A 55,016-nucleotide genomic window follows, 5' to 3' on the forward strand; every position below is an offset into this window, starting at 1 on the left:
TCAATCCGGGCGGTTTGCTCGACCAGGCGGTGAGCGTGTCGGATGCCTTCCTCGACCGTGGCGAGATCGTCTCGACGCGCGGCCGCGATCCGAAGGACGTCACCCGCTTCGACGCGCGGGCCGGCGACGACATCGGCGGCAAGCCGCTGATCGTGCTCGTCAATGGCGGCTCGGCCAGCGCATCGGAAATCGTTGCCGGCGCGCTGCAGGATCTGCGCCGCGCCACCGTGGTCGGCACGCAGTCCTTCGGCAAGGGTTCGGTGCAGACCATCATTCCGCTCGGCGAGAACGGGGCACTGCGGTTGACGACGGCGCTCTATTACACGCCGTCCGGCAAGTCGATCCAGGGCAAGGGCATCACGCCCGACATCAAGGTCGACCAGCCGCTGCCGGCGGAACTGCAGGGCAGGGACCTGACGCGCGGCGAATCGGACCTCAAGGGCCATATCAAGGGCGCCGACGAAAGCACGACCGGTTCGGGCTCGGCCGCCTATGTGCCGCCGGAACCCAAGGACGATTTGCAGCTCATCTATGCCGAGCAGCTGCTGCGCGGCCAGAAGACGGATCCGGCGTTCCCGCCGAATCCGCAAAAGGCGGTGTTGAACCAGTAAGGGCAGGCAAGCCGGGCCAAACAGGTCTGGCTGCCTGAGCGAAGCGATGCGATGCTGCCGGGGCCGCGAGGCTCCGGCAGTTTGATTCGGGGGCCGCGGCCGGCATGCTGCGCGTCCAGTGAAGCAAGGGGACGCGCCGACATTTTGGATTTTGCGCCTCCGGAGAAGGTTTACTTCGGGGATGCACGCCGGGGGGTGCGGGCTTGGCTGATATCGACAAGGACATAGAACGACCTCTCGGACAGGCGATCCGGCTGCCGCGCTCAGGCAGCGGGATCAGCGCCGGCGCGGTCGCGGCCGCGCTTGTCGTGCTGTCCGTAGTCGGCGTCTCCAGCGCCATCGCCTTGCGAGACAAGCCGTTCCGGAAGCTGCAAGAAGTAGCCGTTTCGACGCCGAAGACGCCGGCGGCGGATACCGCCGCCGCGCCCGCCAAGGCGACGCCCGAAATGGCTGCGCCAAGCAACGCAAGCGGGGCCAACATAAGCGGGCCGAAGACGGGCGGTCCGCAGATCATCCATGTCCAGACCGAGGGGGGCGACGCTCCACCCGAGGCGGCCATAGTCATTCGCGACCCTTCGACGATCGGCCAGAACCTCAGGATCGCGCACATTCCCGACAAGGCGCTGGTCGAGGTCAGCGAAACCGGTCCGTTGCCGATCCGCGCCGCCGACGGCAGGCGCCCGTTCGATGTCTATGCGCGGCCGTGGTCCGGGGCTCGCGGTGCACGCGTCGCGCTCGTCATCGGCGGGCTTGCCGTGTCGCAGACCGGCACGCAGGCAGCCATCGCCAAGCTGCCGGCGGAGGTGACGCTGGCCTTCGCGCCGCAAGGCAACAGCATCGGCCGCTGGATGCAGGTGGCGCGGCAGAGCGGCCATGAGGTCATCATGCAGGTACCGCTTGAGCCGTTCGACTATCCGAACGTCAATCCCGGCCGTAACACGCTGACCGTGGCTGCAACGCCGGACGAGAATTTGAAGAATTTACGCTGGGCGCTGTCGCGAACGACCAACTACACCGGCGTCATGAACTATATGGGCGCCCGCTTTTCGGCCGACGCGACGGCGATGGGGCCGTTGATGGCCGAGCTTGGCAAGCGTGGTCTGGCCTATGTCGACGACGGTTCGTCGGCGCGCAGCCTGGCACCCGAACTGGCGCTGAAGGACGGCGTGCCGTTCGTCGGCGGCGATACGGCGATCGATGCGGTGCAGGACCGCGGCGCCATATTGAAGAAACTGGATGGGCTGGAAGCGACGGCACGGGCGAAAGGGTTTGCCGTCGGCATCGGCTCGGCTTTCGACCTGACGGTGGATACCGTGTCTTCCTGGGTGACCGAGGCCAAGAAGCGTGGCATCGAGATCGTGCCGGTTTCGGCGGTGGCCATAGATCCGGAAAAAGGCTGAGATGGCAAAGAACAAGCTCGTTGAGCCCGAGACGCTGCCCTACCGGCCCTGCGTAGGGGTGATGGTCCTCAATGAGGCCGGCCTGGTCTGGGTCGGCCGTCGCATTGCCGAGCCGGACAGCGAATTCGCTGGAACGACGCAGCTCTGGCAGATGCCGCAGGGCGGCATCGATGATGGCGAGGAGCCGCTGCCCGCGGCGGCGCGTGAACTTTACGAAGAGACCGGCATGCGCTCGGTGTCGCTGCTGGCCGAGGCGCCGCACTGGATCAAATACGACCTGCCGGCGCATCTGGTCGGCGTCGCCTTCAAGGGACGATATCGCGGCCAGACGCAGAAATGGTTTGCCTTCCGTTTCCACGGCGACGAAAGCGAGATCGCGATCAATCCGCCGCCGAGTGGCCACAAGGCCGAGTTCGACCGGTGGGCGTGGCGGCCGATGCTGGAATTGCCGGGCCTGATCGTGCCATTCAAGCGCAAGGTCTACGAAGACGTGGTGGCGGCGTTCCGGCACCTGGTGGCGTAGCCGCCGGCCTTCCGTTAAAACAGGTCGGCATGAACAACATCTCCAGCAAATCTCTTCCGCCGACCGTCACCCTGGGCGAACCGATCAGCGAAGCCGCGGCAGGGGCGATCCTGACCATCGATCTCGGCGCCGTCCGTGAGAACTACCGGCGGCTGAAGGCGCGGCTGGGCGGCGTCGGCTGTGCTGGAGTGGTCAAGGCCGACGGCTACGGGATTGGCGCGGCGCCGGTGGCGGCGGCGCTGATGGGTGAGGGCTGTAATACTTTCTTTGTTGCGCATTTGGCCGGCGGCACCTTGCTGCGCAAGGCGCTCCGCTCAGACCCGGCCATTTATGTGCTGAACGGCATTCCGCCGGGTGCGGAAAGGGAAGCGGTTGCGGCAGGGCTTTGCCCAGTACTCAACAGCGCCAGCCAACTCGCGGCATGGCGCGAGATGGCCGAGCGGGTGGGCCGTAAGTTGCCGGCCGCCCTCCAGGTCGACAGCGGCATGTCGCGGCTCGGCATGACGCCATCCGAGGTGAAGGCAGTCGCGCAGGATCCGCAGGCTTTCGACGGTGTCGAACTGACGTTCGTGATGAGCCATCTCGCCTGCGCCGATGAACCCGAGCAGCCGGCCAACGAGCGGCAGCGGCTGGAATTCGAACGGCTGCGCCGGATGCTGCCGGAAGCGCCGGCTTCCCTTGCCAATTCATCAGGCATTTTTCTCGGGCAGCGCTATCACTACGACCTCGTTCGTCCGGGTGCGGCTCTCTATGGCGTCAATCCGACGCCGGCGAAGGACAATCCGATGCTGCCGGTGGTGCGATTGCAAGCCAAGGTCATCCAGACGCGGATATTGGAGGCCGGCGCTGGTGTCGGCTACGGTCACACTTTCCACACCAAGGCTCCGCTTGCCGCGGCGACGATTTCGCTCGGCTATGGCGATGGCTGGCATCGACGCGCCGCTTCCTTCGCCTGGCTCGAAAATGTGCGGCTGCCCTTCGTTGGCCGAGTTTCGATGGATTCGATCATCCTCGACATTTCCGCATTGCCGCCCGGCAGGCTGAAGGCCGGCGACCTCGTGGAACTCATCGGACCGTCGTCGCAGACGGTGGACCAGGTTGCCGGCCAAGCCGGCACCATCGGCTATGAGGTCTTGACCAGTCTCGGCCACCGTTTCCACCGGCGCTATGTGAATGGCTAGGACGCAAGGTTGTTGTCCTCACGCATGTCTTTTCCCTAAGCATCGGCACTTGGCTGAGGCCACAGAATCCGGCAGACATGAGGCGGCGATGATCCCGGTCTCGAATCCCGACGAGATGCCGCCGCGGAGAACCAAACGATGAAGATCTTCGTGCTGGGCGGCGGCGTGATCGGGGTCACAACCGCCTATTTTCTTGCCGAGGCCGGTCATCAGGTGACGGTGATCGATCGCCAGAAAGGCCCGGCGCTGGAAACCAGCTTTGCCAATGCCGGCGAGATCTCGCCCGGCTATGCCTCGCCCTGGGCCGGGCCCGGCGTTCCGCTGAAGGCCATCAAATGGCTTTTGATGAAGCACGGTCCACTGGTGGTGCGACCGGCCCTCGATCCGCATATGTGGATATGGCTGGTCAAGATGCTGCGCAATTGCACGGCTGAACGCTACGCGCTGAACAAGGCGCGCATGGTGCCGCTGGCCGAGTACAGCCGCGACACGCTGAAGGCGCTGCGCGAGGCGACCGGCATCGCCTATGACGAGCGCGCCAAGGGCACGCTGCAGCTCTTCCGAACGCAAAAGCAGCTCGACGGCGTCGGCGGCGATGTCGAGGTGCTGAAGGCCTATGGCGTCCCCTACGAGGTCCTCGACCCCGACGGCTGCATTGCGGCCGAGCCTGGGCTGGCCGGCGTGCGCGAAAAATTCGTCGGTGGCCTGCGGTTGCCCGGCGACGAAACCGGCGACTGCAAGATGTTCACCGACAGGCTTGCCAAGCTTTGCGCGGTACGCGGCGTCACCTTCGAATACGACACGGAGATACGGCGCGTCGTCAAGAAGCGCGATCGCATCACCAACGTCAGCACCAGCAAGGGCTGGATGGTCGCTGATGCCTATGTGATGGCGATGGGCAGCTATTCGGCACGGTTCATGCGCATGCTGAAGCGGCCCATCCCGGTCTACCCGGTCAAGGGCTATTCGATCACCCTGCCGATCAAGGACGCCGCCGCCGCACCGGTCTCGACCGTGATGGACGAGAGCTACAAAGTAGCGATCACCCGGCTCGGCGACCGTATCCGGGTCGGCGGCACGGCGGAGATTTCCGGCTTCGACCTGCGGCTGCACGAATCGCGGCGGCGCACGCTCGAACATTCGGTCGGCGACCTGTTTCCGGGCAGCGGCGACATGCGATCGGCGACCTTCTGGTGCGGGCTGCGGCCGATGACACCCGACGGGCCGCCGCTGATCGGCCGCACCGATTTCTCCAATCTCTATCTCAACACCGGCCATGGCACACTCGGCTGGACCATGGCCTGCGGCTCGGCCAAAGTTCTGGCCGACATCATCTCCAGCCGGGTGCCGGACATCGACGTCGGCGATCTCGGGCCCGGACGATACGCCAAGTAAGACGCCCACCAGCTAAGACAGCCAGCGGCCGGCAGGCTCACGCAAACAAACCCCTGTCCCGTTCGACGGCCTTGGTAATGAAGCTCGCGACGACCTGGACGCGGCGCAGCGGCCTGACCGATTCATGATAGACCAGCCAGTAGGCGCGGCGTATGGGTGCGACGATATCGAGAGGCACCAGCTCCGGCATCGAGCGGGCAACGAAGGTGTGCAGGATGCCGATGCCGGCGCCGGAACGCACTGCTTCGGCCTGGCCGAGCGCGGAGGAAATAGCGAAGCTGGTGCGCCAGTCGGGGCTGAATTCGGCCGCGTAGTCGAGCGAGCGACTGACGATCAGGTCCGGCACGTAGCCGATCAGCGTATGCTGGCCTAGCTCGGCGGCGGTTCCGGGCAGGCCATGGGTGTCGGCGTAGGCCCGCGACGCGAACAGGCCGAGCGTGTAGTCGACCAGCTTTCCCGCCACCAGGCGGCCTTCCGTCGGCCGTTCGACGGTGATGGCAATGTCGGCCTCGCGCCGGGACAAAGAGAAGGAGCGTGGCACCGGCACCAGCTGGATGGTGAGCTCACGGTGCAGAGCGGTCAGCGCGCCGAGGCGCCTGGCCAGGAAGGCGACGCCAAAGCCATCCGGCGCGCCGATGCGCACGGTGCCCGAGACGTCGTCGCCTTCGCCTGAAACGGTCGAGCGCGCGGCGATCATGTCGCCCTCCATGCGTTCGGCAATCTCGAGGAAACGCTCGCCCGCCGGCGTCAGCTCGCTGCCGGTGGTAAGCCGGCGAAACAGTTTTGTCCTGAGCGCATCCTCGAGGGCGGCAATGCGGCGCGAGACGGTCGCGTGATTAAGCTCCAGCCGCCTGGCGGCGCCGAGGATCTGGCCGGCCCGCGCTACGGCAAGGAAGATACGGGCATCATCCCAGTTCATGAGGGTGGTCCTGGCGATAACGATCAAAACCGCGTTCCTTCGCGCCCCCCTCTGTCCTGCCGGACATCTCCCCCTCAAGGGGGGAGATTGGCAGTTTCGCCGCAGGCGTCTTTCTTGCCGCGGTGAAGATTTCCGAAGGCGGGCGTGACAGCCAATCTCCCCCCTTGAGGGGGAGATGTCCGGCAGGACAGAGGGGGGCGGTGAAGGAACTCAATCTCAATCCTTGCTGCTGGGGACCTGCATTCTTCCTATTTGCGAGAATTGATGCTCTGCCGTCAACCGCTATCTATTCTCCGCACAACGGTTGCGTTTTCGCTCGCGTTGCCATCGCTCCCGCAAAGGCGGACAATGCCTCATCACGAACCAGGGAGAGAGACCATGATCGAATACGGTCATTTCATCGGCGGCAAGCGCGTCGCCGGAACCAGCGGCCGCAAGCAGGACGTCATGCAGCCGATGGACGGCACGGTGCGCGGCACGGTGGCGCTGGCTTCGCAGGCGGAATTGCGCGCGGCGGTCGAAAACGCCAAGGCCGCACAGCCCGGCTGGGCGGCGACCAATCCGCAGCGACGCGTACGCGTCCTGATGCGGTTCCTCGAGCTGGTCGCCAAGGAGTATGACGCGCTGGCCGAGATATTGGCGCGCGAACACGGCAAGACCATCGCCGACGCCAAGGGCGACATCCAGCGCGGCCTCGAAGTGGTCGAGGTCTGCATCGGTGCGCCGCATATGATGAAGGGCGAGTTCACCGATGGCGCCGGCCCCGGCATCGACGTCTATTCGATGCGCCAGCCGCTCGGCGTCGTCGCCGGCATCACGCCGTTCAATTTTCCGGCGATGATCCCGTTGTGGAAGATCGCGCCGGCCATCGCCTGCGGCAATGCCTACATCCTCAAGCCGTCGGAGCGCGATCCGGGCGTGCCGATGCGGATTGCCGAACTGTTCATCGAGGCCGGTCTGCCGGCGGGCATCCTTAATGTCGTCAACGGCGACAAGGAAGTGGTCGACGCCATCCTCGACGATCCCGACATCAAGGCCATCGGTTTCGTAGGCTCGACACCGATCGCCCAGTACATCTATTCGCGCGGCTGCGCGGCCGGCAAGCGCGTGCAGTGCTTCGGCGGCGCCAAGAACCACATGATCATCATGCCCGATGCCGACATGGATCAGACCGTCGACGCGCTGATCGGCGCCGGCTACGGCTCGGCCGGCGAGCGCTGCATGGCGATCTCGGTGGCCGTCCCGGTCGGCAACGACACCGCTAACCGGCTGATGGAAAGACTGGTGCCGCGCGTCGAGAGCCTGAAGGTCGGTCCGTCGACGGATTCTTCCGCCGATTTCGGCCCGCTGGTGACGGCGCAGGCGTTGGAACGGGTCAAATCCTATGTCGACACCGGCGTCAAGGAAGGCGCCAAGCTGGTCGTCGACGGCCGCGGCTTTTCCATGCAGGGCTACGAGAACGGCTACTATATGGGCGGCTGCCTGTTCGACAATGTGACCGCCGACATGCGCATCTACAAGGAAGAGATCTTTGGGCCGGTGCTGTCGGTGGTGCGCGCACCGACCTACGAGAACGCCATCAAGCTCGCCAACGAGCACGAGATGGGCAATGGCGTTGCCATCTTCACCCGCGACGGCGATGCGGCGCGCGACTTCGCCTCGCGGGTTCAGGTCGGCATGGTCGGCATCAACGTGCCGATCCCGGTGCCGATCGCCTACTACACCTTCGGCGGCTGGAAGGCGTCCTCCTTCGGCGACCTCAACCAGCACGGGCCGGACGCGTTCCGCTTCTACACCAAGACCAAGACGGTAACGTCGCGCTGGCCGTCCGGCGTGAAGGATGGTGCCGAGTTCGTCATCCCGACGATGAACTGACCGAACGATCCGTTTGCGTGTCCTCGCTTCCGGTTGCGGGCGCGCGAAGACAGACCGCGAGAAAGGCCCGGGCTCTGAGTCCGGGCTTTTTTGTCGCCGTCTTCATTGGCATGAACACTAATGTGATGGAACCAAGAAGGCAGCAATCTTCTTAGGTTGCAGTCCTGCCGCGAAGGAGACGCTGGCAGATCAACCAACGGCGCTGGTGACGGCTCCGGGGGATATCGTCCGGCGCAAAGGAGGTGTCAGATGGCACGTCTCATGGCGACAATCGCTTGCGCTGCAGTGGCAGTTTCCGCGATACCGGCAATGGCTGCCGAGCAATGCGCGGCTCGCGCCGATATGGTCAAGGCGCTCGGCGAGAAGTTTCATGAAAACCCGAGCGCAGTCGGCGTCGTCAATCCGAATGTGGTGCTTGAAGTCTTCGTTTCCGACAAGGGCACATGGACCATCCTCGCCAGCGACACAAAAGGTCAAAGCTGCGTGATTTCAGTCGGCGAAGGCTGGGAAAGCGCGATGACGACAGCGGCGCTGCCAGGCATCTGAACGATTTATCACGGGTCTGCGCGCCTCGGCATGGCCGCACAGCCTGTGGCCCATTCTTTCGGCGACATCCGTAAAACGGATCTGCAGGCGCCCGCTTGGGCGCCTGCTTGCGCTTTTCCATTGCCGATACCATATATCGAGAACATAATGGGAACATCTGGAATCGTTCCCACCAATGGCAGACCGGAACACAGAAAGGAACGACGCGATGATGATGACGTCGGAACCGGCCTGAATCGCTCCGGCAAAATGAGGCCGTCAAACCCCTCCTTTGCCGGAACGTGATGGCAAAGGAGGTGCCCTATGGCACGCAAATCGCTGTTGAGATGGGTGAAAACCCTAGTTCTTGCTGGCGCATTGGCGGTGGGTACGAACACCGCAGGCGCGCAATATCAATACTGCGTTGAACATGGCGAGATCGTCGCCCATTTGAGCGAGAAGTTCCAGGAAAGGCAGTTTGCTTTGGGGCTGATCGGTCATGAGGCGGTCATGGAAGTCTTTGTCGCCGAGACCGGAACCTGGACCATCGTCGTCACCGATATCGCCGGCAGAAGCTGCATCGTCGCGGCCGGCGACAATTGGGAAAACGTGATGGCCCTGCCCGGCCAGGGCGCATGACGAAATGGCAGGCTCAGCGCGTAGCAGCCGCCTCGGCATGGCCGCGCAAAAGCGCCATCAGCCGCTTGGCGTCCTTGGCCGCGGCCTCTTCGTCGCCGGCGAGGATCGAGCGGATCAGCGCGACATGGTGCTCGGCTGATTCGGCCAAGCCGGTATCGGCCTTGTAGCGAAACCAGAAGCGGCGGCTGTGGGTTTGCAAGGGCGCCGCCAGGCGCGCGGCGAACGGGTTGTCGGCAGCCAGCGCCAGCGCCTCATCAAGCGCCTTGTCGGCCTGGATGAAGTAAAACACATTTTCCGAAATCACCGCCTTTTGCATGGCAAGGGCAGCGTCATGGAACAGGTCGGCGGCCTCGCGGGTGACGAAGCGGGCGGCCGAGCGGGCAAGCACCACCTCGATGCCACGGCGGGCGTCGAGGACACGCAGCCAGTCGCCAGGGTGAAGCGGGGCAATGGCAATGCCGGCACGCGGCCGGACTTCGAGCAGCCCCTCCCAGGCCAGCCGCTGGATCGCTTCGCGCACCGGGGTGCGGCCGAGGCCGAGCCTGTCGATCAGCGCCCCCTCGGTGATGAAGCTCGCGGGCGCCAGTTCGAGAGTTACGATCATGTGCTCGAGCCTGCGGTAGGCCTTCGCGGTCGCCGGCTCGGAGCCCGGTCTGTCATATACCAATGCGACATCTCCTGATATATTGTTGATATATCATATCAGATTCAACGTTGACAGCCGGCTTCTTAAGAAATATACGACTGATATATCAGATGGAGCGATCGACATGTGGGCCGGAGTCTTCCCCGCCGTTACGACCAAATTCACCGAGGACGACGGCCTCGACCATGCCGAGATGGAGCGCTGCTTTGCGCTGCAGATGGAGGCCGGCTGTGACGGCATCATCGTCTGCGGGTCGCTCGGCGAAGGCCCGATGCTGTCGCACGACGAGAAGATCGCGGTGCTGAAGACCGCGCAGAAGATCGCCGGCAAGAAACCGGTGCTGTTGACGGTCAACGAGGCCGGTACACGCGAGGCGGCGGCGATCGCGCGCCGCGCCGCCAAGGAAGGCGCCAACGGTTTGATGGTGGTGCCGAGCCCGATCTACCATACCAATGCCGAGGAGACGGTCGCGGCACTCAGCGCCGTCGCCGCGGCCGGCGACCTGCCGGTGATGATCTACTCCAACCGGCTTGCCTACCGCGTCGACGTCACCGTCGACCAGATGGAGGAGTTGGCGAAGGACCAACGCTTCGTCGCCATAAAAGAGTCCTCCGACGATATCCGCCGCTCGATCGAGATCATCAACCGCCTCGGCGACCGCTACGACCTGTTCACCGGCGTAGACAATCTCGCCTTCGAGGCGCTGTCGGTCGGCGCCATCGGCTGGGTGGCGGGCCTGGTCACCGCGTTCCCGCGCGAGACCGTCGCCATCTACCAGCTGATGAGACAGGGCCGCCGCGAGGAGGCGTTGAAGATCTACCGCTGGTTCCGGCCGCTGCTCGACCTCGACGTCTCGACCTATCTGGTGCAGAACATCAAGCTCGCCGAAGTGTTGGCGATCAACACCAACGACCGCGTGCGCATGCCGCGCCAGCCATTGTCGGGCGAGCAGCGCAAGGCAGTCGAAAAGATCGTCAGGGATGCGCTGGCGGTGCGGCCAGAGCTGCCGACATTCTGATCCAGTCGCTTTGAAGGCATTTGCAGATGTGCAGCGCGGCGCATGGCAATGAATGATAATGCTACGCTCGATGTCGCCATCATTGGTGGCGGCATCATCGGCATCTGCGCCGCCGCCTTTCTGGCAGAGGCGGGCCAAAATGTCACGATCTTCGATCGGACGGGGATCTGTGAGGAAACCAGCTCCGGCAATGCCGCTGCCTTTGCCTTCTCCGATGTGCTGCCGCTCGCCCACAAGGGCATGATCAAGCAGTTGCCGAAATGGCTCGCCGACCCGCTCGGCCCGCTCAGCATCCCACCCGCGTATCTGCCGAAGCTGCTGCCCTGGCTGGTCCGCTTCTGGCGCGCCGGCCGAAGCGACCGCTACGAAGCCGGCCTTGCCGCGCAGGCCGGGATGATGAAGCTCGCCGAGGCGGAATGGATGGGCTTGCTCGACCGTTCCGGCACACGGCCGATGCTGCATGAGGACGGCTCGCTCGAACTCTACGACAGCGAGGCCGAGTTCAAGGCCTCGCTGACCGGCTGGGCGGCAAGGCAGCGCTTCGGCATCGGCTTCAGCCATGTCGAGGGGAGCGCTCTCACAGCCCTGCAGCCCGGTCTGTCGCCGCGCTTCGTCAAGGGAACGTTCGTGCCGGGGTGGAAAACCGTTGCCGATCCCAAACTGCTTGGAAAGGCCTTGTGGGCCTATGCCGAGAGGTTGGGCGCCGGGTTCGAAAGGGCCCGGATCGAGCGTGTCAAGGCGGGACAGGACGGCGCGATCTTGACCACGGCCGACGGCACGCGGCGACGGGCGAAGCACGTCGTCATCGCTGCCGGGGCCTGGTCGCATCTGCTGGCGAGACATCTCGGCGACGGAATCCCGCTGGAGACCGAGCGTGGCTACAACACGACGTTGCCGAAGACTGCCTTCGACGTAAAGCGGCAATTGATCTTCTCCGGGCATGGCTTCGTCATCACGCCGCTCGAGACGGGCCTGCGCGTCGGCGGCGCGGTCGAACTCGGCGGCCTTGAGAGGCCGCCCAATTATGCGCGCTCGAAAGCGCTGCTCGAAAAGGCGCAGAAATTCCTGCCGGGACTGGATCCGGCCAATGGACGCGAATGGATGGGGTTCCGGCCGTCGCTGCCGGATTCGCTGCCGGTGATCGGGCGGTCGCAACAAACGCCGTCGGTGGTGTATGGTTTCGGCCACGGTCACCTCGGCCTGACCCAGGCTGCGGCGACCGGGCGCTTGATCCGCGAGCTCGTTCTCGGGCAGAATCCATCGCTCGATCTCGGCCCGTTCAGCCCGCAACGGTTTTGAGTTCGAAGACATTCAGTTGGGAGCCGGCATGGCCAAGAATTCCTTCTTCTGCATAGACGGCCACACCTGCGGCAATCCGGTGCGGCTGGTCGCCGGCGGTGGGCCTTTGCTCAAGGGCTCAACGATGATGGAGCGGCGAGCGCATTTCCTGGCCGAATATGACTGGATCCGCACCGGGCTGATGTTCGAGCCGCGCGGCCATGACGTGATGTCCGGCTCGATCCTCTATCCGCCGACGCGTGAAGATTGCGACATCGCCATCCTGTTCATCGAAACCTCGGGCTGCTTGCCGATGTGCGGCCACGGCACCATCGGCACGGTAACTTTTGCCGTCGAGCATGGGCTGATCAAGCCGAAGACACCGGGCGTGCTCAGGCTGGATACGCCGGCGGGCGTGGTCGTAGCGGAGTACAGCCAAGTCGGCGACTATGTCGAGGAGGTGCGCATCACCAATGTGCCTTCCTTCCTCTATGCCGAGGCACTGACGGTCGAATGCCCCGGGCTCGGCGAGATCAGCGTCGATGTCGCCTATGGCGGCAATTTCTACGCCATCGTCGAACCGCAAAAGACCTATCGCGACATGGCCGACCATTCGGCCGGCGAACTGATCGCCTGGAGCCCGGTGGTGCGGCAGCGGCTCAACGAAAAATATACCTTCGTGCATCCGGAGAATCCCGGCATCAATACGCTGTCGCACATATTGTGGACCGGCGCGCCGACCAACCCGCAAGCCGATGCCCGCAACGCCGTCTTCTACGGCGACAAGGCAATCGACCGGTCGCCCTGCGGCACCGGCACCTCGGCGCGTATGGCGCAGCTTCACGCCAAGGGCAAGCTTGGGGTTGGCGACGACTTCGTCCACGAATCGATCATTGGTTCGCTGTTCAAGGGCAGGGTCGAGGAAGAGGTCACCGTCGCCGGCAAGCCGGCAATCATTCCCTCGATCGGCGGCTGGGCACGAATGACCGGATTGAACACGATCTTCATCGACGACCGCGACCCGTTCGCGCACGGCTTCGTCGTCAAATAGAAAAAACACTGACGCAAGGGAAAGAGAGAGCGCAAGCGGATTGACGTCAACGGCGCAACGATCCCGCTCATCAACTTATTTTGACGGCGATTTCTTCGAAATGGAGCGCATGCTGCGATTGAATCGTCAAAGACATTGCGTTAGGCCAATGGTAGGGTCCGCGATGGTCCAGGGGGCGGACGGGAACAAAACGGGCAATCGAACGGCGTGCGGCGAAAACACGCATAATGATCGAAAAATCACGTTGCAATCCGGGCTCGAAACTTTACGACTAGGGGAAATACGAAAAGGAATGCGTCTGCATGGGCGACATTCCAGGGGAGCCACGACAGCATGCAGTATTTTGTCCAGCAGCTTATCAATGGGCTGACGCTGGGATCGATCTATGGGCTGATCGCGATCGGCTATACGATGGTCTACGGCATCATCGGCATGATCAATTTCGCCCATGGCGACATTTTCATGATCGGCGCTTTCACCGCGCTCATCGTTTTCCTTATCCTCGGTGCGTTGTTCTATTCGCTGCCGATCGTCGTTGCGCTGCTGATCATGATGATCGTCGCGATGCTGCTGACCAGCCTGTATAATTGGACGATCGAGAAGGTGGCCTACCGGCCTTTGCGCGGTTCATTCCGGCTGGCGCCGCTGATCACCGCGATTGGCATGTCGATTGCGCTGTCCAATTTCGTCCAGGTGACCCAAGGGCCGCGCAACAAGCCGGTCCCGCCAATGGTGTCCAAGGTCTACAACATCGAAGGCATCAGCGTCTCGCTGAAGCAGATCATCATCGTCCTGGTCACCATAGTCCTGCTGGCGCTGTTCTGGTACCTGGTCAACAAGACCTCGCTCGGTCGGGCGCAGCGCGCCTGCGAGCAGGACCGCAAGATGGCCGCACTGCTTGGCATCGACGTCGACCGCACCATCTCGATCACCTTCATCATGGGCGCCGCCCTTGCCGCCGTCGCCGGCACGTTGTTCCTGATGTACTACGGTGTGGTGGTGTTTTCCGACGGCTTTACGCCCGGTGTGAAGGCATTTACTGCCGCGGTGCTCGGCGGCATCGGCTCACTGCCCGGCGCCGTGCTCGGCGGGCTGATGATTGGCTTCATCGAAAGCATGTGGTCGGCTTATTTCTCGATCGATTACAAGGACGTCGCCGCCTTTTCCATCCTGGCGATCGTGCTGATCTTCCTGCCTTCCGGCATTCTCGGCCGGCCAGAAGTCGAAAAGGTCTGAGATCATGGCGGTTACCGTGTCTCCGGAAAGCACCGTCGTCGCCACCCCGGTCCAGCGCGCTTTTCGCGAAGCGCTCTATGCCGGCGCCATCTCGCTTGGCCTGTTCGTGCTGTTCATCGGCCTGAAGACCGACCAGAACATCTCCAACGAACTGATCCTGGTGCAGCGCTGGGGCTTGCTCGCCGGCGTCGTGATCGCCACCATGGCCGGACGCTTCCTTTACGTCGCCTATGGCCAACCCTTCCTGGCGAACCAGAAGATCGTCGACGTCGCCACCGGCCTGCTGCCGGTCAGCCTGGCTTCGCGATTCTTCCGCCTTCCCGCGTTCATCGTGGCGCTCGCCGTCGCCGTTATTCTGCTCGCGCTCAGCGGCTTTCTGACCGAGGCCTTAGGGCCGGAACTTTCCGATTTCGTGCGGTTCGTGCGGGCGCTTGCAATCATCTATGCGCTGGCCTGGCTGATTTATCATTTCCGGGCCTTCATTCATGCTCATTTCTCGGCATTGGGCATAACTGCACTGGCGCTCTACCCGATCGTGGTGGTGTTGGTGCTAGCGCTATATGCCGGGTCGATGGCCGCCGGTTTCCAGGGTTCGCTGAAGTATGTCGACAATTACGGCATCCAGATCCTGATCTACGTGATGCTGGCCTGGGGGCTGAATATCGTTATCGGCTTGGCCGGCCTGCTCGATCTCGGCTATGTCGCCTTCTACGCCGTCGGTGCCTACGCCTATGCGCTGCTCGGCACGCATTTTGGCCTCTCCTTCTGGATCCTTCTGCCCGCCGCCGGCCTAATGGCTGCGTTTTGGGGGGTGATGCTAGGCTTCCCGGTGCTGCGCTTGCGCGGTGACTATCTGGCGATCGTGACGCTCGCCTTCGGCGAAATCATAAGGCTGGTGATCATCAACTGGCGCGAGGTGACCAACGGCTCGGCCGGGATTTCCGGCATCCCGAAGGTCTCTTTCTTCGGCCTGATGTCGTTCAACGTCTCCGATCCGAACTACATCTCGAAGGTGCTCGGCATCGCCCAATCGGGTGCCTACTACAAGATATTCCTCTACTATTTGATCCTCGGGCTCTGCCTGCTGACGGCCTTCGTCACCGTGAGGCTCAGGCGGATGCCGGTCGGCCGTGCCTGGGAAGCGCTGCGCGAGGACGAGATCGCCTGCCGTTCGCTCGGCATCAACACCACCACCACCAAGCTCACCGCCTTTGCCACGGGCGCGATGTTCGGCGGCTTCGCCGGCTCGTTCTTTGCCGCGCGGCAAGGCTTCGTCAGCCCGGAATCCTTCGTCTTCCTGGAATCGGCGATCATCCTCGCCATCGTCGTGCTTGGCGGCATGGGCTCGCTGGTCGGCATTGCCGTCGCCGCCATGGTGATGATCGGCGGCACCGAAGTCCTGCGCGAACTGGATTTCCTCAAGACCGGCCTCAGGTGGGGCAACACTACGGTCATACCCGGTTTCGGGTCCGGCTTCACGCCGGAACTGTATCGCATGCTGCTGTTCGGCATGGCGATGGTCATCGTCATGCTGTGGAAGCCGCGCGGCTTCGTCGGCAGCCGCGAGCCGACAGCTTTCCTCAAGGTGCGCAGGGCGGTGTCCGGGTCCTTCACCAAGGAGGGACACGGCTGATGAACGCGAGCCCCTCCATGAACAATGCCATCCTGCAGGTCGAGCATCTGTCGATGAAGTTCGGCGGTCTCGTCGCCATCGGCGACCTTTCCTTCCAGGCCAAGCGCGGCGAGATCACCGCGCTGATCGGTCCGAACGGCGCCGGCAAGACCACCGTGTTCAATTGCATCACCGGTTTCTACAAACCGTCGGAAGGCATGATCACGCTCAACCGGCGCGACGGCTCGACGTTCCTGCTCGAACGCTTGCCCAACCATGAGATCCCGGCGCGCGCCAAGGTGGCGCGCACCTTTCAGAACATCCGCCTGTTCTCGGGCATGACGCTGCTGGAGAACCTTCTCGTCGCCCAGCACAACAAGCTGATGAAGGCCTCCGGTTACACCATTCTCGGCCTGTTCGGCTTTAGCGGCTACAGACAGGCCTCGGCGGAATCGGTTGAACTGGCCGAGCACTGGCTGGAGAAGGCCGATCTTGTCGACCGCGCCGACGATCCGGCCGGCGATCTGCCCTATGGCGCGCAGCGGCGGCTCGAAATCGCTCGCGCCATGTGCACCGGGCCTGAGCTTCTGTGCCTCGACGAGCCGGCCGCTGGTCTCAATCCGAAAGAATCGGCGGGGCTCAATGCGCTGCTGATGGACATCAAGGACAACACCGGCACGTCGATCCTTTTGATCGAGCACGACATGGCGGTGGTGATGCAGATTTCCGATCACGTCGTGGTGCTCGAATACGGGCGCAAAATCTCGGACGGCAACCCGCAATCGGTGCGAACCGACCCGCGCGTCATCGCCGCCTATCTTGGCGTCGACGACGAGGAGGTCGAGACGGTGCTCACCGAAGTCGGCGACGAAGATGTCATCGAGCAATTGGATACGGGCCCGGATGCCGCCCACGGCCCAGGCACATCGTCTTCCTATCTCGCCGGACCGGTTGCCGACACGGTCGGCCACAGCGAGGGCGAGCGCGTCACCGTGTCGAAAGGTGCCTCGAAAGCCGGGCAGTTCGATGCGAGGTCGAGTGCCGCAGCAAGCAAGGCGGCAGCGCAGGCCAAAGCCAAACCGACGGCGAAATCTTCTGCCGCGAAATCCTCTGCAGCAAAGCCGGCCACCAAGGCTCCGGTGAAGCCGAAGACGCCGCGCGTCTCCAATCGGCGCGGAGGGCGCAAGTGATGGCCGGCACAACGCTGCTCGATATCAAGGGCGTTCAGACCTACTACGGCAACATCAGGGCGCTGAACGGTGTCGACGTCACCGTCAGGCAAGGTGAGATCGTAGCGCTGATCGGTGCCAACGGCGCCGGCAAGTCGACGCTGATGATGACCATCTTCGGTGCTCCCCGCGCCCGCGCGGGTACCATCACATTCGCCGGTACCGACATCACCCAACTGCCGACCCACGAGATCGCGCGCATGCGCATCGCCCAGTCGCCGGAAGGGCGCCGCATTTTCCCGCGCATGACGGTGATGGAAAACCTGCAAATGGGCGCCAGCCTCGACAACCTTGAGCATTATGACGAGGACGTCGAGAAGGTGTTCACGCTGTTTCCACGCCTGAAGGAACGCATTGCCCAGCGTGGCGGCACGCTGTCCGGCGGCGAGCAGCAGATGCTGTCGATCGGGCGCGCGCTGATGGCACGGCCGAAGCTGCTCCTGCTCGACGAGCCGTCGCTCGGCCTGGCGCCGCTGATCGTCAAGCAGATCTTCGACGCCATTCGCGAGCTGAACCGCACGCAGGGACTGACGGTGTTCCTGGTCGAGCAGAACGCCTTCGGCGCACTCAAGCTCGCCACGCGCGGCTATGTCATGGTCAACGGCAATGTGACGATGAGCGGCACCGGCAAGGAACTGCTCGCCAATCCGGAAGTGCGCGCCGCCTATCTCGAAGGCGGCCATCACTGAGTTTCAGGAGACATCAATCATGCAGGGCATTCTCTATGAGGAACCCTCGATCTGGCAGTTCTTCTTCGTCACCTGCCTGCTCGGCGGCTGGGCGGCGTGGATGACGGGCAAGGCGTGTGCGCAGACGTGGCGCAGCTTCGCCCAGTTGTTCGCCTTCATGCTGGGGCTCGGCATCGGCATAAGGTTCATTCATCACGCGCTGTTCGGCGGAACGATGTTCTCGCTGCATTACTACATCGTCGATACCATTGTGCTGATGATCTTGGGCTTCATCGGCTACCAATACACGCGCACCAACCAGATGGTAACGCAGTATAATTGGCTTTACGAAAGAGCCTCTCTTTTGAGCTGGAAACCAAAAGGTTGACATTTATCATTAACGGCGTTTCAGGGATGAATCGGCGTGACAAGTGCCTGAAAATCGGCAAAGTACTCTTTCTGCGAGCAAGAGTGGGCATCGCATGAAAGCAACATCCACGCCCACTCGGTAAATGGGAGCGTTTCAATGAAAAAGTCACTTTTGTCCGCCGTCGCCCTGACCGCGCTTGTCGCGTTCAGCGGCAACGCGTGGGCTGACATCCTGATCGGCGTTGCCGGTCCGATCACCGGCCCGAACGCAGCGTTCGGCGCCCAGCTTCAGAAGGGTGCCGAACAGGCAGTCGCCGATATCAATGCGGCGGGCGGCGTTCTTGGCCAGCAGCTCAAGCTTGAAGTCGGCGACGACGTCTCCGATCCCAAGCAAGGCATCTCGGTCGCCAACAAGTTCGTCGCCGACGGCGTCAAGTACGTCGATGGCCACTTCAACTCCGGCGTCTCGATCCCGGCGTCGGAAGTCTACGCCGAGAACGGCATCCTTGAGATCACGCCGGCCGCGACCAATCCGAAGTTGACGGAACGTGGCATGTGGAACACCTTCCGCACCTGCGGACGCGACGATCAGCAGGGCAAGGTCGCTGGCGACTATCTCGCCGCGAACTTCAAGGATGCCAAGATCGCTGTCATCCATGACAAGACGCCTTATGGCCAGGGCCTCGCCGACGAAACCAAGAAGGCGCTCGCAGCCAACGGCGTGACTGAGGCCATGTATGAAGGCATCAATGTCGGCGACAAGGATTTCTCGGCCCTCATCGCCAAGATGAAGGACGCGGGCGTCTCGGTCGTCTACTATGGCGGCCTGCACACCGAAGCCGGCCTGATCATACGCCAGCTCGCTGACCAGGGCCTCAAGGCAACCTTCATGTCCGGCGACGGCATCGTGTCGAACGAATTGGCCTCCATCGCCGGCGACGCCGTCGAGGGCACGCTGATGACGTTCGCTCCGGATCCGCGCAAGAATCCGAACGCCAAGGAACTCGTCGAGAAGTTCCGTGCGGCCGGCTTCGAGCCTGAGGCCTATACCCTTTACTCCTACGCGGCGATGGAAATCATCGCGGCCGCCATCACCAAGACCGGTTCAGCCGATGACGCTCAGAAGGTAGCCGAGACCATCAAGTCGGCCGGCCCCTGGAAGACCGCGATCGGCGAGATCGGCTACGACGCGAAGGGCGATATCACCCGTCCTGACTACGTCATGTACACCTGGAAGAAGGGTGACGACGGCAAGTACACCTATGTCGAGAACGCACCCGGCAAATAACCGGACGTTGCTACATGAGAATGCCCGGCGCCTCGCGCCGGGCATTTTTTATGAGAGTTCCCGAAAGCCTGGATCGGAACTGCCCAGGCGTTCTTCGGATCGACACGCAATGTGTCAGCGCGATGGATCAAATTAAATCGGTTTAATCCTCTTTTCGATTTTGTTTGCACTGCAGCATTTTCGCGCTAATCATGTCCGGCAGTTCCCTTCCCCGCGTCCGGAGCCCTGTCCTTGGCAATCTCGAAGATCCTTGTCGCCAACCGCTCCGAAATAGCCATCCGCGTCTTCCGCGCGGCAAACGAGCTCGGCCTCAAAACCGTGGCGATCTGGGCAGAGGAGGACAAATACTCCCTGCATCGCTTCAAGGCCGACGAAAGCTACCAGGTCGGGCGCGGGCCGCATTTGGCCAGGGATATGGGGCCGATCGAAAGCTATCTGTCGATCGAGGAGGTTATCCGCGTCGCCAGGCTTTCGGGCGCCGATGCCATCCATCCAGGCTACGGCCTGCTGTCGGAAAGCCCGGAATTCGCCGAGGCCTGCGCCACGGCCGGCATCATCTTCATCGGGCCAAAGCCGGATACGATGCGCAGGCTGGGCAACAAGGTCGCTGCCCGCAATCTCGCAATCGAAGTCGGCGTGCCGGTAATTCCCGCTACCGATCCCTTGCCGGACGACATGGCGGCGGTAAAGGAACTCGCCAAGACGATCGGCTACCCGGTGATGCTCAAGGCGTCCTGGGGCGGCGGCGGCCGGGGCATGCGCGCCATCCGGTCCGAGGCCGATCTCGCCCGCGAGGTGATGGAAGGCAAGCGTGAGGCGAAGGCCGCTTTCGGCAAGGACGAGGTCTATCTCGAAAAGCTGATCGAGCGCGCGCGCCATGTCGAGGTGCAGGTGCTGGGCGACACACATGGCAACGCCGTGCACCTGTTCGAGCGCGATTGTTCGATCCAGCGTCGCAACCAGAAAGTGGTCGAGCGGGCGCCGGCGCCCTACCTCGAAATGTCACAGCGCGAGGAGCTTTGCGGCTACGCGCTGAGGATCGCGCGCGAAACCAGCTATATCGGCGCCGGCACGGTCGAGTTCCTGCAGGATGCCGATACCGGAAAATTCTATTTCATCGAGGTCAATCCGCGTATCCAGGTCGAGCACACCGTCACCGAACAGGTGACCGGCATCGACATCGTCAAGGCGCAGATCCACATCCTCGACGGCTTTGCCATCGGCACAGCGGAATCGGGCGTGCCGGCGCAGAAGGACATCAGGCTCAACGGCCACGCGCTGCAGTGCCGCATCACCACCGAAGACCCCGAGCATAATTTCATCCCCGATTATGGCCGCATCACCGCCTATCGCGGCGCCACCGGCTTCGGTATCCGCCTTGATGGCGGCACCGCCTATTCGGGCGCGGTCATCACCCGCTTCTACGATCCGCTGCTGGAAAAGGTGACGGCGTGGGCGCCGACGCCGGCCGAGACCATCGCCCGCATGAACCGGGCGCTGCGCGAATTCCGCATCCGCGGCGTGGCGACCAACCTCACGTTCCTCGAGGCGATCATCAATCACCCGAGCTTCGCCGACAATTCCTACACCACCAAGTTCATCGACACGACGCCGGAACTGTTCGCCAGTGTGAAGCGGCAGGACCGCGCGACCAAGCTGCTCAACTACCTTGCCGACGTTTCGGTCAATGGTCATCCCGAGACGCGCGGCCGGCCGCAGCCAAAGGCCGATGCGGCGCCACCGGTGGTGCCATATCTCAACGGCAATGTGCCTCAAGGCAGCAAGCAGAAGCTCGACGTGCTCGGGCCGGAGAAATTCGCCGCGTGGATGCGCGAGCAAAGAGAGGTGCTGGTCACCGACACGACAATGCGCGACGGGCATCAGTCGCTGCTCGCGACGCGTATGCGCACCTATGACATCGCCGGAATTGCCGGCACCTATGCGCGCGCTCTGCCGCAGCTTCTGTCGCTCGAATGCTGGGGCGGCGCCACATTCGACGTCGCCATGCGCTTTCTCACCGAAGACCCATGGGAGCGGCTGTCGCTGGTGCGCGAGGCAGCACCCAACCTTCTTCTGCAGATGCTTCTGCGCGGCGCCAATGGGGTTGGCTATACCAACTATCCCGACAACGTCGTCCAGCATTTCGTCCACCAGGCCGCTGCCGGCGGCATCGACCTGTTCCGCGTCTTCGACTGCCTGAACTGGGTCGAGAACATGCGCGTCGCCATGGATGCGGTCGGCGCCGAGGGCAAGCTGATCGAAGCGGCGATCTGTTATACCGGTGACATACTCGATCCGGCGCGGGCCAAATACGATCTGAAATACTATGTCGGCCTGGCCAGGGAATTGCAGGCGGCAGGCGCCCATATCATCGCCGTCAAGGACATGGCTGGGCTTCTAAAGCCGAGCGCTGCCCGCGTGCTGTTCAAGGCACTGCGCGAGGCGACGGACCTGCCGATCCACTTCCACACCCACGACACATCCGGCCTGTCGGCGGCAACCGTGCTGGCGGCGGTGGAGAGCGGCGTCGACGCCATCGACGCGGCGATGGATTCGCTATCCGGCAACACCTCGCAGCCGTGCCTCGGTTCGATCGTGGAGGCGCTGAAGGGCACCGAGCGCGATCCGGGCCTCGACCCGCAGTGGATCAGGAACATCTCGTTCTACTGGGAGGCGGTGCGCAACCAGTATTCAGCCTTCGAAAGCGACCTGAAGGGGCCGGCATCGGAGGTCTATCTGCACGAAATGCCGGGCGGTCAGTTCACCAACCTCAAGGAACAGGCGCGCTCGCTCGGGCTGGAGACACGCTGGCACGAAGTGGCGCAGACCTATCAGGACGTCAATCTGATGTTCGGCGACATCGTCAAGGTGACGCCGTCGTCCAAGGTCGTCGGCGACATGGCGCTGATGATGGTGAGCCAGGACCTGACCGTCGCCGACGTCGAGAATCCGGCGAGGGACATCGCCTTCCCGGATTCGGTGGTGTCGATGTTGCGCGGCGATCTCGGCCAGTCGCCGGGCGGCTGGCCAAAGCCATTGCAGAAGAAGGTGCTGAAGGGCGAAAAGCCGATCACGGTGCGGCCGGGTTCGCTGCTCAAACCGGCGGACCTCAAGGCCAGTCGCACGGAGGTCGAGGAAAAGCTCGAGCGCAAGCTCAGTGAGTTCGAGTTCGCGTCGTGGCTGATGTATCCGAAGGTGTTTTCCGATTTTGCCGCCGCGCAGGAGACCTACGGGCCGGTCAGCGTGCTGCCGACGCCGACCTATTTCTACGGCATGAAGCCGGAAGACGAGATTTTCGTCGACATCGAAAAAGGCAAGACGCTGGTGGTGCGCTGCCTTGCCATCGGCGATGTCGACGAAAAGGGCATGGTCACCGTGTTCTTCGAGCTCAACGGGCAGCCGCGCCGGGTGAAGGTGCCGGACCGGGCGCATGGCGCCTCCGCCGCCAAGGCACGGCGCAAGGCGGAGCCGGGCAATGAGGCGCATGTCGGCGCGCCGATGCCTGGCGTCGTCTCGGCGCTTGCGGTGGCTGCCGGCCAGCCGGTGAAGGCGGGTGACGTGCTGCTGTCGATCGAAGCGATGAAGATGGAAACGGCGCTGCATGCCGAACGCGACGGCACCATAGCCGAGGTGCTGGTCAAGGCCGGCGACCAGATCGATGCCAAGGATCTGCTGATCGCGTTCGGGTGAAATAGGCCGGCATCAGACAGCCTTGTCGGCGCCTGGCAGCAACCCTTCATGCCGCATCGATAGCACCTTGACCCGCCGCGCCCGGTCGGGCATCGAACCGCTGCAATTCGCCGCTCGGGTCACCCCGAGTCGCGGTGAGAAAACGACGCGGAGAGAAGACTATGGCCGACGACATCATCGAGACCAGCCAGACTGTTGCCGCCGGCCAGCTGCGCGCCTTCATCGAACGCATCGAGCGGCTCGAGGAAGAGAAAAAGACGATTGCCGACGACATCAAGGAAGTGTTCGCAGAGGCCAAGGGCACCGGCTTCGACACCAAGGCGATGCGGTCGATTATCCGGCTGCGCAAGAAGGACCAGGCCGAGCGGCAGGAAGAGGAATCCATCCTCGATCTGTACAAGGCTGCGCTCGGCATGGTGTAAAGGCCGGCCTCGGCGCCGGAGACGATCGCGGGAGAAGCGGTTCTGACCATGGATTCCAGCCATGAGCGAATTCGATTTTGGCGCCCGCCGCGCCTCTGAATTCCGCCAACGCAGCTTCTGGACGCTGTTCGCGGAACGGCATCCGGATGAAAGGGCTCTGCTGGCGAGGCGCGGACCGTGGTTCTGGCAGCGTGGGCTGCCCGATTTCGCATTGGTCCTTTCCATGTACGTCGCGCCTGCGCAGAATCATGTCGGCGTCTTCTTCGGCCGCAACGAGAAGTTCGGTGCCACGCAAGCCTGGTCGCGGTTGAAGCCGTTCCAGCCGGCCATCGAAGACAGGCTGAAGCTCAGGCCAGAACAAAGTTGCGACGGCCTCGGCATCAATTCGATGTGGCGGGTGAATTGTCTTGCCGAAGACAATTGGCCGGCGATGACCGACTGGCTGGTGACGGAAGCCTCGCGTTTCGAGCGCGCGATTGCCGAAGTTCTGGGTCAGGAATAAAGCAGGGTTTCCAGACGCAATCCTTAGAATCGCTCTGGTGAGCAGAGCGAGGGAGCCGGTCGATCGATGACGATCATGTCGCGCGTTGCCGCCTTCTTCCGCTCACGCTGGTTCGGCGGCGTGCCGCTCGATCGGCTGTTCTGGCGCGACCTGGTCGTTGTCGGCACAGCGATCAACGTCGCGTCGTCGGTGGCGGCACTCATTCTGCTCGGGCTGAAGCTGCCGCTTGCGCTAGTCCTGGCGGTGCATTTCGCGCCGGTGCCCTACAATATCTTCCTGACCTTTGCCGTTTGGCGAACTGCCGGAAAATCGAGTGGCGTCATGGCCTCGCTGATGACGCTTGGCGCCACGTTGTGGCTGATCCTGGTGGTTGTGGCCTGACGATCAGGCGGCCGGATCGAATTTGAGCGCCACGCCGTTGATGCAATAGCGCAGACCGGTCGGCGGCGGGCCGTCGTCGAAGACATGGCCGAGATGGCTGCCGCAGCGGGCGCAATGGCACTCGGTGCGGACCATGCCATAGCTGCGGTCGACGGTGGTCTCGAGCGAACCCGGCACTGGGTCGTTGAAGCTCGGCCAACCGGTGCCGCTCTCGAATTTCAGCTTGGATTCAAACAAGGGCTGGTCGCAGCCGACGCAGGAGAAGGTGCCGGCGCGCTTCTCGTGCAGCAGGGCGCAGCTTCCCGGCCGCTCGGTGCCGTGGTTGCGCATCACCGCATATTGCTCGGGCGTCAGCCGGGCGCGCCATTCGGCATCGGTGCGGGTAACGGGGTAGGTGTGGCTGTCCATTTTTTCCTCTTAGCTTATCTCGCTATTTGGGTTGCCTTCCCAACTTCGCCTGAAATAGGCATTTGTTACGGCGTTTGCCCGTATTTCCAATCCCGTTGCAAAGAATTCCTCAGGCGATGGCCGCGAGATAGCGCGCAACCGATGCTGAAAATGCCGCCTTTGCATCTCCGATGACGTTCTGGTTCCACCATGCGCCGTAGATATGGTCGAACGCGAAAGGCTCCAGCGCGGCCTTGATGCCGTGCACCTTCGTCGCGTTGAGCGGGATATAGTTCGGATAGCTGTACATGAAGCTGACATGACGGCGGGTCGGCGTCACCTGCAGGATGTCGCCGGCCAGGATGGCATTGCCGGCATCGCGCTTCCAGTGCAGCACCTGGCCACCGGCAAAGTGGCCGCCGCAGCGGATGAGCGTCAGCGACGGGTTTATGGCGCGCATCTCGCCCTCCCAACTGATGATTGCCGGATGCGGCCGCATGATCCACTGACGATCATCGGCGTGCAGATAAATCGGCACGCCGCCAAACGCCGCGCTCCATTCGACCATTGCCGAATAATAATGGCCGTGCGAAATGGCGATGGCGGCCAGGCCGCCCCGGCGGTTGATCTCCGCCACCGCCTCGTCGCTGACCATCGAGATACAGTCCCACAGCACATTGCCGTGCGGCGTTTGCGCCAGCAATGCGCGCTGGCCGATAGCGAAGCGCGGCTCGATGCCGAAGGCGAGCACGCCGGCGTCATCCCTCATCATGATCCGATGGCCGGCGGCGAGCTCTTCCGGCGTGATCCAGGCCTGGCCCTCCCAGCGCACATATTGCCGCTCGTCCTCGCAGATCGGGCAATGTCGCGGCGGCGTCGCTGTTGCCGCGAACTGGACACCGCATTGCAGGCAAAGGAAACAGGTCGACCGTCCTGTTTTGCGTGGATCCATTCAGTGCTTCCTTGAAAGTTGCTTCGTCGCGGCTTCGAGGCCGGCGAGCGTCAGCGGAAACATGCGGCCGCCAAAGATATCGCGGATCATGGCAATCGAATGGGTATAGCCCCAGTTCTTCGCGCCTTCCGGATTGAGCCAAATGGCGTTCGGCCATTGCTGCAGCAGCCGGCCGAGCCAGACGGCACCGGCCTCCTTGTTCCAGTGCTCGACCGAGCCGCCGGGATGGGCGATCTCATAGGGGCTCATCGAGGCGTCGCCGACGACGATCACCTTGTAGTCGGGGCCATATTTATGCAGGAGATCGAAGGTCGGAATCACCTCGGCATGGCGGCGGCGATTGTCCTTCCACACGCCTTCGTAGAGGCAGTTGTGGAAGTAGAAATATTCGAGCTGGCGGAATTCGGCGCGGGCAGCCGAAAACAGCTCCTCGACGCTCCTGATGTGGTCATCCATCGAGCCGCCAACATCGAAGAACATCAGAAGCTTGACCGCATTGCGACGTTCGGGTTGTGTCTTAACGTCAAGATAACCGTGTTCGGCGGTGGCGTGGATGGTGCCGGACAGGTCGAATTCCTCTTCGGCGCCTTCGCGCACCCAGCGGCGCAAGCGCTTCAGCGCGACCTTGATGTTGCGGGTGCCGAGTTCGACGGCATCGTCGAAATTCCTGAACTCGCGCCTGTCCCAGACTTTTACCGCGCGGCGGTTGCGGCTCTCGTGCTGGCCGATGCGCACGCCTTCGGGATTGTAGCCATAGGCGCCGAAGGGCGAGGTGCCGCCGGTGCCGATCCATTTCGAACCGCCCTGATGCCGGCCCTTTTGCTCCTCCAACCGCTTCTTCAGCGTCTCCATCAGCTTTCCGAAGCCGCCCAGCGCCTCGACAAGTTTTTTTTCCTCGTCGGAGAGGTGCTTTTCAGCGAGCCTCCGCAGCCATTCCTCCGGGATGTTTGCGACATCGACCGCGTTTTCGCCAGCCAGCGCCTCGACACCTTTGAAGATGTGCGAAAAGACCTGGTCGAAGCGGTCGATGTGGCGCTCGTCCTTCACCAGAGCGGCGCGGGCGAGATAGTAAAAGCCCTCGACATCATAGTCGACCAGCCCGGCCTCCAGCCCCTCCAGCAGCGACAGATATTCGCGGAGCGAGACCGGAACCCGCGCTGCCTTCAGTTCGAGGAAGAAGGGGATGAACATGAAAATGAATGTATTAGATTGAATGCTGGCTGTCATTTACGATAACCTCGAACGAGGCTATCCGGTTATAGGGCATTTTGTCGTGAATTCATGTCTTTGAGAAGAACCCTACTGAGCAAAGGCCTTTTCCCTGAAACCCTTCCGCCTTGCTTCGATAGTGCGGACTTAAATAGATCTCTAATTGGATTGGTGGGAGAGCTTAATACTAGAAAATTTTATAAAAAGCGGTCCACCGCCTATATTCGGTATGTCGGCACGAAACACGATCGAAATCGTCGGGCTTATGCGACGCCAAATCCTATAACGTACTTTAGTATTTGTGAGTTTGTCTCTGCAAACTGGAAAAAGTTTGAAAAACAATTCAACCTTTCTCCATATAGCCTGAGTAGCCCAAAGATTGGGGGCAAGGATGACGATCGATCCGTCATAGTAGCCTCTCTCAGCGAGTTATCAGACCAGACCGCTAAGCGAATTAGATACGCTCCATACATCCTTAAGACTGACATATCTCAGTATTTTTCCAGCATATACACGCACTCAATACCGTGGATCGCGCATGGGACAGAGGCGTCTAAGCTGGATAGGGACCCAAAATCAAAGAAAAATAGGTTCAATGCACTCGACTGGTTCGTGCAGCAATCTCAAAGGGAGCAGACGCGCGGTATTCTAATTGGCCCGGACGCATATCGTTTGATAGCCGAATTCATTGGATGTCAGATAGACAAAAGCCTTAACGAGCGAGCTCAGCATCTAATTGTCGGGGCCATTCGGCATGTCGATGATTTTTATATTGGAGTTAGAAGCGAGTCTGACGCCAGCGTTGTCTTATCTCGTCTAAGAGAGGTATTGCTGGACTATGAATTGCAACTTAACGATCCAAAAACCGGAATTTTGAACGGCCTGTCTCCAATTGACGACCTGTGGGCACAAAGATTACGAGGGTTCGGTGTTGAAAAGTGGGGGGAGCTTGAATCGGATAAGGTAGCATACCTGCTCGACAGTTCCTATCAGATGTCAAAGGACATGGGCTCCGAAAGCCCCCTTAAAATCGCTTTACGAAAACTAGATAAAGCGAAAGTTTACAAGAAAGATACATGGAACATAATAGAGCCAAAGCTTCAAAGAATAGTTCAGCATTTCCCGCATTCAATAGATTATGCAGTTTTACTTGTAGCAAAGCGTTATGCTATTGGTGAAGATTTAGATGTGGACGGCTGGTCAGAGGTCATATCGACGTTAATCGCAAAGCATTCGTCTTATAGCCATCATCATGAAATTGTTTGGTGCCTTTGGCTCCTTTTTACGTGCGGCCTTAAGCATAGCAAGGATCTTATAGAGAGAACCGGCAAGCTGGAAAATGCTCATATTAGAGCGATAATAATTGCCGCGTATGGCGACGGCAGATGCCTTTATGGTCCTGGAATCAATTTGGGCGCTCGATTGCCATCTGACGATCAAAATTGGCTATCTGCGATTGTTTCCCGGACTTCTGGTGTTTCTAAGGCGCCTTTTGGCGGATCATTGGCGCCAGAATTTGAGCATCTGTCGGATCGAAACCTCCGGTTAATCGATTTTGAGAAGCATATCGAGGCTGTCCGTGTAAACAAGGTGCGGGCGATTAGCCGCTCTCGCTACGGCTATGACGACGATGACGATGATGTTGATTTTGACATCGATGATCTAGAATTTTGACAGTATGCGCTCTCATCACAACAGATCGTATTCGATGAAGCCGGTCCTGCGCGCCACGTGGTCGTAGAGCTTGCGTGCGGTGGTGTTGGTCTCGTGGGTCATCCAGTAGACGTTCTTGACGCCGATCTTGCCGGCTTCCTGCTTGACCGCTTCGATCAGGGCGGCGCCGACGCCCTTGCCGCGCACATCGGGGTCGGCGAACAGGTCCTGCAGATAACAGTTGTTTATCTGCGACCAGCAGGAGCGATGGTAGAGATAGTGCGTCAGGCCGACGGCCTTGCCGTCGAGGGTGGCGATGAAACCCTTCGGCTCGAACTCGCCCGCCGTGAACAGCCGCTTCCAGGTGACGGCGTAAACCTCTTCCGGCAGCTTGGTTTCGTAAAAGGTGAGGTAGGCGGTCCACAGACGCCGCCAGTTGGTATGGTCGGATTGCGCCAATGGGCGGACGGTGATCTCGGTCATTTCGTTTCCCTCTGAACTCGGCAACCCGAAGCTGCCTCCGTGCCCGGCTAGAGGCAACGGTCCAGCACCGGGAAAGCGCTGTCCGGTGACTTCGTGGGCTTCCGGCCGACCGGCCCCTCACCCCTGCCGTCTCGCCATGAAAGCCAGGCGCTCGAACAGATGCACGTCCTGTTCGTTCTTCAGCAAGGCGCCGTGCAGTTTCGGCAGCGCGTTCTTCGGGTCGGCGCGCAGGTCTTCGGGCGCGATGTCGTCGGCGACCAGCAGGCGGATCCAGTCGAGTGCCTCGGAGGTCGACGGCTTCTTCTTGAGGCCCGGCACGTCACGGATTTCATAGAATTGCGTGAGTGCGGCGCGCACCAGGTTCTGCTTGATGCCGGGATAGTGCACGTCGACGATTTTGTGCAGCGTCTCGACGTCGGGAAAGCGGATGTAGTGGAAGAAGCAGCGGCGCAGGAAGGCGTCCGGCAGCTCTTTTTCGTTGTTGGAGGTGATGATGACGATCGGCCGGACGGTGGCACGGATGGTCTCGCCGGTCTCGTAGACGAAGAACTCCATCCGATCCAGTTCCTGCAACAGATCGTTGGGGAACTCGATATCGGCCTTGTCGATCTCGTCGATCAGAAGCACGACTTTCTTGCCGGCAGCAAAGGCGTCCCACAGCTTGCCGCGCTTGATGTAATTGCGGATGTCGTTGAAGCGCTCGTCGCCGAGTTGGCTGTCGCGCAGCCGCGAGACGGCATCATATTCATAGAGGCCCTGCTGCGCCCGCGTGGTCGATTTGACGTGCCATTCGATCAGATCCAGGCCGAGCGCCGCCGCCACCTGGCGGGCAAGTTCGGTCTTGCCGGTACCGGGCTCGCCCTTGACCAGCAACGGCCGCTCCAGCGCGATCGCCGCGTTGACCGCCACCATCAGATCCTTGTCGGCAACATAGGCTGCCGTGCCTTCGAAACGCATTTTTGCTCCCGGGTTCATCGCGCGACCCTAAGGACGCGGCCTTCGCTGTGCAAGGCGCCGCTGGCAAAGCGGGGATCTTGCCGGCGCGACCTCGTCGAGCGGTTCTGCGTCGATTTAAGACTCGAAACATGTCGTCTCTCTGGCGCTTGGTCTGCCGTCTGCCTATATTGGCGGAGACGGTCTGCGCTTCCCGGCAGGAGAACATTTTCCCCGGGGCCTTAATGATCCCTAGGGAGCTGTCCCTGGGAAGACCCGTGGGTTTTCTCATACGGCGCCCACCTACTTTGTAGGTTCCCGGGATCGCTCTCTCCACCGGTTGTGTGGATCGTCACCTATCGAAAAGGCCATGTCTGGCGGATCTTGTCGTCGCGCCGCTTTGTGCGGTGCTCTCACGAACGAAAAGTTCGCCCCGCTCCTCCAAAACGTCGCTCGTAAAACTCCATTCAAATCTGACCTTTTCTAGCGTCGGCGCATGACATCCCCAAAAGACCTGAAAAAAAATCTCCGCAACCAAGCCCTCGGGCGCCGCGACGCGCTCGATCCTTTCTGGCGGGTGGAGGCAGCACTCGAAATGGCCGAGACGGCGCGCGACCGGATCACGGTCGAGCCGGGCCAGATCGTCTCAGGCTTCTGGCCGATGCGCTCGGAAGTCGACGTCCGGCCGCTGATGTTTGCCTTGCGCGAGAAGGGGGCAAGGCTCTGCCTGCCGGCCATTCTGGACAAGACCACCATCGTCTTTCGCGAGCTGGTGCGTGGCGCGCCGATGATCGACATGGGCTTCGGCACCGTCGGGCCGCATGAGGAAGCCGAGGTACTCGACCCCCAGGTCATGCTGGTGCCGCTCGCCGCCTTCGATGCGCGCGGCCACCGCATCGGTTACGGCGCCGGCTATTACGACCGGGCGATCGCGCGGCTGGCCGACAAGGGGCAGCAGCCGCGGCTGATCGGCATTGCCTTCGACTGCCAGGAGGTGGCCCTGGTGCCGGACGAGCCGCATGACGTGATCATTCCGGAAATACTCACCGAGAGCGGGTTGCGCCGGTTCGGTATCCCTTAAAATGTTCCGATCCGCTTAACGCGTTTCCAAGACATATCAGGATAGTGTTTCTGCAATACAATCCGGGTCGATGGCGCGATGGCTTTTGTCTTTATGCGATTCCTCTTGATGCCGTTCGCCCTGATCGCGGTAGCGCTGTTTGCGATGGGATTGCACGTCATCGGGACCACGCTGCATCACAAAGCCGCCTGGCATCAGACGGTCGCCACGGTGACGGATGTCGATCCCTACACCGAAACGCAGGAAAACGGCCTCACCACGGATGGCATCGATGTCGCCGTCACCTATGTGGTCAACGACGCGCCGATGACCTGGTCCGGAAAGGGAAAAATTATCGGTCTTTACAGTGCGTCCATGGGCGACAAGGTAGAATTGTACTACGACCCTGCCGATCCATCGAACCTCGATACCGCCGCAATGAAAGGCTGGCGTGGCGGGCTGTTGCTGCTTGTCGTCACCGGCGGTTTCATCGCCTTCTACGTCTGGTTCTTCTGGCTACGCGGACGGAATCCGCCGTCGCCTATGACGCCATCGCCCGTTCGCGCAGCGGGCGCGAGCGCAAAGCCGCAACGGCAGCGCGCCACTTTCGGCCGACATTAGAACCAATCGCGGGTACCGCTTGCCTAGCGTCCATGGCTCTGGATAGAAGTGCGCATGAGACTTCTCTTTCTCGGCGACATGGTCGGCAAGACAGGACGTACGGCGGTGTGGGAACAGCTGCCCGGCCTGATTTCGGATTTCAAGCTCGACTTCGTCATCGTCAATGGCGAGAACGCCGCCGGAGGCTTCGGCATCACCGAGGAAATTTTTCGTGAGACGATCTCGGCCGGCGCCGATGTCGTCACCACCGGCAACCACGTCTGGGACCAGCGCGATGCGCTGATTTTCGCGCCGCGCGAAGAGCGCTTCCTGCGTCCGTCCAATTTCCCCAAGGGTACGCCGGGGCGCGGCTCAGGCGTCTACATCGCCAGGAACGGCGCGCGCGTGCTGGTCGCCAACATCATGGGCCGGGTGTTCATGCATCCCGAGCTCGACGATCCGTTCCAGGCCGGCGAGCGCGAACTTGCCGCTTGTCCGCTTGGCGAGCAGGCCGATGCGATCGTCATCGATTTCCATGCCGAGGCGACCTCGGAAAAAATGTGCTTCGCTCATTTCGTCGACGGCCGTGCCAGCCTTGTTGTCGGCACCCATACGCATCAGCCGACCGGCGATCACCAGATCCTCAATGGCGGCACCGGTTATATTTCCGATGCCGGCATGTGCGGCGATTACGATTCCTCGCTCGGCATGGACAAGGAGGAGCCGCTCAACCGGTTCTTGTCCAAGGTGCCGAAAGGCCGCTTCGAGGCGTCGACCGGACCGGCGACATTGTGCGGCGTCGGCGTCGACATTTCCGACCGTAGCGGCCTGACCGAACGGATCGCGCCGTTTCGCCGCGGCCCGCGGCTGGAGGAAACGGCTCCATCCTTCTGGTCGTGACATTGATATAGACGCTTGCAATACCCAATTGCCGGCGAAACTGCTCTAGATCGTAGAGGGGACGACCTCCATGCAGCTAGTCGAATTCCTGGCGCCGCATCTCGCCTTTGTCTCCGACCCGACGGCATGGGTCGCGCTGCTGACGCTGATCGTGCTGGAAGTCGTGCTCGGCATCGACAATCTGATCTTCATCTCGATCCTGACCAACAAATTGCCGGTAGCGCAGCGGGCCCGCGCCCGGCGGCTCGGCATCTCGGCCGCGCTGGTGATGCGGCTGATCCTGCTGGCCACCATCTCGATCATCGTCCAACTGACGACGCCGATATTCACCGCCTTCGGCCACGGGTTTTCATGGCGCGACCTGATCCTGATCGCCGGCGGCCTGTTTCTCGTCTGGAAGGCGACCAAGGAGATCCACCACACGGTCGATCTCGATGATCACCAGGACACCATGATGGGCGAGACGCTGCAGCTTTCGCTGGCCGGCGCGATTTTCCAGATATTGCTGCTCGACCTCGTCTTCTCGATCGACTCGATCATCACCGCCGTCGGCATGACCGACGAAATCGCGATCATGTACATCGCGGTGATCGTGGCGGTGAGCGTGATGATGCTGGCGGCCGGGCCGCTGGCCGATTTCATCGCCAGGAACCCCAGCATCGTCATGCTGGCGCTCGGCTTCCTGCTGATGATCGGCATGACGCTGATCGCCGACGGCATGGGTTACCACGTGCCGAAAGGCTACATCTACGCCGCCATGGGTTTTTCGGCCTTGGTCGAAGGGCTCAACATGCTGGCTCGGCGGCGGAAGAAGGCAAAGGGCGGGGGCGGGCATTGACTTGACTCTTACAGAATTGTGCGTACAATTTTGTAAATAACGGTGCCGCCATATTGCGATTTGAATGGGATCCCGAGAAGGCCAAGCGCAACCGTGCCAAGCATGGTGTTGCGTTCGATCTCGCCGAAGATGTCTTCAAGGATCCGCTTCATCTGATTGTGCCTGACCGGTTTGAAGATGGCGAGCAAAGGTGGCATGCGATCGGGATGATCCAAGGGCTGGTGGTACTGCTCGTTGTTCACACTTATCCCGATCTCGAAGATGAGGAACGAATTCGGATTGTCGGTGCCCGGAAAGCAACGCCGCATGAAAGGAGGCGCTATGAGCAGGAAGGAACTTAGCCAAGATCAGCGCAACCAGCTCGCCAATTTGGCAGATTTGCCTGACAGCGAAATTGACACGTCCGACATTCCGGAAACTTCGGCCGAGAATTGGGTTCATGCTCGCCGAGGGCACCTCTACCGGCCACTAAAGCAGCCGGTGACCATTCGGCTTGACGCTGATGTGCTGTCCTGGTTCAAGGAGCATGTCGAAGGCGGTGGCTATCAAACGGAGATCAACCGCGTGCTCCGCCGTCATGTGCTAGAGCAGGAAAAGCGGCGTTCCTGAGCATTCGCGGTCTGTTGCCAGCCGATCTTGGCTCGCCGTTACTTAATTTGCTGGAACGTCCTTCGGGTGGCGGTCGCCGATCAGGCCGAGCATCACGCCTTGCTCCAGCCACGCCTTGGCGCCGGCGAGCACCAGCGCAAAACCGCCGGTCGAGCCGATCGCCTGCTTGACCTGCTCATCGGGGCTGCCGACAAAGCCGGAATTGCGGACCTCGACAAAGGTCGTGCCGCCCGGCATCTCGGCGAAAGTCCACACTACGGTGGTCGGCGGATCGCTCCATTGCATGACGATCTTCTTGTTATCGACGATCTCACTGACATTGACCGTCGTCGAGACGCCATACATGCGCCATTCCCAACTGATTTCCTTGCCGCTGTCCAACCTGTCGCTGCCATGGGTGAACCAGAACTTCGTCGTGATCGCCGGATCGACGAAGGCTTCGAATACGTCGGCGACCGGCCTCCTTATCAGCATGCCGGCTTCGGCGGTCGGTGTTTCGCGGATTTCCATTTCGTCCTCCTTTCCACGGCGTCGCCTGTTCACCAGGCATCGGGTTCGCGCACCAGGTGAATGATGTCGGCCGGGTTGGTGATCCAGCCGCCGCGAAAGCCTTCACCCAGTGCCTCGATGGCGTCGCAGCGCACGACACCGGCCTTGGCGAGATGCTCCGCAGCGGCCGGAAAATCATCGGTGAACAGTTCCAGCCAGATCTCGGCCTGGCTCATCATCGGCGCCTCGTCGATCCACAGCCGATTGGGACCGAGTTCGAAGCCGGCGGCCGGCGGCTTGGCCGTGAATGGCTTCAGGCCGATGACGTCGCGATAGAAGGCGATCGTCGCCTGGTATTGATGCGGCGGGACTTTCATCGCGATGTTGATGCCGCCGGTGATCTTCGCGGTCATTTGCTGACTCCATTGCCGTGTTCAGGTTCGATTGGCCGGTTCGGTCCAGAACTCGCTATGCCAAATTGATTTGCCAGGAGACTCCGAACCTGTCGTTGAGCCATGCAAACCGGCGGCTGAAACCATAATTGTCCAGCGCCATCAGAAATTTGCCGTCCTTGGCCAGAGCCTCGACAATGCCGTTCAGCTCTGCCTCCGTGGAGCAATTCACATACAGCGAGACCGATGGCGTGAACGTGAAGGCATGGTGCACGGGGCTGTTGTAGACCATCACTTCCAGACCGCTTATGGACACGCGCGCCAGCTTGACCGTTCCTTCCGGGCCGTCTTCGCCGGAGCCGTAACGTGTGACGTCAAGGACGCTGCTGTCGGGGATCGTCTCGCAATAGAAGGTCATTGCCTCTTCGGCCTTGCCCTCGAACATCAGAAATGGCGTCACTTGCTTCATCGCAGGCCTCCGTCATCTTGGTGGCTTTTCAGATGTTGTTCTCGTTGGCCGGCTCGCCCTTCATCTCGCTGCGGTAATAGCCGTCGCGCAGATTGATGCCGTATTCGACATAGGCCTTCATGCAGGCCAGCATCTGCGACCAGCCCTCGCAATTGAGGTAGGATTTCTTCAGGCCGACCGCGTTCTCGTGCCAGCCGGTTTCGGCGATGGTGACGAAGGTGCCGCCATCGTCCAGCGGCTCGAAATTCATCTCGATGCGGGTCTTGTAGGCTGGCTTGCCGTCGGCGTCGGTGGCATCCCAGCGCAGCACGATGCGGCTGTCTTTCTTCACCTCGTCGACCTCGACGGGAACCTTGCCCCACCAGATGACGGTGGCGCCCGCCACCAGCAGTGCGCTGGCGCCGCCGATCGTGGTGAAGTAGCCGCTAAGTTTCTTCGGATTGACGACCGCATCGAAGACTTCGGCGACGGGTTTGCCGATGCGGCCAGAAACCCTGAATCCAAGAGACATATCCACAGCTCCTTCCTTGAATGGCTCAAGGATATGTTATAGATATATAACATGTCAAGCCAATCGCGAGACGACAATGTTTTCAAGGCGCTGGCGCATCCGCGCCGGCGTGCGTTGCTGGACCGGCTGAAGGATGCGCCGCAGACCACCGGCATGTTGTGCGATGCCTTCCCCGACATGGACCGCTGCACGGTCATGCTGCACCTGAAGGTGCTGGAGGAGGCCGACCTGGTCGTGGCGCGGCGCGAGGGGCGCGAACGCTGGAACCATCTCAACGCGCTGCCGATCAAGCACATCCACGACCGCTGGATCAGTCAATATGCCACGCACGCGATCAGCATCCTCGACCGGCTGAAATCCGATCTTGAGGGATGAAAGCTTTGCCGAAGCCTGCCGATTTTCGGATCTTGAAAGCCTTGCGTGCCGGCAGCAATGGCGCGGCTGGACGAATTGAGCCGATTTATCTATAAGCCGGCCATTCCGACAGCGAGCGCCGTCCGTCCGTCAGGGACGCAGCAGGACGTTCTGAAATTTTGAATTCGAGCATTTTGCAAGATGCCGGGTGGTTCACCAGGCGGCAGATGCTCTAGCCGAGAAGATGACAGGGGTGCCATGGCTGGCCATTCACAGTTCAAGAACATCATGCACCGCAAGGGCCGCCAGGATGCGGTGCGGTCGAAGATGTTTTCCAAGCTGGCGCGCGAAATCACCGTCGCCGCCAAGAGCGGCACGCCCGATCCATCGATGAACCCGCGCCTGCGCCTTGCGGTGCAGAACGCCAAGGCGGTGTCGATGCCGAAGGACAATATCCAGCGCGCCATCAACAAGGCGTCGATGGGCGATGCCGAGACCTACGAAGCCGTGCGCTACGAGGGTTACGGGCCAGGCGGCGTCGCGCTGATCGTCGAGGCGCTGACCGACAACCGCAACCGCTCGGCGTCGAATGTGCGCGCTGCCTTCACCAAGGCGGGCGGGGCGATGGGCGAGACCGGCTCGGTATCGTTCATGTGGGACCGCGTCGGCGAGATCTACTATCCGGCATCGGCCGGCAGCGCCGAGAAGGTGATGGACGCGGCGATCGAAGCCGGTGCCGACGACGTCCAGTCGGACGAGGAAGGCCACACGATCTACTGCGCTTTCGAGAATCTTGGCGAAGTGTCGAAGGCGCTGGAAGGCGCGCTCGGCGAGGCTGAATCGGTGAAGCCGATCTGGAAGCCGCAGACCAATATCGCGGTCGACGAGGAGCGGGCACAATCGCTGATGAAGCTGGTTGCGACGCTCGAGGACGACGACGACGTGCAAAGCGTCTACGCCAATTTCGAGGTCGACGAGGAGACCTTGGCAAAGCTCAGCGCGGCGTAAGTTCAGAACGCCGCGCACCGATCACGTATCTTTCTTCTAGAGCTGTCAGTTACTGATGGGGGACGGATGACTGACACTGACGAGGCTCGTTTTGCTGACGCGATGTCCTGGCCTCGCCGGGGTGACATATGGCGCCGGCTGTTCGCTTCGATCATCGACTATCTTATCGTCCTGATACCTCTTTACGCACTGGTAGCGGGTTTGTTTCTGCTGACTGACGGCGGAGTCAAAGGCAGCTTTTGGTTGAACTGGAGAATATGTCAGGCGGCTTCGTTAAACGGAGCAAGTGATCCATCACTTGCCCGTTACGATTGGCAGGTATGCAGAACGTCGCTGTTCGGTTTGACGGTCGCCGAATGGGCCCTGGGAACGGCTTCGGGCTCACAGTCTGAAGGAAATCCCTCCGTCTCATTTGATTTGGATTCGCAGGGCAATTTCCGACCGGCAGCATTGGATTTGGGTTTCCTCGAACTGGTCGTTCTCGCGTCTTATCTCCTTGTCATGGAGTTGACCTCTGGCCAGCCAATCGGCAAGCGGTTCGCGGCGCTCATAGTGCATGACCAGGATGACAAAAATAGAATCGGACTACCCGTACGAAAGGCTGTTCGGCGGCAGGGAATGAAATTTCTCGGCGCTTTGCCTATAATGGCCACAGGAGGGTGGTACGCTTTTCAGGCTTGGGGCAGCGCTCCTGGGGTCGCGCAGGACTTCTCCCAGCTGGAGATTGTCGGTGCATACGCTGCGTTGGTCTTAGTTATGGTCTGGCCGATCTGGATCGCAATATCCATAGCTCTTGGCAACGACCCGATACACGATCGATTTGCCGTAACCACAGTCCGCGCAGATGAGACCGAGACATGAGCGAACAGGCGCCCACCGTCCGCATCACCTATTGCACCCAGTGCCAGTGGCTGCTCCGGGCCGGCTGGATGGCGCAGGAACTGCTGTCCACCTTCGGCACCGATCTCGGCGAGGTGACGCTGGTGCCCGGCACCGGCGGCATCTTCACCATTTCCTGCAATGACACGCTGGTCTGGGACCGCAAGCGTGATGGCGGTTTTCCCGACGCCGCAAAGCTCAAGCAACTGGTTCGCGATGTCATCGATCCGGATCGCGATCTCGGCCATGCCGACCGCAAGGGCGATAAGTCAAAAGATCCTGCCTGAAGGCCTTTTACACTTCCGTCCTGCATTCACCGCCACGCGAAGATGAAGCAGCCCAGCGCCACGATGGCGGTGATGGTGCGGACATGGTTCCACATCACCCAGTCCTTGAGATAGGTGGCCCACACGGCGGCGCCGTTGGCGCTTGCCGGATCGACCGCGGCCAGGGCGTTGTTGAGCGGCACGTTGAACATCATCGTCACGATCGGATTGCCGACGACATAGATCAGGGCGCCGGCGAGAAGCCAGAACGAACCCGGTTGGCTCCAGCCGATAAGAGCGCCGGCGGCAAGGACAAGACAGACCAGCCCGGTGCCGAAAAGCGCGGTCATGAATGCCGGCGTAATCACGGTGATGTTGATCGAATTCATGGCGGCGATGCCGCCTCCGGCAGGCAAGCGGGCGAGCGCCGGCATGATAAAGTTGGAGAAGGCGAAGAAAACGCCGCCGACAACGCCTGAGCCAATGGCAGCGACGAAGGTGAGGGTGGGAAGCAGTTTCATGATCATGTCAGTTCCTCCGGTTTCGGGGTTCGAGCAATTTGATTGGCACGTCCACAAAATGTGAATAATCCTCATGTTTGCAAAACGTGATAAACCCTCGTATTTTGCGAGTCAAGGCAATTTGTTGATTGTTCGTCTGGAGACAGTGATGGAAGGCTCTGCCGTATCGGATTCACAGAACGGCCAGATCGCATCGCCGCGCCGGGCGCCGAGCCAGCAGCGCAGCCGCGAGCGGGTCGAGCGCATGCTGGCCGCCGCCTCGGCGCTGATCGCCGAGCAAGGCAGCGACGCCATGCGCATGGGCGAGGTGGCCGAGAGGGCCGGCGTGCCGATCGGCTCGCTCTACCAGTTCTTCCCCGACAAGAGGGCGCTCATCTGGGCGCTGGCCGAACGCTACACCGCCGAAAGCCAGGCCTGCATTGCGGCAGCGCTAGCCGAGGTCAATGACGCCGAAGGCCTGCGCCGGGCATTTTCGGAACTGGTGGATATCTACTACGGAATGTTCCTGGCGGAGCCGGTGATGCGCGACATCTGGTCGGGCACGCAGGCCGACAAGGCGCTGCGCGAACTCGAGCTTGCCGATAGCCGGGCCAACGCCGAATTCCTTACAGCCGTGCTGAAACGGCTGCGGCCATCCGCCGATCCGGAAGCGCTCGAAACGACGGCGTTTCTCATCTGGCAGATGGGCGAGGCCGCAATGCGGCTGGCGATCTCGGTCGGGCGGCAAGAGGGCGACAGGCTGGTTGCCGCCTACAAGCGGATGGCACTGCGCGAGCTGGTCGGCGAATAGGGCCGTATTTTCGCAATAAAAAACCCGCCACGAAGGCGGGTTTCTCGATCTGCGAAACGCCAATGCGGCTTAGAGGCCGAAGCCTTCGAAACGCTTCTTGAACTTCGACAGGCGGCCACCGCGGTCGAGCAGGGTCTGCTGGCCGCCGGTCCAGGCCGGATGAGTGGTCGGGTCGATATCGAGGTTCATCGTATCGCCTTCCTTGCCCCAGGTCGAACGGGTCATGTATTCGGTGCCGTCGGTCATGACGACCTTGATGGTGTGGTAGTCGGGATGGATGTCGGTCTTCATGGTTCTGTTCCTGGCTTGCCGGGTGCTGCCGACGGGCTGAAGCCTGCGTCGATGCGCCCCTTTTTAAAACTCGAAGCCGCAGCTATTGAGGAGCCACGGCTTCTAAAACGGTCGGCGAGCCTATACATCAGCCGGAATTGAATCACAAGGCCGCGGCAAGCGCATATTGATGGCGCAAACCTCAAAGGGCCAAAGGAAACGGTCATGGCGAACATCAGCGGCGATGCAGACGAGCGCAGGCGCTCGCTGAGGCCGCTGCAGCGCCTGTTTCCCTACATCACCCATTACCGCAAAATGGTCATCGGCGCGATCGTCTCTCTGGCCGTCGCGGCGGCGACGACGCTGGCGCTGCCGCTGGCCGTGCGGCGGATGATAGACCACGGCTTTTCCGCTTCCGATTCCAGCTTCATTGCCGAATATTTCGCCATGCTGGTGGTGATGGCCGCCGTTCTGGCGGCGGCGTCGGCCAGCCGCTACTATTTCGTCATCACGCTCGGCGAGCGCGTCGTTGCCGATATCCGCCGCGATGTCTTTGCCCACGTCACCACGCTGTCGCCCTCCTTCTTCGACACGGCCCAGTCGGGCGAGATCGTCTCGCGGCTCGCCGCCGACACGACACAGGTCAAATCGGCCGTCGGTGCTACCGCCTCGGTGGCACTGCGCAACGTCATCCTCGGCCTTGGCGCCGTGGCGATGATGGTCTTCACCAGCCCAAAACTGTCCGGCCTGGTCATCGCGGCCATTCCGCTAATCGTGCTGCCGCTGGTCGCCTTCGGCCGCTCGGTGCGGCGCAAGTCACGGCTGGCGCAGGATACTCTGGCCAATGCCACCGCCTACGCCAGCGAGCAGATCGGCGCGGTGCGCACCCTGCAGGCCTTCACCAACGAGAAGCTTGTAACCGGGTATTTTTCATCCGCCGTGGAAGCAGCGTTCGAAGCGGCGCGGGCCTCGATCTTTGCCCGCTCGTTTCTCACCTTCTTCGCCATCTTCATGATCTTTTCCTCGGTCGTGGCGGTGCTATGGTTCGGTTCGCGCGACGTGCTCGACGGCACGCTGTCGCCAGGCACGCTTGGCCAATTCCTGCTCTATTCGGTGTTCGCCGCCGGCGCGCTCGGTGCCCTGTCGGAGGTCTGGGGCGAACTGTCCCAGGCAGCGGGCGCTGCCGAACGGCTGACCGAGATCCTGGCCGAGAAACCCGCGATCCAGGCGCCCGCCGATCCGAAGCCGCTGCCGGCAAAGGCGAGAGGCGCGATCAGCTTCGACGATGTCTCCTTCTCCTATCCGGCCCGGCCCGACCGCGCCGCCGTCCATGGCCTGAGCTTTCAGGTCAAACCCGGTGAGACGGTGGCGATCGTCGGGCCATCCGGCGCCGGCAAGAGCACGGTGTTTTCGCTGCTTCTGCGCTTCTACGATCCGGAGGCCGGCAGGATCGTCATCGACGGGGTCGATCTGCGCGAGGCCGATCCGGCCGCGATCCGCGCGCGCATCGCCATCGTGCCGCAGGACGTCACCATCTTTGCCGCGAGCGCGCGCGACAATATCGGCTTTGGCCGACCTGGCGCCAGCCAGACCGAGATCGAGGCGGCGGCGAAGGACGCGCTTGCCGACGAGTTCATCCTGAAACTCGAAAAGGGCTATGACAGCCAGGTCGGCGAGCGCGGCGTGACGCTGTCGGGCGGCCAGCGCCAGCGCGTGGCGATCGCCCGCGCGATTCTGCGCGATGCGCCTATCCTGCTGCTCGACGAGGCGACCTCGGCGCTCGATGCCGAAAGCGAGACGCTGGTGCAGACGGCGCTGGACCGGCTGATGAAGGGCCGCACCACGATCGTCATCGCCCATCGGCTGGCAACCGTGCTGAAGGCCGATCGCATCCTGGTCATGGATGGCGGCCGCATCGTCGAGGAAGGCACGCATCAGAGCCTGGTCGCCAAGGGCGGCATCTATGCGCGGCTGGCCAAGCTGCAGTTCGATACCGGGGCGAATGCTTTCAGGGGCGCGGCGGAGTAGCATCGCTCCATCCCGATGAAATCGGGATGAGGCTCCATCTTCTTGTTTGACCATGATCTTTTCCGAAAACCGGCATCCACTTTTCGGGATCATGGTCCCCAGCGGCCGCCGGGATTCTTCAGCTACCGAAAGCTCGGCGTTTGCCGCGTCGATAGGCGATGAACAGGGGAACGCCGACAAGCAACGACAACAAAAGCATGCTGGCGACGGTCTGTCGCTGCTCCTTTGCCGGATCGCTGAGCTGCACATCGGCAGGCGGCTCTTCATAGGTAAAATCGTACTGCCAGCGAACCTGGTCTGCGACGTCATCGACGGTTTTCAGATAATCGGCAATCGCCTTGGCCGGTACTTCAGTCGCCAGCGTCTGAAAGTTCCATTCAACTTGCAATTCGGTGGGCGTGTTGGACCAGGACGCCTTGAGAGACAGATAGGGCGTCACGACGTTTTTCATCGACTCGCCGGAAAACCTCGCCTTGAGGTTGCGCACGGTCACCTTGTGGCGGCGGTAGAACTGGGGGCCGAGGGAGACGGGCCCGGTTCGTTCGACGATTGTCGGGGTTGGAAGAGAGTTGTTGCCGAGATCGGCCGCGCGGATCGGGAAATTCTTTGCCAGATCGTTGGCCGCCAGCGCCTCCGCCGGCAAGCGATAACTTTCCTTCACGCTCACTATGTTGCCGTCGCGCCGATCCACGATTTCCGGCTTGGCGATGGTTTGGATGCCCGGATATTGCTTGTTGTAGTATTTCAGGTAGGCGTCCGACACCTCGCTCAGCGACCGGCTGGCGAAATTGCCGCGCATCCAATCGGCATCGGCGTCCTCATATGTCGAGAAGACCGTCAGCACGAGGGAATCGCCCGGTTTCCGCGGAAAGTCGAATTCCTCGGCGATCTGGATCGATGGGCTGCTAAGCACAGGGCTCGGCATCTTCTCCAACCCGCCGGTGCTGGAAAGCGGCAGCGCGAAGCCGTAGTCAGGCTGTGCGAGATTGTGCGCCCTGCCGCCCTGAAGATAGTTCGTGGCGTCCAGCCAATATGTCTTTGCTCCGATCTTTGCCTTGACGATGGCATGGTCGAAATCGCGAAGCGCCGGCAGATGCTGGTCCAGAGCCCGCCCCTCGTCGAGATCGGCCAAGGCAACCTCGGCAGCAATGCCAAGCCGCACAAGCGACGAAACCAGCAGCAGGGCCTTGTCCTTGCAGTCACCGAACCCGCTCAGGATAACCGTCGCGGGATCACGTGGAACGTAGGAACCGGCACCCATCGACAGGCTTACATAGCGAATCTGGTCCTGCACCAACCGCATTGCCTCGACCATCCGGTCTTCGGGCACCGGATGCCGCAGAGCGATGTCGTCGAGCTTTGCGGCAAAAGCCGAGGGAAAAACGGTCGCTGGCTTGTAATAGGGCGCAACGGCATCGACCACACTTTGCCAATTCGCGGTAGACGCGACATCGATGGAGCCCCAGCCTGGATAGGTCACGGGCAGGTTATCCTCGACATTGACCGGTTTCGGGTTTGGAATTTCCCATAGATAGGTGGTGTCCGGCCCAGTCGGGGAGATTGAAGGCTTGAGTCGGGTTCCCCTTGTCTTGATCTGGAGCGGCTGGCCCGAAGGCCAAATGATGCTTGTGCGGATAAGCGCTACCGGCTCTTCCCATTCGGTGGAGAAATTCTTGAAGAAAAGGTCCTTGCCGACCAGCGGTGTTACTTCGTAGGTCGACCCGTAATCGACGATGTCGCCGGCACGCACGTCATCGATGTTGACATGTGCTGTCAGCCAGCCGTCGAAGACGCCTTTCTCGGCGTCTCTTTCCCTGCGGAAGATGTCGAATTGGACGCCTTCCAGCCGGTCCAAAACGGCACCATCGCGGATGATGTGAAGATGGTTGAGCGTGACCTTGTGCCGGGACGGATCGAACTGCAGATCGATACTCGCGCCACGATCCAGGCCGGGACGGTCGACGATTTTATAGACGGTGCGCGAGTACTCGACATAGCCGCCGGCGCGATGCTTGATCTGGTCGTCCGAGAGCAGCCATGAAACGCCATTCTTGATTTGATCCGATCGGGTGGGATCGGCAGCCGGAATATCAAGCTGCTTTACCCAGCTTTCTGCCGGACCCTTGAGAACCATGTCGTCGGACATGGCCGGAGAACTCAGGCCGATCAATAAGATGAAAAATACCAAGCGGGGCCAGAAAGACTTCATCCTATGAAAACTGTAACAGACAGACATCTACGCTCGCCCAACTTGGAAGAACTCCTTTTTCAGAGGCTTTCCCACCAAAGTAAAGGCCAGTTTCGCGGATTTCTGCAGTCACCGCGGCAAGAACCTGGAATAGACGAAGCGGCTCAGTTCCCGTACCGCTTCTTCAGATGGTCAGTGAAATGTGCGGCATCGAGCTTTTCGCCGGTAGCGCGTTCGAGCAGTTCCGGTGTCGACCAGCGCGAGCCTTGCGACCAGATCCTTTTGCGGCGCCAGTCGTTGATCGCGGCGAAATCTCCCTTGGCGAGGTCTTCGTCGGCTGAAGGATGATCCCTGGTCAGCGCCGCCCATTGCTGCGCCGCCATCATGGCGCCGAGCGTGTAGGAGGGGAAATAGCCGAAGGCGGCACCCGGCCAGTGGACGTCCTGCATCGGACCGTCAGCCGGATTGTCTGATGTCGACAGGCCGAGATAATCGCGCATCTTGGCATCCCAGGCTTCGGGCAGGTCGGCTGCTTCCAGCCGTCCCGAGACAAGCTCCTGCTCCAGTTCGTAGCGCAGGATGACGTGCAGCGGATAGGTGACCTCGTCGGCATCGACGCGGATCAGGCCGCGCTCGACCCGGTGTACATGCGGCAGGATGTCGTCGATCGTCCAGCTCTCGCCGAGGTGTCTTTCGACCACCGGCAGCGCCCAGCGCCAGAATTCTGGATTGCGGCCGATCTGCTTTTCGACGAACAGGCTCTGGCTTTCATGCACCGCCATGCCGCGCGCTCTGCCCAGAGGCCAGTGCGCCCACGCCTTCGGCAGGTTCTGCTCGTACAGCGCATGGCCGGTCTCGTGCAGCACGCCCATCAGCGCCGACAGGAAATCCGAGGTCTTGTAGCGGGTGGTGATGCGCACGTCGCTCGGCACGCCGCCGCAGAAGGGATGGTGCGAAACCGACAGCGAGCCGTGGGTGAGGTCGAAGCCGACTGCCGCCATCATGGCGAGGCCGAGCTCGCGCTGCTTGTCCAAGGGGTAGGTGCCGGAAAGCGGCTTCAGCGGATGTTTCGCCAGCCGCTCTTCCTGCACGGCCAGTGCCTCCGGCACGAAGCCTTTCAGGAAGGTCTTCAACTCGGCAAACACAGGCGTGATGTCGGCGGTGCGATTGCCCGGATCATATTGCTCCATCAGCGCGTCGTAAGGCTCGAGCCCGAGCACCTCGGCGCGAAGGGCCGCCTCCTCGCGGACCAGCGCCACGACGCCTTCCAGCGCCGGCAGGAAGCCGGCCCAGTCGTTCTTGGCGCGCAGGTCGCGCCAGAGCTGCTCGGAGCGCATGCGCGCGGTCGTCTGGCGCTCGACGAACTCGACCGGCAGGCAGGTCAGGTTGGTGTATTGCCGGCGGAATTCCCTGACCGCGGCCTGCTGCTCTTCGTTGAGCGCCTCCTGTTCGGCCGCCGCGATCCAGTCGGCAATCTCCGGCGCAGTCGCCCGGGCATGGTGCATGCCGGCAAGCGCCGACATTGCCTCTGCGCGCTTCTCGCCGCCGCCGACCGCCATATGGGTCGCCTCGTCGGCGCCGAGGATAGCGAGGGCGTGTTCCAGCGCTTCGAGCTTGTGGCCGAGGTCGTCGAGTTTTTGAAAGGACATTGTGGGTTCCGCTGATTTGACGGCGGGAAAAGATACCAATGCAAAACTGTTGGCAACCCCCGAAGACCGTCCGCGACCGATGCATCGACTGCCGGCCGCAACGGCCGAAAAGCATCTTGTGGAAGCGGTGGCGTGCGTGATCAATGTCGTCCGGCGGCGGCAGACCGCGATGGGGGAGACGAAACGTGATCGCCAATGTGCTGGTCGGGCTGGTGGCCGTGATCCACCTCTGCATCGCCTATCTGGAGATGGTGCTGTGGGACACGCCGCGCGGCCACATGGTATTCAGGCTGACCCCGGAATTCGCCAGGGGCCTCGAAAGTGCTTGCTGCCAATCAGGGGCTTTACAACGGCTTTCTCGCAGCCGGCCTGATCTGGGGGCTTTACTTCGGCGAAGCCGGTTTCCAGTTCAAAGTCTTCTTCCTGCTCTGCGTCGCCATCGCCGGCCTTTACGGCGCAGCGACGGCGGGTCGTAAAATCCTGTTCATCGAGACAGTGCCGGCAGTGCAGGCGCTGATTGCACTGGCGTTGGGCTAGCGCATGATCCCTTAACCGAAAGCTGGAAAAGGATCATGCGCAAAATCCATTGCCACAGTGCCGGGCACTGCGGCCGATTTCAGCCGCCTGGATAAGTTGGGCCGTAGCCGTTGGGATAGTATCCGCCATCGGCGCCGTTGCCGATGAGGAAGGCACTGCCGGTGTCAGCGCGCAGCTTTTGGCTGACATCGTCGAGCTGCGCCATCAACTGCTGATATTGCGTGCTCGGCATCGTTCCACGGCGAGCGGCCCTCTGGGCGGCCCGATCGAGTTGAGCGACCTGCGTGCGCAAGTCACGTGCCTCGCCCGGCTCGAGCTTGTTCGCCCGGATGGCGCCCTGGATACCCGTCTCCACGCTCTGGATCTGATTGATCAAGGCCGTCGCACGCGGGCCGGCGTAAGCGCCAGCAAACGGAACGGCGAGGAGCAGTGTGGCGAGCGTAGCAGTCCTGAGATTCGTGGGAGCGAAGAAGCGCATGGTTGCGTCTCCTTTACTGGGGAAGGCGGTGGTTGGGAGGGTCCTGCCTTCCGGCCGCGGGCCGTCAGGTTCCGTCGCGTCGCGATGAGCGGTTCCACCGCCGGCGGTTCTCGGCCCATGACCAAGGCTAAAAGGCCATGGCGGCAAAGTGTAATTAAAAAAAGGTAATTTTTTTAGTTCTTGCCGCTGCCGCACCAGTGCCCTAAATGCCGCCGACTTGAGCCGGCTCGACCTGGCGCATGATACAAGCCAAAGGCTTGCAGATCACCGCTCGGTCAGCTTCAACTCGATGCGGCGGTTCTTGTTGCGCGCCTCTTCGGTATCGGCGGGGTCCAGCGGCTGGAATTCGCCGAAGCCGGCCGCGACCAGCCGGTTGGCCGGCACGCCGTTCTCGATCAGGAACTTGACTACCGATGTCGAGCGCGCCGTCGACAATTCCCAATTGTCGCGGTAGCGGCCGGTGCCGGAGAGCGGCTTGTTGTCGGTGTGGCCGTCGACGCGCAGCACCCAGTTGATCTCCGGCGGGATTTCCTTTTGCAATTCGATGATGGCATCGGCGAGCTTCTTCATCTCGACCTTGCCGGCATCGTTGATCACCTCGGAGCCGGTCGGGAAAAGCACTTCCGACTGGAAGACGAAGCGGTCGCCGACGATGCGGATGTTCTCGCGGTCGGCAAGAATTTCACGTAAGCGGCCGAAGAAATCGGAGCGGTAGCGGTTTAGCTCCTGCACGCGTTGCGCCAGTGCGACGTTGAGGCGGCGGCCGAGATCGGCGATCTTGGTGTTGGATTCGCGGTCGCGCGTTTCGGACACGTCGAGCGCTTGTTCGAGCGCTGCGATCTGCCTGCGCAGCGCCGAAATCTGCTGGTTGAGGATCTCGACCTGGCTCAGCGCTTGCTGGCTGATCTGGCGCTGGCTGTCAAGCTCGCCGGAAAGTGCCGTCGCGCGCTGGTTGGCGGCATCGCCGGCACCGGCGCCTTGCGCCAGCAATTGCTCGAGCCGGCTCTTTTCCGCCTCCGATGCAGACAGCGATGCCTGCAAATTGGCAAGGGTGTCCTCCTTGTCCTGCGTCGTCGAGCGTTCCAGCGCCAGAAGCTGGGTCAACTCGTTGATCTGCGAATTGAGGCGGTTGAGCACCGTGTCCTTGCCGGAGATCTCGCGGCCGAGCAGGAACTGCGCCAGCACGAAAACAGTCAGCAGGAACATGATCGCCAACAGCAGCGTCGACAGCGCATCGACGAAGCCCGGCCAGTAATCGATGCGGCGGTCGGAGCGCCGGCCTCGTGCCAACGCCACGTCAATGCACTCCAGGCTTCTTCAAGGCGTCGGCGATCTTCTCCAGGGTGTTGCGCATCGCCTTCTGCTCGTCGGACTGGGCCTCGACCCAGTCGCGCATGATCTGCTGTTCCGAGCGCATGTTCTTGACCAGGCCGGAAATGCCGTCGGCGAGATTGGCCATGGCGGTGGCGACGCGCGGATTGGAGCCGCCGCCATTCTCCTGCAGAGTGCGCAGCTTTTCCGACAACAGCCGGATTTCCTCGGAGGGTTCGGTCTTGGCGGCGTCGGCAACAACGATGTCGGAGGACAGGTCGGTGACCGAGGACAGCCAGTTTTCGAGTTCGGTATAGAAGCGCGTCTGGGCGCGGCCGGCCTGCAGGTCGAGGAAGCCGAGCACCAGCGAGCCGGAGAGGCCGAACAGCGAGGACGAGAAGGCGGTGCCCATGCCGGCCAACGGAGCGGAAAGCCCCTGCTTCAGGGATTCGAGCACGGCCGCGGCATCGCCGGTGCCGGGATCGAGCGACTCGATGGTTTCGCGGATCGAGCCGATCGTGTTGAGCAGGCCCCAGAAGGTGCCGAGCAGGCCGAGGAACACCAGCAGTCCGACAAGGTAGCGCGACGTGTCGCGGCTTTCGTCGAGCCGGGTGGCGATCGAATCCAGCATGGTGCGCATCGAACTGGTCGAGAAAGCAATCGTCGAGGAGCGGCCGATCATCGCCTTCATCGGCGCCAGCAACACCGGTTCGGTGGTTTCGGAACCGGCGCGGAACGAGTTGACCCAGCGCACCTCGCGGAACAGCCGGCCGACCTGGACGAAGGCCAGCAGGATGCCGACCGCCAGCACGCCGATGATCAGGCCGTTGAGGCCGGGATTGGTGACGAAGGCGGTCGAGATCTGGCGGGTCAGGATGGCGGCGATGAAGGCCACGATGAACAGAAAGATCACCATGGTCAGCAGAAACACCTGCGGGCTCGACAATTTGTGCGGGTCGTAGATCAGAACGTCGGAGCGCCTGCCCATGCCGAAGGATCTGAGAAGAGTCATCCGTGCCCCGTTTCCGATGCCGTCGCCGCCGATCAATTTGTGTTTGCGACTCTAAACGGAATTGTGACGAAATTGAATGGCGCTTGGCAATATTGCCACTGTCCGCGACCGGAGGTCAAAGCCGGTTGATGACCAGGCAGTCGACCATGGCGGCCAGATGCAGGCCGGCGCCGGTGACGACAAAGCCATGCCACAGCGCATTGTGGAAGCGCAGGCCCTTCCAGGCGAAGAAGATCACGCCACAGGAGTAAACGATGCCGCCGGCAACGATGAGCGCGATCGATGTCGCCGGCAGCGTCCGCACGAGCGGCTCCACCAGAACGATACCGCTCCAGCCGATGGCTAGGTAGAAGACGATCGCCAGCCGGTCGAAACGGCCGGGAAGAAAGACCTTGATGGCGATGCCGACCGCCGCGGCGGTCCAGACCAGGACGATCATGGAAACGGCCAGCGGCGAGCCGCCGAGCTGGGCCAGGAAAGGCGTGTAGGTGGCAGCGATCAGCAGATAGATCGCGGCATGGTCGAAGCGCCGCAATATCCATTTTGCCGGCGACGACACCGGCCAGACATTGTAGGCCAGCGAAACCGACAGCACGGTGAGCAGCGAGACTACATAGAAGGCGGCGGCGACGTATTCGCCGGGGCCGGTTCGATAGGCGGCCAGTGCCAGCAGCGTCGAGCCGGCAGCGATCGCCAGCACGATGCCCACGGCGTGGACAATGCCGTCGGCGATGATCTCGGCGCGCGAGTAATGCCAGCGCCCCATAAAGGGAATGTCGAGCTGGGAGAGTTCGCTCTGGGGTTGGGGCCGGCTGTTCGTCATCGATGATCCTGCGCCACCTTATCTGGGCGGCCGCGGGACAGTATTTCAAGCTTTGGTTGCGGTTTTGCGACTGCGGCTGTTCAGCGCGGCGTGCCTCTATCAGCCGGCTGAGAGTGGCCTTTTGATAGTCTTCAACAGCGCGCGCTGGATGAGTTCGTTGCCGGCGACCAGTGAACCGGCGTTCAGCACATCCTGTCCCCCGGCGAAATCGGAGACGAAACCGCCCGCCTCGCGGATCAGCAAAATGCCGGCGGCGACATCCCAGGCCGACAGGCCGGTTTCCCAGAACCCGTCCATGCGGCCGGCGGCGACGTAGGCGAGATCGAGCGAGGCGGAGCCGAGACGGCGGACGCCAGAGACCTCGGCCATGACATTGCGCAACTCGATGAGGAAATTGCCGTGCTGGCCACGCCCGAGATGCGGCATGCCGCAGCCGATCACCGCATCGACCAGCTTGGTGCGGCCGGCGACGCGCAGCCGGCGGTCGTTCATGAAAGCGCCGCCGCCGCGCTCGGCGGTATAGAGCTCATCCATCGCCGGATTGTAGACGACGCCGGCGACGATCTGGCCCTGGCGCTCCAGCGCGATCGAAACGGCAAAGAGCGGAATGCCGTGCAGGAAATTGGTGGTGCCGTCGAGCGGGTCGACGATCCAGCGGTGCTGGCCGTCGTCGCCCTCGATCACGCCGCGTTCCTCCATCAGGAAGGCGTAGCCGGGCCGCGCCTTGGAGAGTTCGGCAAAGACGATGTCTTCGGCCTTGCGGTCGGCCTGGCTGACATAGTCGCCCGGCCCCTTCATCGAGACCTGCAGGTTCTGCACTTCGCCGAAGTCACGCGACAGCGAGCGGCCGGCCTTCATTGCGGCCTGGACCATGACATTGAGGATCGCGGAACGCGCCATTGCTGTTCTTCCTGTCGCTGCGCCTATTTGCCTTGACGCATCATCTTATCCAAAAAGTCTGCAACTCTTTGGGATCACGCCTTAGTCGGCGCGGCGCACGTAAGTGATTTCGTTGGTATCGACGATGATGCGCTCGCCCGAGCCGATGAACGGCGGCACCAGCACGCGGATGCCGTTTTCGAGTATCGCCGGCTTGTAGGACGAGGCTGCCGTCTGGCCCCTCACCACCGGGTCGGCCTCGGTGATGGTCAGCGTCACCTGGTCGGGCAGCGAAATGCCGATCGGCCTTTCGTCATAGAGCTGGACCGTCACCATCATGCCGTCCTGCAGGAAGGCGGCGCGATCGCCGACGAACTCCTTTTGCAATTCGAGCTGCTCGTAGCTTTCGGTGTCCATGAACACCAGCGCGTCCCCCTGCTCGTAGAGGAAAGAAAAATCCTTCAGATCGAGCCGGATCTGCTCGACCGTCTCGGCCGAACGGAAGCGCTCGTTGAGCTTGGTGCCGTTGATCAGGTTCTTGAGTTCGACCTGGTTGTAGGCGCCGCCCTTGCCGGGCTTGACGGTGTTGGTCCTGACCGCCACCCAAAGGCCGCCATCGTGCTCGATGACGTTGCCGGGACGGATTTCGTTGCCATTGATCTTGGCCATGGTGAGGTGATCCGGAAATGAGATGATCGCCGCAAAGGGCAATTTGGCGCCTCCAAGACCACAAATCGCCAGCAGAGGCAAGGAGCGCCTTCCGATGAAGCGGGAACGAAGCTGGCCCGGCAGCGCGGCGTGGCGGCCTCAGTCCGTCCTGACAGTCGCGGTGACGGCCTCGGTCACTGCGTCGGCGACCTCTCTCAAAAGATGCAGGTGCGGCGAACGCAGGACGACAATTCGCAGCGACAGCTCGAGGCCGGGAGCGTCGACCAGGGCAATGCCCTGCGGCAGCTTTTCCCGCAGCAGCCGCCTGGGCAGCAGGCCAAGGCCTTGGCCTCGACGAACCCAGTCGATCTGCAGCGCGCTGTCCTGAATCTCGGCGCCGACAGTCAATCTGTTCCCGCCCTCAGCAAGGGCAGCCGTCAGCCGCCGGCGCGCGTCGCAAGGCTCAGGGCTGAGGATCCAGGGCATGGTCTTGACGTCGGCTTGCCGGACAGTGCTTTCGGCAGCGATGACGCCGAGGGCCTCGGTTCCGACAACGCCGTCGCCAGCTTTGGAATTGCTGCCGTCCAGGATGACGGCGAGGTCAAGCTGTCCGCGCTTGTGCTGGTCGGCCAACTCAAGGCTCCAGCCGCTCTTCAGACGCAGCGAGACCTTCGGAAACCGGGCCACGGCATCACCAATGGCGGCGGCCACGGCTTTGTCGCAAAGTCCATGCGCGAGGCCGAGCCGCAGCAGGCCCTCCGGCTCGTCGCCCTTGGCGAATGATCTCAGCGCGGCGACGGCGGCGAGAATTTCCTTGCCGCGTGCCAGCACCTCTACGCCGGCCGGGGTCAGTCGCGACGGCTTTAGCCGGCGGTCGAGCAATTCCGTGCCGAGCATCTCCTCCAGCCGCTGGATCTGGCGGGTGACGGCCGGCTGCGTCAATGGCAGGCGTTGCGCCACCTTCTGAATCGAACCCTCCTCGGCAAAGAGGGCCAGTGTTTTCAGTTCTTCAAGCACGACACACCCGAACATGTCATAGAAGCATAATTATCCTGAACATTATGAATTTGAAATCCGATGGATGGCAAGCGATTTTCTTCCGGCAGGACCCCAGCTGGAAAGGAACGACGATGAAGGCGATCGAATTGCAGAGCCCGGGCGGCCTCGAGAACCTCAGAATGGTCGAGCGGCCGATGCCTGAGCCAGGGCGCCAGGAGATGATTGTGAAGGTCAAGGCGACGGCGCTGAACTACCGCGATGCCGAGATCGTTCGCGGCAGCTATCACACGAAGTTTGCATTGCCGCTGGTGCCGCTGTCGGACGGCGTCGGCGAAGTCGTTGCCATCGGCGCCGAGGTCAGCCGGTTCAAGATCGGCGACCGGGTCTGCGGCACGTTCTGGCAGCGCTGGGTCGGCGGCAGTTTCGCCATGGCCGAGCCATCCTATCAACGTGGCGGCCCGATCGACGGGCTGCTCAGCGAATTTGCCCGGCTCGACGAACAGGCGGCGGTGCTGGCGCCGGCCAATCTGAGCGACCTCGAAGCGGCGACGCTGCCATGCGCCGGCGTGACGGCATGGCACGCGCTGTTTACGGAGGGCAGCGTCAAACCCGGCGACACCGTGCTTTGCCTCGGCACCGGCGGCGTTTCACTGTTTGCGGTGCAGTTCGCCGCCGCTGCCGGGGCGCGCGTCATCGTGACGTCGAGCAGCGACGAGAAGCTTGCGCGGGCAAAGCAACTTGGCGCGCAGGATGGCGTGAACTATCGCAGCGTCCCCGATTGGGCATCGGCCGTGCTGGGATTGACGGATGGCCGCGGCGCCGACCATATCATCGAGGTTGGCGGACCGCAGAGTTTTGCACAATCGCTGAGGGCAGCGGCGCGCGGCGCCCAGATCAACGTCATCGGCTATCTCGGCGGCAGTGACGGCGCCATCAACCCGCTCGACATCTTCCGCCGGCAGGTCAGGGCGCGAGGCATACCGGTGGGCTCACGCGAATCCTTCGAGGCGATGAACCGCGCCATTGTCGTCAACCGGTTGAGACCGGTGATCGACCGGGTCGTGCCATGGAGCCGGGCCGCCGAAGCCTTTCGGTACCTTGAACACGGCTCGCCCTTCGGCAAGGTCGTGCTCGATCATACCCAATGAGTCCGCCTGACGAGCCTGGTGCAATGAGTCGCGAGATCGCGGTCAGGGCAGGCGGTTGGCCCGTTGCAGCGCCTGCTGCGTCTGCTCGTCGGTCAGGCCCTGCAGGAAATCGTCCATCTCTTGGTCGATGAGCCCGGCGCGGCGGGCGACAACATACCAGGCGCCGGCGAGGATGAGATCCGGGTCGGTGCCGATGCCGTTCATGTAGAGCTTCGCGAGACGGTTCTGGGCGGCGACATTGCCGCCCTCGGCGGCCTGCTTCATCCAGTTGAAGCCGGATTTCAGGTCGCGGGCGCCGCCGCGCCCCTCAATCATCCAGGTGGCGAGATCGATCTGTGCCGTGTCGTAGTTCTGCCGCGCGGCCTGTGCCAGCAGGCCGCGGGCGCGGACATCGTCGCGCGGCTTGCCGCCGGCGCCATTGGCGTAGACCTGTGCCATCGCATATTGTGCGTCGGCAAGCCCGGTCGCGGCAGCGCGCTCGTAATAGGACACGGCTTTGGCAATACCGGCATCGCCGGGCTCCTGTTCGACCATCAGCTGCGCAAAATTGAACTGCGCCAGGCGGTTGCCGGCCTCGGCGGCGGCCTGCATCAGCGCATAGGCCTCCTTCTCGTCCTTTTTGACGTAGCGGCCGTCGAGCAGCATCAGCGCATACTGGAATTGCGATTCCGGCACGCCCTGCTCGGCGGCAAGCGCATACCACTTCGCCGCCCCTGCCGCGTCGACCGGCACGCCGAGGCCGCGCGACAATATCTCGGCCACCAGCGTCTGTGCTGCCGGATCGCCGTTTTGAGCGCGGGAGAGCGCAAGGTTGTAGGCCGTCTTGTAGAGCCCGCGCTGAAAGGCCCCGTAGGCAGCATCGGACGGCTTTGCGCCGAAGCGGTCGGGGTTGATGGTGTCGGCCGACGGCAACGGGGTGGTGGTGGCGGGCTGCGGCAATTGTGCGGCGATCGGCTTGTCGGCAGGTTCGCTGGAATCCGGCCTGGGCTGCGGCAGCGGAACGGGTTCCGCCGCTATCGCCTGCGTCACGGCCGTTGCGAGAAAGGCGCTGAAAAGGATTTTCCGCGAGAGCACGTCAGTCCTCGAAGCGCGGCGCGGTTTCGTCGAGCAGCGCGTTGGCGGCGGCAACCGCCATCTTCGGATCGACGCCGTCGGCGAAAACGGCGCTGGACAGCGCCACGAATTCGGCGCCGGTGGCGGCGACCGCTTCCACCGAGGCAAGATCCGATCCGGCCATGACGATGCAAGGGAGCTGGATCACGTCCGCCCACCATTGCCCGAGCGA

At 62.0% G+C, this 55,016-nt stretch carries 58 protein-coding genes, 1 other RNA gene and 2 pseudogenes (2 of these 61 only partly in view); 37 read left to right on the plus strand and 24 right to left on the minus strand.

Annotation, left to right across the window (positions count from 1 at the left end; genetic code table 11):
- The 5 genes from NKJ32_RS00800 to NKJ32_RS00820 form a co-directional block, all read left to right on the plus strand.
- Positions 1-611 carry the end of a S41 family peptidase gene (locus NKJ32_RS00800; protein ID WP_023678065.1) on the plus strand. The gene continues 715 nt to the left of window position 1, outside the view, so 611 of the gene's 1,326 nt are visible here — the last part of the coding sequence; its start codon lies off the left edge, out of view; its stop codon occupies positions 609-611.
- A 203-nt stretch (positions 612-814) separates the two neighbouring features.
- Positions 815-2,011: a divergent polysaccharide deacetylase family protein gene (locus tag NKJ32_RS00805; protein WP_352826648.1), complete on the plus strand. Its 1,197-nt coding sequence runs from the start codon at positions 815-817 to the stop codon at positions 2,009-2,011.
- Position 2,012: 1 nt separating this feature from the next.
- Complete coding sequence (locus NKJ32_RS00810; protein ID WP_352826649.1) at positions 2,013-2,534, plus strand: RNA pyrophosphohydrolase; 522 nt, start codon at positions 2,013-2,015, stop codon at positions 2,532-2,534.
- 29 nt (positions 2,535-2,563) lie between these two features.
- Positions 2,564-3,715 (plus strand): alanine racemase, encoded by a 1,152-nt coding sequence (gene alr / locus NKJ32_RS00815; RefSeq protein ID WP_352826650.1) that lies wholly within the window; start codon positions 2,564-2,566, stop codon positions 3,713-3,715.
- Positions 3,716-3,853: 138 nt separating this feature from the next.
- Positions 3,854-5,110 (plus strand): D-amino acid dehydrogenase, encoded by a 1,257-nt coding sequence (locus tag NKJ32_RS00820; RefSeq protein ID WP_502901085.1) that lies wholly within the window; start codon positions 3,854-3,856, stop codon positions 5,108-5,110.
- Between the two features lie 37 nt (positions 5,111-5,147).
- On the opposite strand, the gene NKJ32_RS00825 is transcribed toward NKJ32_RS00820, so the two are convergent.
- Complete coding sequence (locus tag NKJ32_RS00825) at positions 5,148-6,029, minus strand: LysR family transcriptional regulator (RefSeq protein ID WP_023678060.1); 882 nt, start codon at positions 6,027-6,029, stop codon at positions 5,148-5,150.
- Positions 6,030-6,407: 378 nt separating this feature from the next.
- On the opposite strand from NKJ32_RS00825, the gene NKJ32_RS00830 reads away from it, so the two are divergent.
- The 3 genes from NKJ32_RS00830 (at position 6,408) to NKJ32_RS00840 (ending at position 9,068) form a co-directional block, all read left to right on the plus strand.
- Entirely contained in the window at positions 6,408-7,904 is a 1,497-nt protein-coding gene (locus NKJ32_RS00830; RefSeq protein WP_023678059.1) for a CoA-acylating methylmalonate-semialdehyde dehydrogenase, read from the plus strand.
- A 249-nt stretch (positions 7,905-8,153) separates the two neighbouring features.
- Positions 8,154-8,450, plus strand: coding sequence for a hypothetical protein (locus tag NKJ32_RS00835; protein ID WP_352574655.1), 297 nt, complete (start codon positions 8,154-8,156; stop codon positions 8,448-8,450).
- 303 nt (positions 8,451-8,753) lie between these two features.
- Positions 8,754-9,068 carry a hypothetical protein gene (locus NKJ32_RS00840; protein ID WP_023678057.1) on the plus strand — a complete coding sequence of 105 codons (315 nt, stop codon included), beginning with the start codon at positions 8,754-8,756 and terminating at the stop codon, positions 9,066-9,068.
- A 13-nt stretch (positions 9,069-9,081) separates the two neighbouring features.
- Here the strand turns inward: NKJ32_RS00840 and NKJ32_RS00845 are convergent, their stop codons facing one another.
- Complete coding sequence (locus NKJ32_RS00845; RefSeq protein ID WP_502894516.1) at positions 9,082-9,672, minus strand: GntR family transcriptional regulator; 591 nt, start codon at positions 9,670-9,672, stop codon at positions 9,082-9,084.
- Between the two features lie 166 nt (positions 9,673-9,838).
- Between NKJ32_RS00845 and NKJ32_RS00850 the strand changes: the two genes are divergently transcribed.
- The 13 genes and pseudogenes from NKJ32_RS00850 to NKJ32_RS00910 all read left to right on the plus strand — a co-directional run bounded on the left by NKJ32_RS00850 (position 9,839) and on the right by NKJ32_RS00910 (position 24,458).
- Positions 9,839-10,732 (plus strand): dihydrodipicolinate synthase family protein, encoded by an 894-nt coding sequence (locus tag NKJ32_RS00850; RefSeq protein WP_352574657.1) that lies wholly within the window; start codon positions 9,839-9,841, stop codon positions 10,730-10,732.
- Between the two features lie 48 nt (positions 10,733-10,780).
- Positions 10,781-12,031: an NAD(P)/FAD-dependent oxidoreductase gene (locus tag NKJ32_RS00855; RefSeq protein ID WP_352574659.1), complete on the plus strand. Its 1,251-nt coding sequence runs from the start codon at positions 10,781-10,783 to the stop codon at positions 12,029-12,031.
- A gap of 28 nt (positions 12,032-12,059) precedes the next feature.
- Entirely contained in the window at positions 12,060-13,061 is a 1,002-nt protein-coding gene (locus tag NKJ32_RS00860) for a 4-hydroxyproline epimerase (protein ID WP_023678053.1), read from the plus strand.
- A gap of 333 nt (positions 13,062-13,394) precedes the next feature.
- Complete coding sequence (locus NKJ32_RS00865) at positions 13,395-14,297, plus strand: branched-chain amino acid ABC transporter permease (RefSeq protein WP_023678052.1); 903 nt, start codon at positions 13,395-13,397, stop codon at positions 14,295-14,297.
- A 4-nt stretch (positions 14,298-14,301) separates the two neighbouring features.
- Complete coding sequence (livM, locus tag NKJ32_RS00870) at positions 14,302-15,930, plus strand: high-affinity branched-chain amino acid ABC transporter permease LivM (RefSeq protein WP_352569561.1); 1,629 nt, start codon at positions 14,302-14,304, stop codon at positions 15,928-15,930.
- Positions 15,930-17,090 (plus strand): annotated as a pseudogene (locus tag NKJ32_RS00875) (ABC transporter ATP-binding protein); the annotation flags it as partial. The gene livM and the pseudogene NKJ32_RS00875, both read left to right, overlap by 1 nt.
- Before the next feature lie 8 nt (positions 17,091-17,098).
- The gene (locus NKJ32_RS00880; protein WP_352455032.1) at positions 17,099-17,827 is read left to right on the plus strand and encodes an ABC transporter ATP-binding protein; all 729 of its coding nucleotides are present in this window, start codon (positions 17,099-17,101) and stop codon (positions 17,825-17,827) included.
- A 19-nt stretch (positions 17,828-17,846) separates the two neighbouring features.
- Positions 17,847-18,194: a DUF6867 family protein gene (locus tag NKJ32_RS00885; RefSeq protein WP_023678048.1), complete on the plus strand. Its 348-nt coding sequence runs from the start codon at positions 17,847-17,849 to the stop codon at positions 18,192-18,194.
- 138 nt (positions 18,195-18,332) lie between these two features.
- Positions 18,333-19,463, plus strand: a complete 1,131-nt coding sequence (locus NKJ32_RS00890) for a branched-chain amino acid ABC transporter substrate-binding protein (protein WP_023678047.1) — start codon at positions 18,333-18,335, stop codon at positions 19,461-19,463.
- Positions 19,464-19,694: 231 nt separating this feature from the next.
- Positions 19,695-23,153, plus strand: coding sequence for a pyruvate carboxylase (gene pyc / locus NKJ32_RS00895; RefSeq protein WP_352754655.1), 3,459 nt, complete (start codon positions 19,695-19,697; stop codon positions 23,151-23,153).
- A 161-nt stretch (positions 23,154-23,314) separates the two neighbouring features.
- Positions 23,315-23,575 carry a DUF2312 domain-containing protein gene (locus NKJ32_RS00900; protein WP_023678045.1) on the plus strand — a complete coding sequence of 87 codons (261 nt, stop codon included), beginning with the start codon at positions 23,315-23,317 and terminating at the stop codon, positions 23,573-23,575.
- A gap of 61 nt (positions 23,576-23,636) precedes the next feature.
- On the plus strand, positions 23,637-24,077 hold the full coding sequence (locus tag NKJ32_RS00905) for a hypothetical protein (RefSeq protein ID WP_352569564.1): 441 nt from the start codon (positions 23,637-23,639) through the stop codon (positions 24,075-24,077).
- Positions 24,078-24,143: 66 nt separating this feature from the next.
- A complete protein-coding gene (locus tag NKJ32_RS00910; RefSeq protein ID WP_023678043.1) occupies positions 24,144-24,458 on the plus strand; it encodes a hypothetical protein in 315 nt (104 codons plus the stop codon).
- Positions 24,459-24,461: 3 nt separating this feature from the next.
- Here the strand turns inward: NKJ32_RS00910 and msrB are convergent, their stop codons facing one another.
- From msrB to NKJ32_RS00925, 3 genes are all read right to left on the minus strand, one after another.
- Complete coding sequence (gene msrB, locus NKJ32_RS00915; RefSeq protein WP_352569565.1) at positions 24,462-24,866, minus strand: peptide-methionine (R)-S-oxide reductase MsrB; 405 nt, start codon at positions 24,864-24,866, stop codon at positions 24,462-24,464.
- Positions 24,867-24,975: 109 nt separating this feature from the next.
- Positions 24,976-25,797 carry an MBL fold metallo-hydrolase gene (locus tag NKJ32_RS00920; protein ID WP_352569566.1) on the minus strand — a complete coding sequence of 274 codons (822 nt, stop codon included), beginning with the start codon at positions 25,795-25,797 and terminating at the stop codon, positions 24,976-24,978.
- Positions 25,798-26,988 carry a vWA domain-containing protein gene (locus tag NKJ32_RS00925; protein WP_352569623.1) on the minus strand — a complete coding sequence of 397 codons (1,191 nt, stop codon included), beginning with the start codon at positions 26,986-26,988 and terminating at the stop codon, positions 25,798-25,800.
- A gap of 630 nt (positions 26,989-27,618) precedes the next feature.
- On the opposite strand from NKJ32_RS00925, the gene NKJ32_RS00930 reads away from it, so the two are divergent.
- Complete coding sequence (locus tag NKJ32_RS00930) at positions 27,619-28,680, plus strand: RNA-directed DNA polymerase (RefSeq protein WP_352826652.1); 1,062 nt, start codon at positions 27,619-27,621, stop codon at positions 28,678-28,680.
- Positions 28,681-28,695: 15 nt separating this feature from the next.
- Here NKJ32_RS00930 and NKJ32_RS00935 read toward each other — a convergent pair whose 3' ends face one another.
- A complete protein-coding gene (locus NKJ32_RS00935; protein ID WP_023678039.1) occupies positions 28,696-29,142 on the minus strand; it encodes a GNAT family N-acetyltransferase in 447 nt (148 codons plus the stop codon).
- A 117-nt stretch (positions 29,143-29,259) separates the two neighbouring features.
- The gene (locus NKJ32_RS00940; protein ID WP_352569568.1) at positions 29,260-30,099 is read right to left on the minus strand and encodes an AAA family ATPase; all 840 of its coding nucleotides are present in this window, start codon (positions 30,097-30,099) and stop codon (positions 29,260-29,262) included.
- A 175-nt stretch (positions 30,100-30,274) separates the two neighbouring features.
- Here NKJ32_RS00940 and ssrS point away from each other — a divergent pair.
- The 7 genes from ssrS to NKJ32_RS00975 all read left to right on the plus strand — a co-directional run bounded on the left by ssrS (position 30,275) and on the right by NKJ32_RS00975 (position 34,082).
- Positions 30,275-30,430, plus strand: a non-coding RNA gene (gene ssrS / locus NKJ32_RS00945) — 6S RNA.
- A gap of 141 nt (positions 30,431-30,571) precedes the next feature.
- Positions 30,572-31,156 (plus strand): 5-formyltetrahydrofolate cyclo-ligase, encoded by a 585-nt coding sequence (locus tag NKJ32_RS00950; RefSeq protein ID WP_352569569.1) that lies wholly within the window; start codon positions 30,572-30,574, stop codon positions 31,154-31,156.
- Between the two features lie 78 nt (positions 31,157-31,234).
- Positions 31,235-31,756 carry a DUF3592 domain-containing protein gene (locus NKJ32_RS00955; RefSeq protein ID WP_352569571.1) on the plus strand — a complete coding sequence of 174 codons (522 nt, stop codon included), beginning with the start codon at positions 31,235-31,237 and terminating at the stop codon, positions 31,754-31,756.
- A 54-nt stretch (positions 31,757-31,810) separates the two neighbouring features.
- Positions 31,811-32,635, plus strand: coding sequence for a TIGR00282 family metallophosphoesterase (locus NKJ32_RS00960; protein WP_023678036.1), 825 nt, complete (start codon positions 31,811-31,813; stop codon positions 32,633-32,635).
- Between the two features lie 70 nt (positions 32,636-32,705).
- A complete protein-coding gene (locus tag NKJ32_RS00965; protein ID WP_352569572.1) occupies positions 32,706-33,473 on the plus strand; it encodes a TerC family protein in 768 nt (255 codons plus the stop codon).
- Positions 33,474-33,526: 53 nt separating this feature from the next.
- On the plus strand, positions 33,527-33,814 hold the full coding sequence (locus NKJ32_RS00970; RefSeq protein WP_352569573.1) for a BrnT family toxin: 288 nt from the start codon (positions 33,527-33,529) through the stop codon (positions 33,812-33,814).
- Positions 33,795-34,082 (plus strand): BrnA antitoxin family protein, encoded by a 288-nt coding sequence (locus NKJ32_RS00975; RefSeq protein WP_352450852.1) that lies wholly within the window; start codon positions 33,795-33,797, stop codon positions 34,080-34,082. The genes NKJ32_RS00970 and NKJ32_RS00975 overlap by 20 nt, the downstream gene beginning before the upstream one ends.
- 42 nt (positions 34,083-34,124) lie before the next feature.
- Here NKJ32_RS00975 and NKJ32_RS00980 read toward each other — a convergent pair whose 3' ends face one another.
- The 4 genes from NKJ32_RS00980 to NKJ32_RS00995 are packed head-to-tail and all read right to left on the minus strand — an operon-like array spanning position 34,125 to position 35,943.
- Positions 34,125-34,592 carry an SRPBCC family protein gene (locus tag NKJ32_RS00980; protein ID WP_352696872.1) on the minus strand — a complete coding sequence of 156 codons (468 nt, stop codon included), beginning with the start codon at positions 34,590-34,592 and terminating at the stop codon, positions 34,125-34,127.
- A 29-nt stretch (positions 34,593-34,621) separates the two neighbouring features.
- Positions 34,622-34,984 carry a VOC family protein gene (locus tag NKJ32_RS00985; RefSeq protein WP_352634242.1) on the minus strand — a complete coding sequence of 121 codons (363 nt, stop codon included), beginning with the start codon at positions 34,982-34,984 and terminating at the stop codon, positions 34,622-34,624.
- A 55-nt stretch (positions 34,985-35,039) separates the two neighbouring features.
- Positions 35,040-35,432, minus strand: coding sequence for a VOC family protein (locus tag NKJ32_RS00990; protein ID WP_023678032.1), 393 nt, complete (start codon positions 35,430-35,432; stop codon positions 35,040-35,042).
- A gap of 28 nt (positions 35,433-35,460) precedes the next feature.
- On the minus strand, positions 35,461-35,943 hold the full coding sequence (locus NKJ32_RS00995; protein WP_352574684.1) for an SRPBCC domain-containing protein: 483 nt from the start codon (positions 35,941-35,943) through the stop codon (positions 35,461-35,463).
- A gap of 51 nt (positions 35,944-35,994) precedes the next feature.
- Between NKJ32_RS00995 and NKJ32_RS01000 the strand changes: the two genes are divergently transcribed.
- From NKJ32_RS01000 to NKJ32_RS01015, 4 genes are all read left to right on the plus strand, one after another.
- Positions 35,995-36,318: an ArsR/SmtB family transcription factor gene (locus NKJ32_RS01000; RefSeq protein WP_023678030.1), complete on the plus strand. Its 324-nt coding sequence runs from the start codon at positions 35,995-35,997 to the stop codon at positions 36,316-36,318.
- A 237-nt stretch (positions 36,319-36,555) separates the two neighbouring features.
- Positions 36,556-37,305 (plus strand): YebC/PmpR family DNA-binding transcriptional regulator, encoded by a 750-nt coding sequence (locus NKJ32_RS01005; RefSeq protein WP_023678028.1) that lies wholly within the window; start codon positions 36,556-36,558, stop codon positions 37,303-37,305.
- Between the two features lie 66 nt (positions 37,306-37,371).
- Entirely contained in the window at positions 37,372-38,166 is a 795-nt protein-coding gene (locus NKJ32_RS01010; RefSeq protein WP_352574686.1) for an RDD family protein, read from the plus strand.
- Positions 38,163-38,471: an Rdx family protein gene (locus tag NKJ32_RS01015; RefSeq protein ID WP_352574687.1), complete on the plus strand. Its 309-nt coding sequence runs from the start codon at positions 38,163-38,165 to the stop codon at positions 38,469-38,471. Before NKJ32_RS01010 ends, NKJ32_RS01015 begins: the two co-directional genes overlap by 4 nt.
- A 26-nt stretch (positions 38,472-38,497) precedes the next feature.
- Here the strand turns inward: NKJ32_RS01015 and NKJ32_RS01020 are convergent, their stop codons facing one another.
- Positions 38,498-38,977, minus strand: coding sequence for an anthrone oxygenase family protein (locus tag NKJ32_RS01020; protein WP_352691692.1), 480 nt, complete (start codon positions 38,975-38,977; stop codon positions 38,498-38,500).
- A gap of 142 nt (positions 38,978-39,119) precedes the next feature.
- On the opposite strand from NKJ32_RS01020, the gene NKJ32_RS01025 reads away from it, so the two are divergent.
- Complete coding sequence (locus NKJ32_RS01025; protein ID WP_352691690.1) at positions 39,120-39,761, plus strand: TetR/AcrR family transcriptional regulator; 642 nt, start codon at positions 39,120-39,122, stop codon at positions 39,759-39,761.
- A 69-nt stretch (positions 39,762-39,830) separates the two neighbouring features.
- Here the strand turns inward: NKJ32_RS01025 and rpmE are convergent, their stop codons facing one another.
- Complete coding sequence (gene rpmE, locus NKJ32_RS01030) at positions 39,831-40,052, minus strand: 50S ribosomal protein L31 (protein ID WP_006327661.1); 222 nt, start codon at positions 40,050-40,052, stop codon at positions 39,831-39,833.
- A 204-nt stretch (positions 40,053-40,256) separates the two neighbouring features.
- On the opposite strand from rpmE, the gene NKJ32_RS01035 reads away from it, so the two are divergent.
- Positions 40,257-42,059, plus strand: coding sequence for an ABC transporter transmembrane domain-containing protein (locus NKJ32_RS01035; RefSeq protein WP_352569580.1), 1,803 nt, complete (start codon positions 40,257-40,259; stop codon positions 42,057-42,059).
- 118 nt (positions 42,060-42,177) lie between these two features.
- On the opposite strand, the gene NKJ32_RS01040 is transcribed toward NKJ32_RS01035, so the two are convergent.
- Both NKJ32_RS01040 and NKJ32_RS01045 read right to left on the minus strand, forming a co-directional pair.
- Positions 42,178-44,205 carry a DUF3857 domain-containing protein gene (locus NKJ32_RS01040; protein WP_352569581.1) on the minus strand — a complete coding sequence of 676 codons (2,028 nt, stop codon included), beginning with the start codon at positions 44,203-44,205 and terminating at the stop codon, positions 42,178-42,180.
- A 206-nt stretch (positions 44,206-44,411) separates the two neighbouring features.
- Positions 44,412-45,896, minus strand: coding sequence for a carboxypeptidase M32 (locus tag NKJ32_RS01045; RefSeq protein ID WP_352644577.1), 1,485 nt, complete (start codon positions 45,894-45,896; stop codon positions 44,412-44,414).
- 185 nt (positions 45,897-46,081) lie between these two features.
- Between NKJ32_RS01045 and NKJ32_RS01050 the strand changes: the two are divergent.
- A pseudogene (locus NKJ32_RS01050) lies at positions 46,082-46,433 on the plus strand (DUF1304 domain-containing protein).
- A gap of 79 nt (positions 46,434-46,512) precedes the next feature.
- Here NKJ32_RS01050 and NKJ32_RS01055 read toward each other — a convergent pair.
- From NKJ32_RS01055 to NKJ32_RS01085, 7 genes are all read right to left on the minus strand, one after another.
- Complete coding sequence (locus tag NKJ32_RS01055; protein WP_352644575.1) at positions 46,513-46,911, minus strand: hypothetical protein; 399 nt, start codon at positions 46,909-46,911, stop codon at positions 46,513-46,515.
- Positions 46,912-47,175: 264 nt separating this feature from the next.
- Positions 47,176-48,207, minus strand: coding sequence for a peptidoglycan -binding protein (locus NKJ32_RS01060; RefSeq protein ID WP_023678020.1), 1,032 nt, complete (start codon positions 48,205-48,207; stop codon positions 47,176-47,178).
- Position 48,208: 1 nt separating this feature from the next.
- On the minus strand, positions 48,209-49,234 hold the full coding sequence (locus NKJ32_RS01065; protein WP_023678019.1) for a MotA/TolQ/ExbB proton channel family protein: 1,026 nt from the start codon (positions 49,232-49,234) through the stop codon (positions 48,209-48,211).
- 115 nt (positions 49,235-49,349) lie between these two features.
- Complete coding sequence (gene trhA, locus NKJ32_RS01070) at positions 49,350-50,057, minus strand: PAQR family membrane homeostasis protein TrhA (RefSeq protein ID WP_023678018.1); 708 nt, start codon at positions 50,055-50,057, stop codon at positions 49,350-49,352.
- A gap of 99 nt (positions 50,058-50,156) precedes the next feature.
- Entirely contained in the window at positions 50,157-50,957 is an 801-nt protein-coding gene (locus NKJ32_RS01075) for an inositol monophosphatase family protein (RefSeq protein ID WP_023678017.1), read from the minus strand.
- An 81-nt stretch (positions 50,958-51,038) separates the two neighbouring features.
- Positions 51,039-51,605: an elongation factor P gene (efp, locus tag NKJ32_RS01080; RefSeq protein WP_023678016.1), complete on the minus strand. Its 567-nt coding sequence runs from the start codon at positions 51,603-51,605 to the stop codon at positions 51,039-51,041.
- A gap of 138 nt (positions 51,606-51,743) precedes the next feature.
- A complete protein-coding gene (locus NKJ32_RS01085) occupies positions 51,744-52,601 on the minus strand; it encodes a LysR family transcriptional regulator (protein WP_198023577.1) in 858 nt (285 codons plus the stop codon).
- A 113-nt stretch (positions 52,602-52,714) separates the two neighbouring features.
- On the opposite strand from NKJ32_RS01085, the gene NKJ32_RS01090 reads away from it, so the two are divergent.
- Positions 52,715-53,731 carry a zinc-dependent alcohol dehydrogenase family protein gene (locus NKJ32_RS01090; protein WP_023678014.1) on the plus strand — a complete coding sequence of 339 codons (1,017 nt, stop codon included), beginning with the start codon at positions 52,715-52,717 and terminating at the stop codon, positions 53,729-53,731.
- Positions 53,732-53,773: 42 nt separating this feature from the next.
- On the opposite strand, the gene NKJ32_RS01095 is transcribed toward NKJ32_RS01090, so the two are convergent.
- Together NKJ32_RS01095 and NKJ32_RS01100 are read right to left on the minus strand one after the other, a co-directional pair.
- The gene (locus NKJ32_RS01095; protein ID WP_352450838.1) at positions 53,774-54,805 is read right to left on the minus strand and encodes a tetratricopeptide repeat protein; all 1,032 of its coding nucleotides are present in this window, start codon (positions 54,803-54,805) and stop codon (positions 53,774-53,776) included.
- Position 54,806: 1 nt separating this feature from the next.
- Positions 54,807-55,016 carry the final stretch of a thiamine phosphate synthase gene (locus NKJ32_RS01100; RefSeq protein WP_352826655.1) on the minus strand. Its footprint extends 438 nt past the window's final position, so only the last 210 of its 648 coding nucleotides appear in the window; its start codon lies beyond the right edge, outside the window; the stop codon is at positions 54,807-54,809.

It is taken from the genome of Mesorhizobium sp. M0159 (genome assembly GCF_040322295.1).
In the GTDB taxonomy this organism is placed as follows: domain Bacteria; phylum Pseudomonadota; class Alphaproteobacteria; order Rhizobiales; family Rhizobiaceae; genus Mesorhizobium.

Excerpts from the sequence above, each read along its gene's own strand:
- NKJ32_RS00810 (WP_352826649.1), top strand. The coding sequence starts at position 2,013 with ATGGCAAAGAACAAGCTCGTTGAGCCCGAGACGCTGCCCTACCGGCCC.
- alr (WP_352826650.1), top strand. The coding sequence starts at position 2,564 with ATGAACAACATCTCCAGCAAATCTCTTCCGCCGACCGTCACCCTGGGC.
- NKJ32_RS00820 (WP_502901085.1), top strand. The coding sequence starts at position 3,854 with ATGAAGATCTTCGTGCTGGGCGGCGGCGTGATCGGGGTCACAACCGCC.
- NKJ32_RS00825 (WP_023678060.1), bottom strand. The coding sequence starts at position 6,029 with ATGAACTGGGATGATGCCCGTATCTTCCTTGCCGTAGCGCGGGCCGGC.
- NKJ32_RS00830 (WP_023678059.1), top strand. The coding sequence starts at position 6,408 with ATGATCGAATACGGTCATTTCATCGGCGGCAAGCGCGTCGCCGGAACC.
- NKJ32_RS00835 (WP_352574655.1), top strand. The coding sequence starts at position 8,154 with ATGGCACGTCTCATGGCGACAATCGCTTGCGCTGCAGTGGCAGTTTCC.
- NKJ32_RS00840 (WP_023678057.1), top strand. The coding sequence starts at position 8,754 with ATGGCACGCAAATCGCTGTTGAGATGGGTGAAAACCCTAGTTCTTGCT.
- NKJ32_RS00845 (WP_502894516.1), bottom strand. The coding sequence starts at position 9,672 with ATGATCGTAACTCTCGAACTGGCGCCCGCGAGCTTCATCACCGAGGGG.
- NKJ32_RS00850 (WP_352574657.1), top strand. The coding sequence starts at position 9,839 with ATGTGGGCCGGAGTCTTCCCCGCCGTTACGACCAAATTCACCGAGGAC.
- NKJ32_RS00855 (WP_352574659.1), top strand. The coding sequence starts at position 10,781 with ATGAATGATAATGCTACGCTCGATGTCGCCATCATTGGTGGCGGCATC.
- NKJ32_RS00860 (WP_023678053.1), top strand. The coding sequence starts at position 12,060 with ATGGCCAAGAATTCCTTCTTCTGCATAGACGGCCACACCTGCGGCAAT.
- NKJ32_RS00865 (WP_023678052.1), top strand. The coding sequence starts at position 13,395 with ATGCAGTATTTTGTCCAGCAGCTTATCAATGGGCTGACGCTGGGATCG.
- livM (WP_352569561.1), top strand. The coding sequence starts at position 14,302 with ATGGCGGTTACCGTGTCTCCGGAAAGCACCGTCGTCGCCACCCCGGTC.
- NKJ32_RS00880 (WP_352455032.1), top strand. The coding sequence starts at position 17,099 with ATGGCCGGCACAACGCTGCTCGATATCAAGGGCGTTCAGACCTACTAC.
- NKJ32_RS00885 (WP_023678048.1), top strand. The coding sequence starts at position 17,847 with ATGCAGGGCATTCTCTATGAGGAACCCTCGATCTGGCAGTTCTTCTTC.
- NKJ32_RS00890 (WP_023678047.1), top strand. The coding sequence starts at position 18,333 with ATGAAAAAGTCACTTTTGTCCGCCGTCGCCCTGACCGCGCTTGTCGCG.
- NKJ32_RS00900 (WP_023678045.1), top strand. The coding sequence starts at position 23,315 with ATGGCCGACGACATCATCGAGACCAGCCAGACTGTTGCCGCCGGCCAG.
- NKJ32_RS00905 (WP_352569564.1), top strand. The coding sequence starts at position 23,637 with ATGAGCGAATTCGATTTTGGCGCCCGCCGCGCCTCTGAATTCCGCCAA.
- NKJ32_RS00910 (WP_023678043.1), top strand. The coding sequence starts at position 24,144 with ATGACGATCATGTCGCGCGTTGCCGCCTTCTTCCGCTCACGCTGGTTC.
- msrB (WP_352569565.1), bottom strand. The coding sequence starts at position 24,866 with ATGGACAGCCACACCTACCCCGTTACCCGCACCGATGCCGAATGGCGC.
- NKJ32_RS00920 (WP_352569566.1), bottom strand. The coding sequence starts at position 25,797 with ATGGATCCACGCAAAACAGGACGGTCGACCTGTTTCCTTTGCCTGCAA.
- NKJ32_RS00925 (WP_352569623.1), bottom strand. The coding sequence starts at position 26,988 with ATGTTCATCCCCTTCTTCCTCGAACTGAAGGCAGCGCGGGTTCCGGTC.
- NKJ32_RS00935 (WP_023678039.1), bottom strand. The coding sequence starts at position 29,142 with ATGACCGAGATCACCGTCCGCCCATTGGCGCAATCCGACCATACCAAC.
- NKJ32_RS00940 (WP_352569568.1), bottom strand. The coding sequence starts at position 30,099 with ATGCGTTTCGAAGGCACGGCAGCCTATGTTGCCGACAAGGATCTGATG.
- NKJ32_RS00950 (WP_352569569.1), top strand. The coding sequence starts at position 30,572 with ATGACATCCCCAAAAGACCTGAAAAAAAATCTCCGCAACCAAGCCCTC.
- NKJ32_RS00955 (WP_352569571.1), top strand. The coding sequence starts at position 31,235 with ATGGCTTTTGTCTTTATGCGATTCCTCTTGATGCCGTTCGCCCTGATC.
- NKJ32_RS00960 (WP_023678036.1), top strand. The coding sequence starts at position 31,811 with ATGAGACTTCTCTTTCTCGGCGACATGGTCGGCAAGACAGGACGTACG.
- NKJ32_RS00965 (WP_352569572.1), top strand. The coding sequence starts at position 32,706 with ATGCAGCTAGTCGAATTCCTGGCGCCGCATCTCGCCTTTGTCTCCGAC.
- NKJ32_RS00975 (WP_352450852.1), top strand. The coding sequence starts at position 33,795 with ATGAGCAGGAAGGAACTTAGCCAAGATCAGCGCAACCAGCTCGCCAAT.
- NKJ32_RS00980 (WP_352696872.1), bottom strand. The coding sequence starts at position 34,592 with ATGGAAATCCGCGAAACACCGACCGCCGAAGCCGGCATGCTGATAAGG.
- NKJ32_RS00985 (WP_352634242.1), bottom strand. The coding sequence starts at position 34,984 with ATGACCGCGAAGATCACCGGCGGCATCAACATCGCGATGAAAGTCCCG.
- NKJ32_RS00990 (WP_023678032.1), bottom strand. The coding sequence starts at position 35,432 with ATGAAGCAAGTGACGCCATTTCTGATGTTCGAGGGCAAGGCCGAAGAG.
- NKJ32_RS00995 (WP_352574684.1), bottom strand. The coding sequence starts at position 35,943 with ATGTCTCTTGGATTCAGGGTTTCTGGCCGCATCGGCAAACCCGTCGCC.
- NKJ32_RS01000 (WP_023678030.1), top strand. The coding sequence starts at position 35,995 with ATGTCAAGCCAATCGCGAGACGACAATGTTTTCAAGGCGCTGGCGCAT.
- NKJ32_RS01005 (WP_023678028.1), top strand. The coding sequence starts at position 36,556 with ATGGCTGGCCATTCACAGTTCAAGAACATCATGCACCGCAAGGGCCGC.
- NKJ32_RS01010 (WP_352574686.1), top strand. The coding sequence starts at position 37,372 with ATGACTGACACTGACGAGGCTCGTTTTGCTGACGCGATGTCCTGGCCT.
- NKJ32_RS01015 (WP_352574687.1), top strand. The coding sequence starts at position 38,163 with ATGAGCGAACAGGCGCCCACCGTCCGCATCACCTATTGCACCCAGTGC.
- NKJ32_RS01020 (WP_352691692.1), bottom strand. The coding sequence starts at position 38,977 with ATGATCATGAAACTGCTTCCCACCCTCACCTTCGTCGCTGCCATTGGC.
- NKJ32_RS01025 (WP_352691690.1), top strand. The coding sequence starts at position 39,120 with ATGGAAGGCTCTGCCGTATCGGATTCACAGAACGGCCAGATCGCATCG.
- rpmE (WP_006327661.1), bottom strand. The coding sequence starts at position 40,052 with ATGAAGACCGACATCCATCCCGACTACCACACCATCAAGGTCGTCATG.
- NKJ32_RS01035 (WP_352569580.1), top strand. The coding sequence starts at position 40,257 with ATGGCGAACATCAGCGGCGATGCAGACGAGCGCAGGCGCTCGCTGAGG.
- NKJ32_RS01040 (WP_352569581.1), bottom strand. The coding sequence starts at position 44,205 with ATGTCCGACGACATGGTTCTCAAGGGTCCGGCAGAAAGCTGGGTAAAG.
- NKJ32_RS01045 (WP_352644577.1), bottom strand. The coding sequence starts at position 45,896 with ATGTCCTTTCAAAAACTCGACGACCTCGGCCACAAGCTCGAAGCGCTG.
- NKJ32_RS01055 (WP_352644575.1), bottom strand. The coding sequence starts at position 46,911 with ATGCGCTTCTTCGCTCCCACGAATCTCAGGACTGCTACGCTCGCCACA.
- NKJ32_RS01065 (WP_023678019.1), bottom strand. The coding sequence starts at position 49,234 with ATGACTCTTCTCAGATCCTTCGGCATGGGCAGGCGCTCCGACGTTCTG.
- trhA (WP_023678018.1), bottom strand. The coding sequence starts at position 50,057 with ATGACGAACAGCCGGCCCCAACCCCAGAGCGAACTCTCCCAGCTCGAC.
- NKJ32_RS01075 (WP_023678017.1), bottom strand. The coding sequence starts at position 50,957 with ATGGCGCGTTCCGCGATCCTCAATGTCATGGTCCAGGCCGCAATGAAG.
- efp (WP_023678016.1), bottom strand. The coding sequence starts at position 51,605 with ATGGCCAAGATCAATGGCAACGAAATCCGTCCCGGCAACGTCATCGAG.
- NKJ32_RS01090 (WP_023678014.1), top strand. The coding sequence starts at position 52,715 with ATGAAGGCGATCGAATTGCAGAGCCCGGGCGGCCTCGAGAACCTCAGA.